General features: G+C 43.1%; 47 protein-coding genes (2 of these 47 cut by a window edge). 20 read left to right on the forward strand and 27 right to left on the reverse strand.

Translation table 11 applies throughout. The annotated features are described in order from the left end of the window. The 5 genes from ABEB05_RS00270 to ABEB05_RS00290 all read right to left on the reverse strand — a co-directional run. On the reverse strand, positions 1-1,064 hold the 5' portion of the coding sequence (locus ABEB05_RS00270; RefSeq protein ID WP_265786442.1) for a M56 family metallopeptidase. 727 nt of this gene lie to the left of the window's left edge; only the first 1,064 of its 1,791 coding nucleotides appear in the window; its start codon is at positions 1,062-1,064; its stop codon lies off the left edge, out of view. Positions 1,065-1,066: 2 nt separating this feature from the next. Further along, positions 1,067-1,444 (reverse strand): BlaI/MecI/CopY family transcriptional regulator, encoded by a 378-nt coding sequence (locus ABEB05_RS00275; RefSeq protein WP_265786444.1) that lies wholly within the window; start codon positions 1,442-1,444, stop codon positions 1,067-1,069. A 259-nt stretch (positions 1,445-1,703) separates the two neighbouring features. After that, positions 1,704-2,828: a Gfo/Idh/MocA family protein gene (locus ABEB05_RS00280; protein ID WP_265786446.1), complete on the reverse strand. Its 1,125-nt coding sequence runs from the start codon at positions 2,826-2,828 to the stop codon at positions 1,704-1,706. 14 nt (positions 2,829-2,842) lie between these two features. Further along, a complete protein-coding gene (locus ABEB05_RS00285; protein ID WP_265786448.1) occupies positions 2,843-3,694 on the reverse strand; it encodes a sugar phosphate isomerase/epimerase family protein in 852 nt (283 codons plus the stop codon). A 36-nt stretch (positions 3,695-3,730) separates the two neighbouring features. After that, positions 3,731-6,757: a PVC-type heme-binding CxxCH protein gene (locus ABEB05_RS00290; RefSeq protein WP_265786450.1), complete on the reverse strand. Its 3,027-nt coding sequence runs from the start codon at positions 6,755-6,757 to the stop codon at positions 3,731-3,733. Between the two features lie 581 nt (positions 6,758-7,338). On the opposite strand from ABEB05_RS00290, the gene ABEB05_RS00295 reads away from it, so the two are divergent. The 11 genes from ABEB05_RS00295 (at position 7,339) to ABEB05_RS00345 (ending at position 25,655) form a co-directional block, all read left to right on the forward strand. Then, entirely contained in the window at positions 7,339-8,925 is a 1,587-nt protein-coding gene (locus tag ABEB05_RS00295; protein WP_265786451.1) for an MFS transporter, read from the forward strand. Positions 8,926-9,418: 493 nt separating this feature from the next. Next, positions 9,419-12,550 carry a SusC/RagA family TonB-linked outer membrane protein gene (locus ABEB05_RS00300; protein WP_265786452.1) on the forward strand — a complete coding sequence of 1,044 codons (3,132 nt, stop codon included), beginning with the start codon at positions 9,419-9,421 and terminating at the stop codon, positions 12,548-12,550. 37 nt (positions 12,551-12,587) lie between these two features. Beyond that, positions 12,588-14,342 (forward strand): RagB/SusD family nutrient uptake outer membrane protein, encoded by a 1,755-nt coding sequence (locus tag ABEB05_RS00305; protein ID WP_265786453.1) that lies wholly within the window; start codon positions 12,588-12,590, stop codon positions 14,340-14,342. A 174-nt stretch (positions 14,343-14,516) separates the two neighbouring features. After that, entirely contained in the window at positions 14,517-16,124 is a 1,608-nt protein-coding gene (locus ABEB05_RS00310) for an arabinan endo-1,5-alpha-L-arabinosidase (protein WP_265786454.1), read from the forward strand. A 157-nt stretch (positions 16,125-16,281) separates the two neighbouring features. Further along, positions 16,282-17,415, forward strand: coding sequence for an aldose epimerase family protein (locus tag ABEB05_RS00315; RefSeq protein ID WP_265786455.1), 1,134 nt, complete (start codon positions 16,282-16,284; stop codon positions 17,413-17,415). 20 nt (positions 17,416-17,435) lie between these two features. Then, positions 17,436-19,007 carry an alpha-N-arabinofuranosidase gene (locus ABEB05_RS00320; protein ID WP_265786457.1) on the forward strand — a complete coding sequence of 524 codons (1,572 nt, stop codon included), beginning with the start codon at positions 17,436-17,438 and terminating at the stop codon, positions 19,005-19,007. 64 nt (positions 19,008-19,071) lie between these two features. After that, positions 19,072-19,776 (forward strand): NUDIX hydrolase, encoded by a 705-nt coding sequence (locus tag ABEB05_RS00325; RefSeq protein WP_265786459.1) that lies wholly within the window; start codon positions 19,072-19,074, stop codon positions 19,774-19,776. Positions 19,777-19,914: 138 nt separating this feature from the next. Beyond that, a complete protein-coding gene (locus tag ABEB05_RS00330) occupies positions 19,915-21,615 on the forward strand; it encodes a ribulokinase (protein ID WP_265786461.1) in 1,701 nt (566 codons plus the stop codon). 4 nt (positions 21,616-21,619) lie between these two features. After that, a complete protein-coding gene (locus tag ABEB05_RS00335) occupies positions 21,620-22,324 on the forward strand; it encodes an L-ribulose-5-phosphate 4-epimerase (RefSeq protein WP_265786463.1) in 705 nt (234 codons plus the stop codon). A gap of 36 nt (positions 22,325-22,360) precedes the next feature. Next, complete coding sequence (locus ABEB05_RS00340) at positions 22,361-23,761, forward strand: L-fucose/L-arabinose isomerase family protein (RefSeq protein ID WP_265786465.1); 1,401 nt, start codon at positions 22,361-22,363, stop codon at positions 23,759-23,761. Positions 23,762-23,903: 142 nt separating this feature from the next. After that, a complete protein-coding gene (locus ABEB05_RS00345) occupies positions 23,904-25,655 on the forward strand; it encodes a sodium:solute symporter (RefSeq protein ID WP_265786467.1) in 1,752 nt (583 codons plus the stop codon). 101 nt (positions 25,656-25,756) lie between these two features. On the opposite strand, the gene ABEB05_RS00350 is transcribed toward ABEB05_RS00345, so the two are convergent. From ABEB05_RS00350 to ABEB05_RS00360, 3 genes are all read right to left on the reverse strand, one after another. Further along, entirely contained in the window at positions 25,757-26,422 is a 666-nt protein-coding gene (locus tag ABEB05_RS00350; RefSeq protein ID WP_265786469.1) for an HAD family hydrolase, read from the reverse strand. 461 nt (positions 26,423-26,883) lie between these two features. Next, a complete protein-coding gene (locus ABEB05_RS00355) occupies positions 26,884-27,966 on the reverse strand; it encodes an arabinan endo-1,5-alpha-L-arabinosidase (RefSeq protein ID WP_265786471.1) in 1,083 nt (360 codons plus the stop codon). 29 nt (positions 27,967-27,995) lie between these two features. Then, positions 27,996-29,003 (reverse strand): arabinan endo-1,5-alpha-L-arabinosidase, encoded by a 1,008-nt coding sequence (locus ABEB05_RS00360; RefSeq protein WP_265786473.1) that lies wholly within the window; start codon positions 29,001-29,003, stop codon positions 27,996-27,998. Positions 29,004-29,179: 176 nt separating this feature from the next. Here ABEB05_RS00360 and ABEB05_RS00365 point away from each other — a divergent pair, with 176 nt between their 5' ends. Continuing rightward, positions 29,180-30,664 (forward strand): hypothetical protein, encoded by a 1,485-nt coding sequence (locus ABEB05_RS00365; protein ID WP_265786475.1) that lies wholly within the window; start codon positions 29,180-29,182, stop codon positions 30,662-30,664. Positions 30,665-30,685: 21 nt separating this feature from the next. Here ABEB05_RS00365 and ABEB05_RS00370 read toward each other — a convergent pair whose 3' ends face one another. From ABEB05_RS00370 to ABEB05_RS00415, 10 genes are all read right to left on the reverse strand, one after another. After that, positions 30,686-31,477, reverse strand: a complete 792-nt coding sequence (locus ABEB05_RS00370) for a purine-nucleoside phosphorylase (RefSeq protein WP_265786477.1) — start codon at positions 31,475-31,477, stop codon at positions 30,686-30,688. Between the two features lie 5 nt (positions 31,478-31,482). Continuing rightward, on the reverse strand, positions 31,483-32,274 hold the full coding sequence (locus ABEB05_RS00375; RefSeq protein ID WP_265786479.1) for an MBL fold metallo-hydrolase: 792 nt from the start codon (positions 32,272-32,274) through the stop codon (positions 31,483-31,485). Between the two features lie 72 nt (positions 32,275-32,346). Next, positions 32,347-33,195, reverse strand: coding sequence for a PhoH family protein (locus tag ABEB05_RS00380; RefSeq protein WP_265786481.1), 849 nt, complete (start codon positions 33,193-33,195; stop codon positions 32,347-32,349). Between the two features lie 230 nt (positions 33,196-33,425). Continuing rightward, the gene (gene rpe / locus ABEB05_RS00385) at positions 33,426-34,112 is read right to left on the reverse strand and encodes a ribulose-phosphate 3-epimerase (protein WP_265786483.1); all 687 of its coding nucleotides are present in this window, start codon (positions 34,110-34,112) and stop codon (positions 33,426-33,428) included. A 28-nt stretch (positions 34,113-34,140) separates the two neighbouring features. After that, positions 34,141-34,947 (reverse strand): PASTA domain-containing protein, encoded by an 807-nt coding sequence (locus tag ABEB05_RS00390; RefSeq protein ID WP_265786484.1) that lies wholly within the window; start codon positions 34,945-34,947, stop codon positions 34,141-34,143. 150 nt (positions 34,948-35,097) lie between these two features. Further along, complete coding sequence (gene porV / locus ABEB05_RS00395; RefSeq protein WP_265786485.1) at positions 35,098-36,204, reverse strand: type IX secretion system outer membrane channel protein PorV; 1,107 nt, start codon at positions 36,202-36,204, stop codon at positions 35,098-35,100. 180 nt (positions 36,205-36,384) lie between these two features. Next, positions 36,385-37,566 carry an acetyl-CoA C-acyltransferase gene (locus ABEB05_RS00400; protein ID WP_265786486.1) on the reverse strand — a complete coding sequence of 394 codons (1,182 nt, stop codon included), beginning with the start codon at positions 37,564-37,566 and terminating at the stop codon, positions 36,385-36,387. Positions 37,567-37,608: 42 nt separating this feature from the next. After that, a complete protein-coding gene (locus ABEB05_RS00405) occupies positions 37,609-38,748 on the reverse strand; it encodes a cystathionine gamma-synthase (protein ID WP_265786488.1) in 1,140 nt (379 codons plus the stop codon). Between the two features lie 12 nt (positions 38,749-38,760). Beyond that, positions 38,761-39,987, reverse strand: coding sequence for a tetratricopeptide repeat protein (locus ABEB05_RS00410; RefSeq protein WP_265786490.1), 1,227 nt, complete (start codon positions 39,985-39,987; stop codon positions 38,761-38,763). A 21-nt stretch (positions 39,988-40,008) separates the two neighbouring features. Further along, on the reverse strand, positions 40,009-41,415 hold the full coding sequence (locus ABEB05_RS00415; RefSeq protein ID WP_265786492.1) for a tetratricopeptide repeat protein: 1,407 nt from the start codon (positions 41,413-41,415) through the stop codon (positions 40,009-40,011). A gap of 153 nt (positions 41,416-41,568) precedes the next feature. Between ABEB05_RS00415 and ABEB05_RS00420 the strand changes: the two genes are divergently transcribed. Both ABEB05_RS00420 and ABEB05_RS00425 read left to right on the forward strand, forming a co-directional pair. Beyond that, positions 41,569-42,378 carry an alpha/beta fold hydrolase gene (locus tag ABEB05_RS00420; protein WP_265786494.1) on the forward strand — a complete coding sequence of 270 codons (810 nt, stop codon included), beginning with the start codon at positions 41,569-41,571 and terminating at the stop codon, positions 42,376-42,378. Further along, positions 42,375-42,752: a RidA family protein gene (locus ABEB05_RS00425; RefSeq protein WP_265786496.1), complete on the forward strand. Its 378-nt coding sequence runs from the start codon at positions 42,375-42,377 to the stop codon at positions 42,750-42,752. Before ABEB05_RS00420 ends, ABEB05_RS00425 begins: the two co-directional genes overlap by 4 nt. A gap of 68 nt (positions 42,753-42,820) precedes the next feature. Here ABEB05_RS00425 and ABEB05_RS00430 read toward each other — a convergent pair whose 3' ends face one another. From ABEB05_RS00430 to rplU, 4 genes are all read right to left on the reverse strand, one after another. Further along, positions 42,821-44,758 carry a M23 family metallopeptidase gene (locus ABEB05_RS00430; RefSeq protein ID WP_265786498.1) on the reverse strand — a complete coding sequence of 646 codons (1,938 nt, stop codon included), beginning with the start codon at positions 44,756-44,758 and terminating at the stop codon, positions 42,821-42,823. A 9-nt stretch (positions 44,759-44,767) separates the two neighbouring features. After that, the gene (locus ABEB05_RS00435; RefSeq protein ID WP_265786500.1) at positions 44,768-45,421 is read right to left on the reverse strand and encodes a fumarylacetoacetate hydrolase family protein; all 654 of its coding nucleotides are present in this window, start codon (positions 45,419-45,421) and stop codon (positions 44,768-44,770) included. Between the two features lie 67 nt (positions 45,422-45,488). Further along, positions 45,489-45,746 (reverse strand): 50S ribosomal protein L27, encoded by a 258-nt coding sequence (gene rpmA, locus ABEB05_RS00440; RefSeq protein WP_265786502.1) that lies wholly within the window; start codon positions 45,744-45,746, stop codon positions 45,489-45,491. A 25-nt stretch (positions 45,747-45,771) separates the two neighbouring features. Beyond that, positions 45,772-46,287 carry a 50S ribosomal protein L21 gene (rplU, locus tag ABEB05_RS00445; protein ID WP_265786504.1) on the reverse strand — a complete coding sequence of 172 codons (516 nt, stop codon included), beginning with the start codon at positions 46,285-46,287 and terminating at the stop codon, positions 45,772-45,774. Between the two features lie 164 nt (positions 46,288-46,451). Here rplU and ABEB05_RS00450 point away from each other — a divergent pair, with 164 nt between their 5' ends. From ABEB05_RS00450 to ABEB05_RS00460, 3 genes are read left to right on the forward strand one after another with little or no spacing between them, the layout of a single operon-like run. After that, positions 46,452-46,658, forward strand: coding sequence for a hypothetical protein (locus tag ABEB05_RS00450; RefSeq protein ID WP_265786505.1), 207 nt, complete (start codon positions 46,452-46,454; stop codon positions 46,656-46,658). Between the two features lie 60 nt (positions 46,659-46,718). Beyond that, positions 46,719-48,779: a peptidylprolyl isomerase gene (locus tag ABEB05_RS00455; protein WP_265786506.1), complete on the forward strand. Its 2,061-nt coding sequence runs from the start codon at positions 46,719-46,721 to the stop codon at positions 48,777-48,779. Positions 48,780-48,830: 51 nt separating this feature from the next. Beyond that, positions 48,831-49,802 (forward strand): TolB family protein, encoded by a 972-nt coding sequence (locus tag ABEB05_RS00460; protein WP_265786507.1) that lies wholly within the window; start codon positions 48,831-48,833, stop codon positions 49,800-49,802. Positions 49,803-49,822: 20 nt separating this feature from the next. Here ABEB05_RS00460 and ABEB05_RS00465 read toward each other — a convergent pair whose 3' ends face one another. Next, a complete protein-coding gene (locus tag ABEB05_RS00465; protein ID WP_265786508.1) occupies positions 49,823-50,419 on the reverse strand; it encodes a Dph6-related ATP pyrophosphatase in 597 nt (198 codons plus the stop codon). Positions 50,420-50,548: 129 nt separating this feature from the next. On the opposite strand from ABEB05_RS00465, the gene ABEB05_RS00470 reads away from it, so the two are divergent. Genes ABEB05_RS00470 through ABEB05_RS00480 form a run of 3 tightly spaced genes read left to right on the forward strand, consistent with a single transcriptional unit; the run spans position 50,549 to position 52,700 of the window. Continuing rightward, entirely contained in the window at positions 50,549-51,775 is a 1,227-nt protein-coding gene (locus tag ABEB05_RS00470) for a 2'-deoxycytidine 5'-triphosphate deaminase (protein WP_265786509.1), read from the forward strand. A gap of 2 nt (positions 51,776-51,777) precedes the next feature. Further along, positions 51,778-52,005, forward strand: a complete 228-nt coding sequence (locus ABEB05_RS00475; protein ID WP_265786511.1) for a hypothetical protein — start codon at positions 51,778-51,780, stop codon at positions 52,003-52,005. Beyond that, positions 52,002-52,700: an RsmE family RNA methyltransferase gene (locus tag ABEB05_RS00480; protein WP_265786513.1), complete on the forward strand. Its 699-nt coding sequence runs from the start codon at positions 52,002-52,004 to the stop codon at positions 52,698-52,700. Before ABEB05_RS00475 ends, ABEB05_RS00480 begins: the two co-directional genes overlap by 4 nt. Before the next feature lie 99 nt (positions 52,701-52,799). On the opposite strand, the gene ABEB05_RS00485 is transcribed toward ABEB05_RS00480, so the two are convergent. The 4 genes from ABEB05_RS00485 to ABEB05_RS00500 form a co-directional block, all read right to left on the reverse strand. Further along, entirely contained in the window at positions 52,800-54,701 is a 1,902-nt protein-coding gene (locus ABEB05_RS00485) for a S41 family peptidase (protein WP_265786515.1), read from the reverse strand. Positions 54,702-54,826: 125 nt separating this feature from the next. Continuing rightward, on the reverse strand, positions 54,827-56,251 hold the full coding sequence (gene hslU, locus ABEB05_RS00490) for an ATP-dependent protease ATPase subunit HslU (RefSeq protein ID WP_265786517.1): 1,425 nt from the start codon (positions 56,249-56,251) through the stop codon (positions 54,827-54,829). Then, the gene (gene hslV, locus ABEB05_RS00495) at positions 56,251-56,799 is read right to left on the reverse strand and encodes an ATP-dependent protease subunit HslV (RefSeq protein WP_265786519.1); all 549 of its coding nucleotides are present in this window, start codon (positions 56,797-56,799) and stop codon (positions 56,251-56,253) included. The genes hslU and hslV overlap by 1 nt, the downstream gene beginning before the upstream one ends. A gap of 49 nt (positions 56,800-56,848) precedes the next feature. Next, on the reverse strand, positions 56,849-57,671 hold the 3' portion of the coding sequence (locus ABEB05_RS00500; protein ID WP_265786521.1) for an Rne/Rng family ribonuclease. 926 nt of this gene lie beyond the right edge of the window; the window shows 823 of its 1,749 coding nt (coding positions 927-1,749); the start codon falls outside the window, past its right edge; the stop codon is at positions 56,849-56,851.

Here is a 57,671-nt window from a genome sequence, read left to right on the forward strand (position 1 = left end):
TGCACTTGTGCTTGCTGAAATTCGCTATTCGTTATTCCATTATCAGTGATATCACTGCAGGAGATCGTCAAAATAACCAAGCTTGCAGTTACCAGCGTCAGCAGGAAACTCGATCGAAAGGAGGAGGGGGTTATATTTTGAGTAGACATAATTTGAATACGCTTTTTAAGTGAGGAAGGATTGACCGCCATACTCCTGGCGAGATTGCTATTCTTATATTCCCGTTCAGCCAGTTCGTAAAGCAGGGCGGCATAGCGTTTTTTAGAAAATTGATTGTCTGATAATACTTCCCCATCGCAGGTTATTTCACGGAATTCCTGGCTGCTGTTGTACAGGTGGTGGATAAGCGGATGAAACCAGAAAAGGGCTTTGAGTACTAACAACATACCATTCAGCAGGAAGTCTTTGTGTTTTATGTGCATCAGCTCGTGACGAATGGCCATCCCCATTTTATCCGGATCTTCTTTCAGTTCGGCAGGAATGACAATCTTAGTGTTGATCCAGCCATAGGTAAAGGGAATGTTTGCGTGTTCTGAAAAAGCGATCAGTGGATTTAGATTGGGAACCGGATTGTTGCCTATGGAGATTTTGAGCTCCTCTACCTGAGGTAGCTCATTGAACTCCAGGTTCTTGGCCAGTTGTTTTAACTGAATGCTATTATAAATGAATCTCAGCAAATAATAGATGGCCCCGATCGCCAGGAAAATAGTGGTTAATCCAATCCATAACATGGGATCGGATAGGCTGTTCCAAGGGGTGGTCTGCGAATTTGTAGCAGAAATGCTGATAGGATTTGGTACCACAATGAATTTTGCTGCAACAGCCTGGGATGAGGCCAGCGCTTTGCCTAGCATTTCTATTAGGTACGATCCCGCGATTCCCAGGGGGAGGGCTAGTAATAAGGCCATTCGGCTGTGGTATTGGTAAACCGGGGGGATGCGGTCAGTACGGTGTAGAAGTATCGTAATTGGTAGAGCAATGACTGTCCACACAATTAAAGGAAACCAAAGGTTAGCTAAGGTTATATCACCGATTGTTTGCAAGATATTTATGAGTTCTACCATAATTAGTCCTCCATTTTATCAATCATCTGTTTAATCTCACCGAGATCTTTTTGAGATAAATCTTTACTATTTACCAGCGCCTGCACCAATTCTTTGGGTGAACCTTTGAACACTTTTTTCATAAGATCGCCAATAAGGCTTGAGCGGACGGATTCAGGTTCGCGGGCCGGACTGTAGACATAGGTTACGCCCTCTTTTCGATATTTTAGATATCCCTTATCTGCCAAGTTTTTCATGACCGTCATAATCGTCGTATAGGCAACTTCACGTGATTCAAGAATTCGATTCCGAACCTGTTTGACCGTTGCCTCTTCCAGTTCCCACACATGATGCAGAACTTCCATTTCAGTTTCCCCTAAAGGTGTAAGTGATTTTTTCATAATACTGAGGTATTTTTGTTTTTATTGCCCTAGTACTAAAATAATAGTATTTAGAAATATGTCAAATTATTTTTCTTCGAATACATTAATTTAGGAATAAATGGTTTCCATCTGAAATATCTTGAAGAGGAGAGGAAAGAGTTCTCTTACGTAAGGGGAGCGGATAGCGATAAGAATTAAAGATGTATAGTTCAAAAAAAGGCCTTCCCGGAGATCAGGAAGGCCTTTCTAATTTTATTATCAGTGAATAGTTACCAAATTAGGTCAGTGTAAATTCGGGAAGATGCTTAATCTTACCGCCATCCATAGCTGATTCGTGCGCGAGTAGTCCTACGCAGGTCCAGTTCGCTGCCTGAACAGCATTGGGATATGGATCCCGGTCTTCCAGGATCGCAGCCACGTACTCATGAGCCAGGTGCGGGTGCGAGCCACCGTGTCCGCCCCCTTGAATAAAGGAGAGGTGGGCATGTTCATCGGCATCGTAAACGCCTTCCTGGGTAAACTCCTGAATTTCCTCCGGCAACAAATGTCCGTAATCCGGCACTTCTACGCGCTCGGGTATTTCAGGCTCCGGTTTTTTAGCCGTGTGGATAACCGGATCTTCCCCTTCAATGAGTGGCCATTCAAAGGATTTTTTTGATCCGTAGGCATCAAAACTTTCCCGGTATTGTCGGGCTGTATCAAAGAGCGAACGGTAGATATGGGCAGAAAGATCGGAATCCTTTAGTTTGATATGGCATGTTTCCACAGCAAAAGGGGAGTCCGATTTTTCAATTAGGTCATCGCTGATTTTACCTGAGCCAAAGCAGGAAACATATTCCGCCTGGGCGTTAGTTAATCCAAGTACGGGACTTACCACGTGGGTGGCATAATGCATCGGTTTCATATACTCCCAGTACTCCGGCCAGCCTTCCATATCCTGGGGATGACTTGCCTGGAGGTACTGTATTTTTCCGAGTTCGCCCTTTTCATACAACTCTTTTACAAAGAGATATTCCCGGCTATAGACCACGGTTTCAGCCATCATATATTTTAAGCCGGTTTCGTTGACCGTATCGATAATTTCTTCACAATCTTCAATGCTTGTAGCCATGGGGACCGTGCAGGAAACGTGTTTGCCGGCCCTCAGTGCCATCAGCGAATGCTCGGCGTGCAGCTGGATGGGAGTGTTGATGTGTACAGCGTCAACTTTCGGATCTTCCAGCAGCTCCTCGTATGAAGTATACCGGGCATCAATGCCAAAGGCATCGCCGACTTCATTGAGATCCGATTCTGTACGCTGACATATTGCATACATATTCACATCCGGATGTTTCTGGAAAATAGGAATAAACTCTGCTCCGAATCCCAATCCTACAATCGCAATATTTACTTTGTTTGCCATAGTACTATATCTATTTATTTAAACGTTTGCTTTAAAAACTTAAGACCATTCTCTGCCATCTCATCCTGATCCGTAGCCAGAGGGCGCCAGATACATACGGCATCAGCTAATTCCTGATTGTCAGAGGTAAAACTTTCAATAGAGACAGTTCCCTCGTACTCAACGGCTTCCAATCCTTTTCTGAAACTTTCCCAATCGGTTTGTCCCGTTCCGGGCGTGCCGCGATAGTTTTCGGAAGTCTGAACGTGTATAAGCTGATCTCCAGCGGTTCGTATAGCTGCCTCCATACTTTTTTCTTCAATGCTCATATGGAAGCCATCCACCATAATTTTAGCGGCAGGATGGTTAATATCATTGACAAGTTGCTTGGCTTGTCCGGTGGTATTGATTAAATCAGATTCAAATCGATTTAGCGGTTCGATTGCCAGTTCAAGTCCGCGGTCAGATGCCCTTTGACAGACCTTGCGAAGATTGGTAACGGCCCGTTCCCACTCCTGCTTTTTCTGATCAGGAGATACCATACGTGCCTTTCCCACGGCTGAATACATCGGGCCAGCTACGAAGTCTATATCCCACAGTGTACAAAAGTCCATCAGTGCATCCATATAGTCGAAACATTGCTGGTGGACGCCCGGATCATCATGGGTGAAATCCCTGCTGGGACCGAATGCCCCGCATACCACAGCTTCCAAATTGTGCTCGTCAAGTGCTTCCTTCACTTTTTTTCCATCAATGATATCCGGGTCTTCTACCGGAATTTCAACCACATCAAAACCCAAATTCTTTATTTTGGGAAACAATCCAATTGATTCGGTATTAAAAGGGGAGGTCCAAACCCAGGTACTGATGCCAAATTGTATATCCACTATTTTAAATATGTTCTTTCTTGGTTAGCAATCTGATTAGTTTTCTGTTACAATCATGGTTCCCTGCATCGTGCGCCAATGGCCGGGGAACGTACATACATAAGGGTATTCGCCCGGCTCTTCGGGAGCTGTAAATGTGAGGGTTACTGATTGATCGGGATTTACTAATGCCGTTGCAAAAAGAACTTCAGACATGTCGGGAACATAATTGTTCTCGGCAGCATCAGTGTCGCCGGCCATTTCATCGGCGGCAGCTCCGACCTCTTCCAGGGAACCGGGTTCAGTGATAAGTAAGTTATGTTGCATGAAATCCGGATTTTCGAAAATAATTTCCACTTCTTCCCCGGCTTGGACAGAAAATTCCGTTACATCAAACTGGAGTTCATTTACCACAGCCTTAATGCGGATCGTGTTTGCATCTGATGCGGAATCCTGATCTGAATCTGAGGCTGTTTCTTCTCCTGTAGATGTACTGCTTGTAGCGGTTCTGTAGCCTTCTTCGTGCTTATTAGCAGCCAGTTTAATCGCTTCGGCCAACCATTCATCCTCTATTACATCTTCTTCCCGACTAAGTTCGAACAGGATTTCACCAATTTCATCCATCGGTTCCATCTCAATGGTTGCAAGAATAGCTCTGAGCTGAGTTTGTCGGTCTTCATCTTGTAAAACACCGGATTCAAGCAAAGCTCGGTTCGTTTCCGGCGTTCTGGGAAGTACCTGGATTGCTGCTTTTCGTACTCCGGCTGCCGGGTGCTCAAGTGCTTGAGTAGCGATATCTAATGCTTCTTCATTTGCTCTGTCAAGCGCACCCAACCCATGAATTGTCCAAAGGGCATGCAAGGCTGCACTGTTTAACCCAAGTTCATCCACCTCGGTATTTTCAACGAGCTCATATAAATCCGGAAGTACATCTGTTTCTCCTCGCTCAACTAGCAGTCGCTGAGCCGTTAACCGCCAGAACATGTTGTCGTTACTTAATGCTTCAACTAAGTCATCTGGATTCTCCTTTCTGAGACTCATCGATTCATTGGCAGTGGACTCTTCCCCTTCTTTGTAAGTAAGGCGATAAATACGTCCGTGTTGGCGATCCCGGTTGGGATTTATATGGGCATTCCCTTCGCCAGTCTCGGCATCATAGCCTCCACGTTCTTCTGAGGGAGTGGGATTATGCTGAATAATAAAATTATACCAGTCAGAGATCCAGAGAGAGCCATCAGGACCAACTTTGGCCTGAACCGGAGATACCCACTCATCATGGCCGGCAAAGATATTCCAACCGTCTTTTTCGGAATATCCAGCTCCGTCGGGCTCAATGATTGCGCGATGTACCAAGCCACCGGTTGGTTCACTTATAAAAGCGATTCGATTCCAGTATTCTTTCGGAAATTGACGGGCCGTATAGAATTTAAAGCCGGATGCAGCCGTAAAACCACCGAATACATCAACCTGGCGATAGTTCCGTGTAATCGGACGCATAGCATAGTGACCATCAATTTTCTTGGTTCCTGCATTCCAGCGTTCGCCTTCAGAACCTTCGGGCCATTCATAGTCTTGATAGTATCGTCGCGGAATTCCCATATAAACGGCATGCTCATTATTGGCAGTAGAACCAAAGACATCAAACGTTTCATTGAAGCCGAGTCCCCAGGTATTATTGGTCGTAGAGGTTAAGAACTCAAAATCGATGTTATCAAAATCGGTACTGAAACGATAGAAGCCCTGACGAAAACGGAGAGAATCTCCATTGATTTCGCCCTCAAAGCCTGAGTATCCAACCGATCCCCAGATATTATTGTCGAATCCATACTGCAGGTGGGAGGGGCCGGCATGAGTATCAAAGGTACCCCATCCAGACATTATCTTTTCTCTAATATCTGCTTTGTCATCTCCATCCGTGTCTTTCAGGAATATAATGTGAGGCGCTTGAGAAACGATAATACCACCATTAACAAAGGCAAGGCTGGTTGGAATATTCAGGCTGTCTGCAAAGACCGTTACCTTATCAGCTTTGCCGTCATCGTTAGTATCTTCTAGAATCTTAATTTTGTCATTACCGATTCCATCTTCTTCACGTACGGTATTGGGATAGTCAACCGTTTCTATGGCCCAAAGACGACCTTTTTCATCCCACGCAATGTCGACAGGATTGATAATATCGGGCTCGGAAGCAAACAGTTCGAGCTCGTATCCCACCGGAACCTGTATATGTTTTTGTGATTCTTCAGGAGAGAGTGGAAGCTGGTATTTGGGGGCAGGGTCCCGTTCCTCATAGTTGGGTATGTTATCACGCTCTTCATATTCAAGTTCGGGAAGAGTTGAGACAAATTGTTCCCAATTATCACGGACCTGATCACTTACCGACCATACAATACCATTTTTGATCAGTTTCTGAAATCCTTCTTTGGTCCAAGTCCGTTCATCGTGGCCGTAAGCAGTATAGAAGACCTTGCCGTCTCCATGCGTGCGTACCCAAGTCCATGGTTCTGTATGGTCTGCTCCTTCTCGCTCCATTAGAACCGTACGGTTATTTTCGTTGTGCTTAGTATGGATATACGTTTCATCCCATGTTTCAAATTCCTCCAGCCCTTCTGTTACCGGATGGTCACTGTTTATAATGTTAGCAGTAAAAGTGCCGGTGCCGTGTTCTTCAAACTGTGCACCAACAAGATCTACAAATTGTTCAGAGTTTCTGAAGCAGAAACTAGCCGAATGGATAGGGATAAAACCCTTTCCGTTTGACACAAAATCGAGTAGGGCTTGTTCCTGAGAATCAGTAATTTCCTCGTGATTGGCATAAAGCAGAAGCGCATCAAACTTGGCTAAATTTTCTTGATTTAAATCGCCCGGATTTTCCGTATATGTAAAGTTGATGCCATCATCAGCAAGGGCTGAGGCCAGAATAGGGGCATACGCCGCGCTGTTATGGTGTTCGCTGTCATGTCCGAGGAAGAGAACCTCAATTTTACGTGGCTGATCGTCAGTATTTTCTCTTTCTGTTGAATCGCAACCAACTCCCGTCAGTATCAAACAAGTTAATAGAATCCATCCCGCTAATTTTCTCATAGCTGCTGTTGTTAATTAAATAAATTTATGTGAGTGCTATAGTGCAGAAATTTACAAGTGTATTAAATACACTGAAAAGAGAGGAAATATTTTCGAAATTTGCAACATTTTTTTAATTGGGTGGGAATAAAGGAATAGAGTTTAAAGATACAGATAGATTGTCAATAGAGATAAAGTTATAAATGCTCAGTTTAATTTATTTTGTATTGAGCGTTACCAGATGTTACAATATGATTATGCAATTTTACTTTGATATAAAAAAACTTTTTATAAGATTAGTAATCGTTTGCATAATTTTTTTTAAAAATGTATTTAGGATACGTTCGAAAATTGATTATGGGGTTCAACACAGGTCTGAATTATTATTCCCCATAATACGCATTTTGGAATCAACGGGATTAGTTAGCTATAGGGATGTGTGAATTCTATTTGATAAATATTGTTTAAGAAAATTTTTGGGATCTGGTTTAAAAGACCTTCTGTTATACTATTGTTTTTTATTTCTGGATATATGCTGTAATTAATAATAAAAATACCAACTGACCATTTAACAACTTTGAAAATCAATTAACCATACCATTATGAATACATCTAATGAACCTTCTCCTCAAATTAATCGAAAAAAGTTGTTTTGGGGAATTTGTATTGCTTTGTTACCTACTGCTTTTTCGTTTGTTTTAGTCAGTAACATTCTGGGTCAGCTAAAAACGGAATTTATTTTGACCAATGCCCAGGTTGGATATATCGGAGGAGCGGCCTTATGGGGAATGGCAATATCACTATTAACCATTGGACCTTTCTTGGAAAAGTTTGGATTCCGAAAAGCCACAATCGGGGCCTTTATTGGTCACATTGCGGGGGTAACGCTCTTTTTAGCAGCTTATCCATTTGCAGGAGACCCTTTTGCCTATTGGATTCTCTTTCTTGGTGCCATTGGGTTTGGAGCCGGTAATGGCTTGATTGAGGTGGCCGGTAATCCTATGGTGGCTGCCCTGTTCCCAAAGAATAAAACAACTAAACTTAATCACTTCCACGCCTTTTTCCCGGGTGGCATGGTTGTAGGTGGTATATTGGGATGGTTAATGACTCAGACAGGAGTAATAGGACCCGTAGAAATCGGTCACTGGACATGGCAGATTGCCATTATCTATATTCCGATTTTTGCCTATGGCATTATGATTTTTCCCGAAAAGTTTCCAAAGACAGAAACTGCCGAAGCAGGTATACCTTTTAAAGAGATGGTTCGGTATACCTTTACCCATCCGTTGGTTTGGGGGCTGATTTTGTTAAAGATGATCACTCTTTCACTTGAGATGGGTCCCAGCCGCTGGATTCCCAATATCCTGCAGGCTGCAGGCATGCATGGAATTCTTGTAGCGGTATGGATAAGTGCTATTATGATGGTATTGAGAATGTTTGCTGCTCCTTTTGTCGAAAGATTTTCACCTCCCGGTATCTTGCTGGGTTCCTCTGTGCTCACTGGAATAGGACTGTTGATGTTTGCTTTTATTGAATCAGGAACAATTTCGATTATGCTCGCAGCTACGGTATTTGGCTGTGGAGTTGCGTTCTATTTCCCAACTATGGTTGGATTAATGAGCGAGAAATTTCCGAAGGCAGGGTCATTGGGTATTGTATTATTGATTGGCTTGGGCTTTTTTGCTGCAGGCGGTTCTAACGGAATTATGGGAGAAGTTGCTGATCAGTATTTGCCTGAAAAATTGGATGAACAGCAGACCCTATCTATTCTTGAACAGGTGGAGGATCGTTTCCCTACCTACGTAGCAAAAGCTGAGAGTGCATCCGGTAATCTGGAACAATTAGCAGAGTTGGGCTATCGTCCCACAGATGTACAGAATGTATTGGGACAGGCAGAAGATGCACTCGCGTACTACCGGGAACATGACGAGTTTGACGGGACGCTAACCGGAAATGCTCTGAGAGCATTGGTAGATACAGGTGTAGAACAAGAGCAAGAATTAATTAATGAAGCCGCATCGATACTGCGACCCGCTGACAATTATGGGGGAAGAATGGCCTTCCTTTGGATTGCACCGCTGGCCTTTTTGGTAGCACTTGTATTTTTGATCGTTTTTATCAACGACAAAAGAAAGGGCGGATACCAGGCAGTGTCGCTCACAGACGATACAACACCTGAGACAACTTAACTCTCTTCTTAACTTATTTTTCTTTTACGGGTCAGGCAACCAATAGCCTGACCCTTTTTTATTTTTAGCACTTTTTACTGTGATTCAAAAAAAATTATACTTGATGAATTGCAGTTCTTCCTCACTGCCCCATAGTTAAATATGCATTTGTGAACAACTTGCAGAAATTTACGACTGATTATAGAGAAAAATTATTCTATTTTTTTACAAAATTGATCAATTTTATTTAGGTAAATAAAGATAAATTTTTCGGTTGTAACCTGTTATGTAATATGCAGTTATAGTAAAATTATATATCAAACTTATAATATTTATTCCCTTCTTTCTTACTTTTTTACAAAAGTGTATGAAAAACACTTGCATAAAATTTTAATTATTCTTAAAAATAAGAAGTGTGAAAATAACACTTGGGATGGGAGGTAATGTAGATATACTCTTCTGAGTGTTCAGTGACACTAAACACATAGTCAGATTAATCAAAAAAAGGGATACTATGAAGAAAAAGTGGGATACTATAAACAAGAATATACGAAGCGGATTTTTTCTGTTTGGATTTCTGCTATTACTACTATCTGTACAGGAGGCCCAGGCCCAGCATGAGGTTTCGGGAACGGTATCGGATGCAAGTAATGGCGAGCTACTTCCGGGAGTTAATATTTTGGTAAAGGGAACGACTACCGGAACATCATCTAGTACAAATGGAGAATACAATTTAGCCGTGTCTTCCTCATCAGATACCTTGATTTTTTCTTTTGTGGGGTTTGAATCGCTAGAAGTACCGATCAATGGTAGAGATGAAATTAATGTCAATCTACAACCTCAGGCTTATATGGGGGAAGACGTAGTGGTTGTCGGTTACGGCACACAACAGAAAGTGAACCTTACTGGTTCAGTGGCGTCGGTTTCGACTGATGAGATGGCTGAAATACCAGTCCCGTCAGTGACGCATGCACTGCAGGGTATGGCTCCTGGAATGCAGATTCTGGATGGCGGAGACATGCCGGGGCACAACCAACTGGACGTGCTGGTTCGGGGACAAGGATCCTTGGGTCGAGGAGGTGACACTGGAAGTGCTGAGGCCTCTCGTCCGCTGGTACTGATCGATGGGATCGAAGGGAGCCTTGACAACGTCGATATAGAGGACGTGGAGAATATTTCTGTACTGAAAGATGCAGCATCGGCAGCGATCTACGGGTCACGTGCAGCGAATGGTGTGATTTTGGTTACCACAAAGCGTGGATCTGCTGGTGATTTGCAAGTCACCTACAATGGGTACATGGGAATGCAGGATATTACAGCATGGCCGGAGCGGGTTGACACTGAGACTCATATGCGGCTCGCAAACCTGGCCCGGGAGAACCTTCTGCGTTCATGTCTTGATGGTCGCGAAGGACAGACACAAGCAGAGTGCCAATCCAACACTAACTATGCCCCGCGCTATACGGAAGAATATATTCAGAACACACTAGCCGGAGATCAACCAGATAAGTATCCGGATAATGAATTGGTGGATGAAATTTTCAATCGGGCACCGATTCAGGATCATTCACTTAGAGTTTCCGGCGGAAATGAGGCGGCGCGTTATTCCCTCTCGCTCAATTATATGGCAGAAGATGGATTGATGGCGAACACCGGTACCAATCAGCACGGCATACGCCTCAACACCGACTTTCAGCTGAATGACGAAATCTCTGGTGGTGTAGACTTGTCGGCTAATCGCAGTTGGGATATTAGGCCGGCAGAAGAATGGGCATCGAACTTCTACATCGTTCACGATACCCCGCCAACGGTTAGGACTCGTTTTTCGGATGGAACCTACGGTACAAATTTATTTGGTCGTAGTGCACTGGCCTCTGCCGAGGTTAGCGGTGATGAGCAGCGGGTATTCTGGGATGGTACCGTTACAGGTCGTTTGAACTATCGAATAGCGTCATGGGCAGAAATACAGACGCAAGCTTCTTTCGACTACGGTAGTATGGACTGGGAGTTCTTTAGAACTGATCCCGATCTCATTGAAGAGTATCCCGATGATGGGTTTTACTGGGGGCCCAGTTACGGAGAAAACCGGACATTCACGGATAAGCAAACGACGCTCCGGGCGCTGATTGATTTTGACCATACTTTTAGTGACAATCATCATATTTCCGGTGTGACCGGGTATGAACAGACGGAATCCAACTTTGAAGAGTTCCGGGCTTCGCGAGATCAGTTTTATAATAACCAGCTACGCCAACTGAATTTGGGTAACGCAACGAACGATTCAAATGAAGGTTTTGGAAGCAGTTGGGCGTTGCGCTCAGTCTTCGGTCGTTTAAACTATGAGCTGATGGATCGTTATCTGTTCGAATTCAACGCCCGCTACGATGGATCAAGTAGATTTGCCGAGGGACATAGATATGGATTTTTCCCGTCATTCTCACTTGGCTGGCGAATTACGGAGGAGTCGTTCTTCAACGTCGACTGGGTGGATGAGCTGAAGATTCGTGGATCCTGGGGACAGCTGGGTAACCAGGACGTACCGCTGTACTCATACTATTCTTCCATCAATCTGGGAATACCATATCATTTGGGTAACGCAAGTAGTGCACAGTCTACAGGTGGCGCTGCTACGTCTCTCGTCAACGAAGAGCTTTCGTGGGAAACGACGACGGTTACCAATGTCGGCTTTGATGCAGCATTTTTAAATAATCGTCTGAGCGTGACGGGTGAATTGTACGAACGACGTACTGAGGATATCCTCCTGGCACTTTCGGTCCCTGATATGGTTGGCCTGAATGCACCTTTTCAGAACGCGGGTGTTGTCGAAAACAAAGGTTGGGAGGTGGCCGTCGGCTGGCAGGATAATATTGGGGAAGTTAGTTACGGTTTTGACGTCAACCTTTCCAACAACAAGAATGAGGTCATCGACCTGTTCGACACCGGTCCATATATTGAGGGGGGTAACCTCGATCAAAACGTGATTCAGGAAGGCTCACCGATTGGTGCCTGGTATGGTTATGAGACCGAGGGGCTCTACAACTCGTACGAACAGATCGACAACCACGCAGACGTTCCGGGCGACGGGGCACGTCTGGGTGACGTGATCTTTAAGGACCAGAACGGTGATGGGATTATTAATGATGAGGATCGGGTTGTAATAGGCAATCCCAATCCGCACTATATTTTTGGTGTGAATATCAACGCTGGCTGGAAAAACTTCGATTTTACTGCGTTGCTGCAAGGCGTGGGAGACCGACAGCAGTATATAGGTCTCGGCTTTGCCCAGGGTCCGGTGTGGGAAAACTACACTTCGCAGTGGCATAAGGATTACTGGACACCCGAAAATCAGGACGCACGACATCCCGCATACTACTCTAACGATAACAGGAACTATTACAATATGAATGATTGGTGGATCTTGGACGGAAGCTTTGTGAAGCTGCGTAATATCCAGGTCGGCTATACGCTGCCACAAGATGTTGTTAGCCAGATTGGTATTCAACGATTACGCTTATATGCCACCGGTAAAAACCTGTGGATGAAAAGTAATCTGGGTATAGGCTTGGATCCGGAGTATCCATGGACAACCGGTGACTACTATCCGCAGACGAAGGTGATTAGCTTAGGTGCTAATATCAGCTTCTAAAATGACCAAGATAATGCTTTCTAAAAAAAACAAGATTATGACTTACAAGATAACCAGGACAACCAACATATTACTTTCAGGCATACTGTTTGTATGTATTGCTCTTGGAACCACAGGATGTAATGAGGATTTCCTAACAACTGTACCAACCGACAGGGTCTCTTCAGCGACATTTTGGTCCAACGAGCGTGATTTCAATACAGCTCTTAATGGTACCTATAACGAGATGACGGGGCAGGACCTTGATCCCCTTTACTTCGATGGAACCACCGATATCGGCTATTCCCATGCCGACTGGAGGCGCCAGCACGAGTACGTAATGGGTCGTGCCAACGCACAGTCTGGCTGGTCAGGAGGCTTGTGGGCGCAAATGTATACCGGGATCAGCCGCGCTAACGAGATTCTCTTTCAGCTCGAGGAGGTAGGCGGGGACGTTCTTTCTCAGGAAGCTGCTAATCGAATTCGCGGTGAGGCTCTGTTTCTGCGTGGCTACTTTTACCACGAGCTGTTGTGGATGTTTGGCGAAGTGCCTGTATTCACGAGCGTCCCAACCGTAGAGGAAGCTCGTAGCGTGAGCCGTTCTTCGCGCGAAGACGTATATACACGGATTACAACAGACCTTTCGGAAGCAGCGAGCCTGTTGCCTACTCGTGCTGAGCTGCCATCCTCCGACTTTGGTCGTGCCACCAGCGAGGCTGCTGTGGCTTATCATGCCCGCACCGCCCTGTACGAGGCCAGCTGGCAGGAGAACCACGAAGGCAATAACTCTCGTGCGAATACCCTGTATGGTACCGCCAGAGATATGGCTGCGACTATCATGAATGATGCCGCATATTCTCATATCGACCTGCACCCTAACTTCCGGGACCTTTTTACTTATGCAGGTGAACAAAGTCAAGAGATCATTTTGGACTATCAAAAGGTATCCGGTCAGAATGGCTGGTCGGCATGGGCCGATTTTGCTCCTAAATCTATGGGTAGCGAGGTCAACATTGCACCAACCCGAGAGCTGGTGAATCGATTCCCCATGGAAGATGGTCTGTCCATCGAAGAGTCGTCGATGTACGATGATTCTCCGCCGGAGATTACGTACGACGGCAACGGTAACCCAACAGTACAGACGCTCGGTATGTATGCCGACCGTGACCCGCGGTTCTACGGTACGGTCCTGTTTCCGGGTGCTCAGTTTAACGGTATCGTTTATAACTCATATCCGTCTTGCAGCGAGAGTAATGCACCAGATGGCTATTGTAGCCCAACAGGGGACCGGATACAGCTAACGGACTATAACAATACCTACACTGGCTATACCGCCATGAAATATGTGGATCCGCAAGACGAATCGTCTCCGACCAACAGCGGTATCAACTTTATAAAGATGCGGTATGCTGATGTTCTTTTGATGTACGCAGAGGCAAAAATTGAACTCGGTGAACAGGATCAGTCGGTAAACGATGCGATACAAGAAATCCGCGACCGGGTAGATCTGCCATATCCCCAGGATGTCACCACTATGACCCAACAGGAGGCTATCGACTTTATACGCAACGAACGGATTATCGAGCTGGCCTGGGAGGGGCTCCATCTGGCAGATATACGCCGGTGGAACACTGCTGAAAATGTGCTTAACGGTAATACACACGGAATTGATATCGCTGACGGGGGAAGTAATTTCTCTCCGGTGCCGGGACAGCATACACGTTCGTTTGAAGCTCCAAGGGATTACTTGTGGCCTATTCCGTCAAGTGAGCGAGACCTGAACTCTAATTTGGAACAGAACCCGGGTTACTAAATCTTGGTAAAGTAATCTGCTTATTGATTTAGACAACAAAAAATCCCTTAGGTTAAATGATAGGTGGGAGTATCGGCAATTTGCTTTGCTGGTACTCCCTACCTCATTTTAATTTATAACTGAGTAGAAAGCATTAGATCTCATAGTAATTATATTTGTGAATGGAAGCATAAGATGAAAATTCTAAAGCTGCTCTTTATTGGAATAGGCCTATTATTGGTCCCGACCGGGTGCAGCGATGAGACCACTGGTGCTAATGGTGGGAGAAACGGAAACAATGGTGGGGAAGAAACCGAAACGTTTGACGGTCCGACTTATTCGGATGATTATACATCCAGAGCTTCTTGGTCTAATCGTTCGCAGTGGAATCTGGCAAATGTCCATGATCCTACTGTAGTGAAGGATGGAGACTATTATTATATGTATCAGACCAACACTTCCTATGGAAATGTACATGAAGGACATGGAAATTATCCCTACCGACGGTCAAAGGATTTAGTGAACTGGGATTTTCAGGGAATGGCATTTCCCGATACTCCTTCGTGGGTAAAGGATTCGCTAAATAATATACGGGCTGAGATGGATCTGCCCCCTATTGAAAATCCCAATTATGGTTTTTGGGCTCCTCATATAACAAAAGTAAATGATACCTACAGGCTGTATTACAGTGTGATAATTGACAATCCGATTGTACAAGACAATGATGGTGATGAAAATGATTATTGGACAGAGCGGGCTTTTATCGGTTTGGCTGAATCTGACGATCTTGCTTCCAATAACTGGGAGGACAAGGGCATGGTGATTCATTCTGTTGCTGATGGAGAGGAAACCTATAATCGCGATGGGGGTAACGACTGGACTGCCTATTTTAAATACAATGCCATTGACCCTTCTTACGTGGTTACGCCCGAAGGTGAACACTGGCTGATCTATGGTTCTTGGCATTCCGGTATAGCTGCAGTTGAGCTCGATCCGGATACCGGAAAACCGTACGAGCTTAACACTCTCGAAGACTATGGCACCAGAATAGCAGGACGTGGAAATGTGAGCACGAACAGGTGGCAGGAGCTGGAAGCACCGGAAATAATCTATAACGAGGAAACGGGCTATTACTATTTGTTTTTAGCTTACGATGAACTATCGGTCGCTTATAATACACGCGTAGCCCGGTCTGAAAACATAACGGGGCCGTATTATGGTATTGATGGAAACAATGTTACAGAAGGGGCCGAGGCGTGGCCGATGGTTACACATCCCTATAAGTTTGATGAACACTATGGATGGGTGGGTATTTCACATCCATCCATTTTCCAGGATCCCAAGAACGGGAAGTGGTTTTATTCATCACAGGGGCGCTTGCCTCCTGATATACCGACAATTAACGCATCAAATGCCGTGATGATGGGGAATGTGCGCGAGATCTATTGGACCGACGACGACTGGCCGGTGGTTGCTCCCGAACGTTATGCAGGAGTTCCCGATAGTAGCATCACCGAAGAAGATATTGTTGGCACATGGGAAGAGATTACGCTGGAATATGAATACCAGAATATACAGACTTCCTACCAGGTTACGTTTAATGAAGACAACACGCTTGAAGGAGCGCTGGAAGGGACATGGTCTTTTGATGAAAATTCCAATATGCTTACTGTAAATAATACAGAGCTTATTGTAGATAATGCCTGGGACTGGGAGGCTTCTCCAAGGAGAACCACTATAACCTATGCCGGACTTACATCTGCTGGACGATCGGTCTGGGGCAAAAAAGTATCCGGTGGCTAAAAAATACAATTACCAGATGAAGTAAAATTTCTATGAAAGGAAACAAAGGATTTGTTATCCTTTTGAGGAATGAAATTCGAATTGAAAATCAGAAACGTTAATTAATCGGAAAAACATGGCCAAAACAATATTTTATCAACAGGATATAGCATCATTTATGAGCATAGTATTAGCAGTTACCTTATTCGCGATGCTGATATCCGGGTGCGGTGGTGAAGATCAAAATTTGGAACAGGCAGAAGAGGACAGTGAAGAAATTATGATTCAGGAAGAAGCCTTTGGTACACTTGACGACGGAAGAGAAGTTTCGCTGTTTACACTAACCAACAGTAATGAGATGGAAGTAAAAATAACCAATTACGGCGGAATCGTTACTTCTATTCGTACCCCAGATGCAAATGGAAATTTGGATAATGTGGTATTGGGATTCGAATCCCTGGATAAATATCTGGAGGGTACACCATACTTTGGAGCAATAATAGGTCGGTATGGTAACCGAATAGCAGATGGAGAATTTACGATTGATGGTACCCAGTATGAACTGGCTACCAATGACGGTAATAATCACTTGCATGGTGGGGAAGTAGGGTTTGACAAGGTGCTTTGGGATGCCGAAATACAGGATGACAATTCGCTAAAACTGACTTATCTGAGTGAAGACGGGGAGGAGGGGTATCCCGGTAATTTAGAGGTGGCCGTAGTTTATTCGCTTACTAGTGAAAATGAATTAAAAATAGAATATGAGGCTACCACCGATAAGGCTACCCCAGTGAATTTAACCAATCACAGCTATTTTAACCTGAGTGGTCAGCCTGATAGTACCATTCTTGATCATGAGCTGATGCTTAATGCCGATCAATATACCCCGGTTAATGATGAACTTATCCCTACAGGTGAATTGGCAGACGTAGAAGGAACCCCTTTCGATTTTAGAAATCCACATGCAATTGGTGCTCGCATCGATCAGGTTGAAGGTGGATACGATCACAACTGGGTGTTAAGTCGTTCGACAGATGATTCGCTATTCCATGCAGCTACGCTCTATCACGAAGAGAGCGGCCGTCAAATGAAAGTATTGACTAAAGAACCCGGTATTCAGTTTTATTCCGGGAACTTTCTTGACGGTAGCCTCAAAGGGCCTGATGGAACGCCTTTTGTACAGCATGCGGCGCTGTGTCTGGAGACCCAGCATTTCCCCAATTCTCCTAATGAACCGGATTTCCCTTCGACCATTCTGGAGCCCGGTGAAACCTATGAGACTACAACCATTTATCAGTTTTCAACTCAATAACTCATTAAAAAATAATAGTTATGTCTTCTTTAATTAGCACACTTGGTATGCGAAAATTACTGCTTACACCGCTCATAATTTTGTTACTGGGCTGTTTTACCGTTACAGCACAAAATAGCATGGTCATCACAGCTGATCAGCCACAAAGTACGATCAGTGAACATATTTACGGGCAGTTTTCCGAGCATTTGGGTACCGGAATGTATGGAGGACTTTGGGTCGGAGAAGATTCTGAGATTCCGAATACAGATGGATTTCGAAATGATGTAATAAAAGCACTAAAGGAGCTGCAGGTTCCCAATCTGCGTTGGCCGGGCGGTTGTTTTGCCGATGAGTACAACTGGAGAGACGGCATTGGGCCGCGCGATGAACGTCCTGTACGTATAAACACGCACTGGGGGATGGTGGAAGAAAAGAATCAGGTGGGTACGCATGAGTTTATGCGACTTACTGAGCTGATTGACACCGAGCCTTACATTTCTGCAAATGTGGGAAGCGGGACTCCCAGAGAAATGGCAAACTGGATTGAATATATGACTTTCGATGGTAATAGTACCTTGGCGAACCTTCGACGGGAGAATGGCCAGGAAGAAGCCTGGGAAGTAAAGTTCTGGGGCATTGGAAATGAGAGCTGGGGCTGCGGAGGAAATATGCAGCCTGATTATTATGCCGATCTGTTCCGTCGTTATGCGACTTTTGCTAAGGACTATAGCGGAAACGAACTTTATAAAATAGCCAGTGGTTTTTCCAATGAGAATTACGGGTGGACAGAAACAGTCGTAGAGGAAGCCGGCGCTCATATGGATGCTATTTCACTTCATTATTATACGCTCCCTACCGGTGATTGGGGTAACAAAGGACCCTCAAAAGACTTTGGAGAAGATATGTACTTTTCTACCCTGAAACGGGGACTCCGCATGGATGAGTTTGTTACCCAGCATTCTAATCGCTTGGATAAGTTTGACCCAGAAAAACGCATCACGTTGGCGGTAGATGAATGGGGCGTTTGGACGGACCCGCTGGAAGGAACGAATCCCGGTTTTCTACAGCAGCAGAATTCCATCCGGGATGCCTTAGTGGCCTCAACCACTCTTGATATCCTGAACAAGCACAGCGACCGGGTACGTATCGGAAACATTGCTCAAACAGTGAATGTACTGCAAGCGATGGTGCTTACAGATGGAGAGCAAATGCTCAAGACACCAACTTACCATGTCTTTGATTTTTATACTGTCCATCATAATACCAAGCTGTTGCCGCTACATCTGGATGCTGAACAGTACGAATACGAGGGAGAAAATATCCCTTCAATAAGTGCAACCGCCTCTAAAAGCGATGATGGAACGGTAAACCTTACGGTGACCAACCTGCATGCTTCCGAAACAAAAGAAGTAACGGCTGATATTCGCGGTGTGGATCTTTCATCAGTCAGTAACGCGCGCCTTTTAACAGGTGATGCTGTGGATGCCATTAATACCTTTGATAATCCGGATAATGTATCCCCGACAGATTTTAACGATTATACTTTAGACGGCAATAACTTAACATTGCGCATTCCCTCAAAATCTGTTATAGTTTTACGGATTAATTAGAAAAAAGAGTAGATATAAAGGCTGCCGATAAATGCAGGCAGCCTATTGGCTAAATTTTTAAATTATGACAGAGCAATATAAGAACCATGACCATATACTGGTTGCACTTGATTGTATCATTTTCGGATTTGATCGCAGTGGACTAAAACTCTTGCTTATTAAAAGAGATTTTGAGCCTGAGAAAGGGAATTGGTCGTTGATGGGGGGATTTCTGAATCGCGATGAAAGCCTGGATGATGCAGCCAACCGAATCTTACATAAACTTACCGGACTTAAAAATGTTTATCTCGAACAGCTCTATGGTTTTGGAGAGGTAGATCGTGATCCCGTGGAGCGGACTATTTCTATCGCCTACTACGCTCTCATTAATATCCGGTCGCATGATAAGGAACTAATGGACAAATACGATGCCCGATGGTTCCCCATCGATGATTTGCCGGATCTTATTTTTGATCATGGTGAGATGGTCAAAGCAGCTAAATCACGACTTAAGTATCGCGCTTCTCACGAACCTGTTGGCTTCGAGTTGCTGCCTGAAAAGTTTACTATGCCGGAATTACAGATTTTGTATGAAGGTATTTATGAAACGGAACTCGATAAACGCAATTTTCGGCGTCGTATTTTATCGATGGATATTTTAACTAAGACAAACGAAAAGCAGAAGAAATACTCCAAGAAAGGAGCCTTTCTTTATAAATTCAATGAAGATAAATACGAAGAGAAGGTTGATCAGGGAGATAGTCTGACCTTCAAGCCTATAAAACTGTAACAAAACGTTGACTGATAAACCATTATTTGAACATATTGCACCTAAATTTATAAAGTGTATATTTGACATCTATTACTGATTGCGGACCTTTAAAATCTTTCTCTGCAATATAAATACAAGTAAGAAGAAATACGTGAAATGAATGCTCAACAAAATTTTGTAATAGGCATCGACTATGGGACCGATTCTGTGCGTTCTGTATTAGTCAATACCGACGGTAAACAGCTGGCAGAAGCAGTTCATTATTATACCCGTTGGAAAGATGGATTATATTGCAAGCCAACCCAAAATCAATTCCGGCATCATCCATTAGATTATCTTGAGGGCTTGGAAAATACCCTTAAAGAAGTTTTGGATAGCGTAGATGATGAGGTGGCAGCCCAAGTAAAAGGCATTGCTGTAGATACAACGGGCTCCACGCCTGTTGCGGTAGATAAAACCGGAACCCCCTTGGCGCTGAAAGAAAATTATGCTGAAAACCCCAACGCGATGTTTATACTGTGGAAGGATCATACTGCGGTGGAGGAGGCCGAAGAAATCACGGATTTAGCGCGTTCATGGAATGGACCCGATTACACCAAATATGTAGGGGGTATCTATTCTTCGGAGTGGTTTTGGGCAAAGATTCTGCATACTCTACGTAATGATGACACCATACGTGAGGCAGCCTACTCATGGGTGGAACTCTGTGATTGGATTCCCTACACGCTTACCGGGGGAGACGATATCCATGAAATGAAACGTAGCCGCTGTGCAGCGGGACATAAAGCAATGTGGCACGAAGAGTTTGACGGGTTGCCTAGTAAAGAATATTTGGGACAACTCGATCCGGAGTTAGCTGATTTGCGAGATCGCTTATTTACAGATACTTACACTTCAGATCAATCCGCCGGTACACTGTCGAAAGAGTGGGCAGAAGAGCTCAGCTTGTCGGAGGATGTGGTTGTGGCTGTTGGTGCTTTTGATGCTCATATGGGCGCCGTGGGTGGAGAGATTGAACCCTATTATTTGAGCAGGGTTATGGGTACCTCAACCTGTGATATTTTAGTGGCTCCATACGAAGATGTGCAGGATAACCTTGTGCAGGGTATTTGTGGACAGGTAGATGGTTCGGTCATTCCGGGAATGGTAGGACTCGAAGCGGGTCAATCGGCCTTTGGAGATGTTTACGCTTGGTTTCGGGATATTATATTAGGTCCTTTTACTGAACTCGTAGAAAAATCCGATTTGCTTTCTGATGAACACAAGGAGGCTTTGATTGAGGAGGCTGAAGAAAAAATGATTCCACTGCTTTCAAAACAGGCAGCAGCTATTGAGGAAGTGGATACCGGTGTCGTGGCTCTGGACTGGCTTAATGGCCGCCGGACGCCAGATGCTAATCAGTTGTTAAAAGGCGCTATTGAAGGTTTGGATTTAGGAACGGATGCAGCGCGTATTTTTAAAGCTCTTGTTGAGGCTACCTGTTTCGGGGCAAAAGCAATTGTAGAGCGTTTCCGGGATGAAGGAATTAAAATTGAAGGGATAATTGGCCTGGGAGGAGTTGCTAAAAAGGCACCGTTTGTTATGCAGACACTGGCAAACGTATTGGATATGCCCATTAAAATCGCGAAGTCAGATCAAGTTTGCGCTACGGGCGCGGCGATGTTTGCTGCAACTGCAGCCGGGCTTTTTGATGATGTAACGGCAGCAAAGCAATCCATGGGTAATGGGTTCGGAGAAATTTATGAGCCTGAAGCTGATAAAGCTAAAAAGTATAAAGGGCTGTACGAGCAATATCAGACGCTCGGACAAACAGTTGAAGAACGAATTGCAAGAAAAATACAAGCAGTAAAAAAATAGTGTAATGAGTGAGTTTGAAGAACTTAAAGAAGTTGCCTACCGAAGTAACATGAGGTTGCCGGAACTGGATCTGGTGCTCTTTACTTTTGGCAATGCCAGTGTTGCAGACCGGGAACGGGAAGTATTTGCAATCAAGCCCAGTGGCGTTCCTTATGAGGAATTGAATCCGGCAAGTATTGTTATTGTCGATTTTGATGGCAATGTGGTCGAAGGAGAAATGCGGCCCTCTTCTGATACGCAAACGCATGCGGTCTTGTATAAGCATTGGGAGAATATTAAAGGTATTGTCCATACCCATTCTACTTATGGTACAGCGTGGGCACAGGCACAAAAGGATATCCCGATAATGGGAACTACACACGCCGATCATCTGACCAACGATATTCCTTGTGCTCCTCCAATGGCTGATGATATGATCGAAGGTGATTACGAGGTGCAGACTGGTTATCAAATAATAAATGCCCTTAAAGACCGGGATTTATCCCATGAGGAAGTCGAGATGATTCTGGTTGGCAACCACGCTCCATTTACATGGGGTGACTCTGCCCAAAAGGCCGTCTATAATAGTGCGGTATTAGAGGAGGTGGCCAAAATGGCCTATTTGTCCCTACAAATAAATCCAGATGCTCCGCGACTGAAAGATACGCTCATAAAAAAGCATTGGGAGCGCAAACACGGTGACGATGCATACTACGGACAAGAAAATTAAAACTCATAAAAATTTAACATTAATATTTATTAGCAAATGATTGAACAGCGAAAGCCCCGAATAGGCCTCTTAGGTATTATGCAGGAATTGTACGACGATGATATTCCCGGTATTACAGAACACCAGGAAGAATACGCCAGGGAGATATGTGAAGAACTAAGCGCTGTAGCTGAGTGGGATTTTCCACGGGCGGCACGTAATCGCGACGATATTGAAGATATTTTAGGTGGTTTTAACCAGAAAAACCTGGACGGTGTAATGATCGTGATGTTGACCTATGGACCGGCTATGCGAACCGTTCGGGCATTGCAAAATAATAATTTGCCCCTCTTGCTTGCAAATATTCAACCAGTACCCGAAGTCACAACCGACTGGGATATGGATGACTTAACTTATAATCAGGGCATCCACGGCGCACAGGACATGGCAAATGCAATTTTGCGAACCGTGGGAGATAATTTTGAGGTCATTTCTGCAGATTGGAAAAGTGATGAATTTGAGGAATATGTAGGAGATTGGGCCAGTGCTGCTCAGGCAGCCTCGGAACTGAAAAAAATGAAGATCGCTTCTATTGGAAAGATGCACGGCATGGGCGATACGCTATCCGATGAAGCTGCTTTCACAAGAATCATTGGCCCCGAAGTTAATCGTGAGTATATCGGGCAGGTATTTCGAAATATGGAAACCATCACAAAAAAAGAGGTTGAAAAGCAGATGGCCGTTGATCGTCAGCGTTTTGATGTGGATGACGACATGCCCGATAAGAATTTTCGGTATGCAGTACGTATGTATCTTGGATTCAAGAAGTTCTTGGAAGAAGGGAATTATCGAGGGTTTTCTGCTCATTTTGATACCTTCAAAGGGGATGGACGATTTGAACAGATCAATATGCTAGCGGCCTCAAACCTGATGGCTGAAGGGTATGGATATGCCGCAGAAGGGGATACAAATACCGCAAGTATGGTTGCCGCGGGACATATCCTGGATAGTGATGCACACTTTACCGAAATGTATGCCATGGATTTTAAACGTCAATCAATGTTGATGAGTCACATGGGCGAGGGGAACTGGAAAGTGGCACGAAATGATGAGCCCATTCGACTGGCAAATCGGGAATTAGGTATTGGTGATTTAGATAACCCTCCTACTACCGTATTTCGAGCGGAACCAGGTCCGGCTACTATCGTTTCGCTGGTACACCTGGTAGGCGAGGAATTCCGACTCGTTGTTGCTCAGGGAGAAGTGTTGGACTCACAAAAATATCCGACCATTGAGATGCCATATTTTCATTTTAAACCCGATTCCGGACTTAGAAAATGTAATGATGCCTGGTTGAAAGCTGGTGGAACGCACCATCAAACCCTCCTGAAGGGCGATCAGCGCCGGAAATGGAAGATGCTTTGCAAGATGTTGGATATCGAATATGTAGAAGTTTAACAATATATCTTAACTGTAAAAATTTTTAAAAAGAGTTAAAGTTTTTTCTATAATTAAATCGCACTTTTAAATAGTGGGATAAGGGAATGAATCACGAGTGATCATAAATAGAATTATAATTTAAATATCTATGTAGGATTATATGGGAACATTAGCGGTAATTGACTGGGTAGTTATTGGACTATACTTTCTGCTTATTGCAGGACTTGCGTGGTGGGTAATAAAGCAAAAGACGGATACGACCACCGATTACTTTTTGGCGGGTCGACATCTGGGATGGATAATCGTCGGAACCTCAATTTTTGCATCTAATATTGGATCCGAGCACTTGGTAGGACTAACCGGGACGGGCGCTACAGATGGTGTAGCAATGGCCCATTACGAACTTCACGCTTGGTGTTTGTTGATTTTGGGATGGGTAATGCTCCCTTTCTATATACGTTCAAGAGTATTTACCATGCCTGAATTCCTGGAGAAGCGGTTTTCTCCTTTAGCGCGAACTTTATTATCAGGAGTATCGCTTCTTGCATATGTATTGACGAAAATTGCAGTTGGTATTTTTGCCGGTGGAATTGTTTTTAGCGTACTCATACCCGAGCTTTCTTTTATGGGGATGAACAGCTTTTGGATAGGTTCGATACTTGTAATTTTGTTTACTGGGCTATATACCGTTTTAGGGGGGCTCCGTGCCGTTGCCTATACTGAGGCCGTGCAAACGCTTGTACTTATTTTTGGTTCAGTAATGGTGCTTTATTACGGACTGGATGCTATTGGTGGCTGGAATCGATTGTACGAAGTAGCAGGTCCCGAAATGTTTGATTTATGGAAACCCATTGTGCCTGACGGCTACAGCGCAACCTGGGCTCCGATCATGGGAGATGGAGAAATGGCTTGGTATTTCAACAGTAACTATCCGTGGCTGGGAATGTTATTTGCTGCCCCTATTGTGGGACTTTGGTACTGGACAACCGACCAGTATATTGTACAGCGTGCTCTGGGTGCTCCCAATGAAAAAGAAGGTCGCCGTGGAACTATTGCCGCTGCATTCTTAAAGTTATTGCCGGTTTTTCTCTTTATTATTCCAGGTATTATTGCTTTTGCACTTGCGAAATCAGGAGAAGTGCAAATCCTGCAGGAACAACTGATGAATCAGCAGGGAGAGATTATTAATGAGAATGCTCAGGCATCTTTTCCCTTACTGGTCGCACACATCTTACCTATAGGGATACGGGGTATTGTGGTTGCCGGGCTTTTGGCTGCGTTGATGAGTTCTCTTGCCGGAGTATTTAACGCCTCTTCTACACTCTTTACGATGGACTTCTACAGTAAATTTAAGCCCGATGCCTCCGAACAGCACTTGGTATGGATGGGGCGTTTGGCAACGGTTGTTATGGTAATTATTGGCTTACTTTGGATACCGGTTATTCAGGGAAGCCGAGGATTGTATGATTACCTACAGGGAGTACAGGCATATTTGGCACCGCCTATATTTGTAGTATTCTTCTTCGGAATATTTTTTAAACGGCTCAATAAACAGGGGGCATTATCGGCCCTTATTATAGGACTATTTCTGGGAGTTTTCCGTTTAGCTATTGATACACCAGTAATGCTTGGAGATGGCTTTACCTATGCGGAAGGATCCTTTTTCTGGATTGTTAATAACATCTTTTTCCAATATTATAGCTTGTTGATTTTCTTAGTATGCATCGCGGTAATGTTTGGAGTGAGCTATATGACGGATCCTCCGAAGTACGAGAAGATTTCTGGATTAACGTACGGAACTCTTACCGATGAAGATAAACGAATGTCCCGAGAAAGCTGGAATTGGGTGGATGTCTCCCTTTCTGTTTTACTGGTTGCGGTTATAGGGTTCATCTACATCTACTTTAGTTGATGATGTAATCTAATATTATAAATTTAAAAAAGGCTTACCGGTTACCGGTAAGCCTTTTTCTATTGCTATTAGAAAGTTAGAGAGTAAGAAATGGGAATTCCCTATTTCGTAGTAGCTAAATCAATAATTTGATTAAGCTCAAGATTTTTAAAGTTTTCAATCATCATTGAGCATGGAGATAACTCTTCTTCAGTATGAGTAGTGGTTACTCCAATAACAGCTGCGCCGGCCTGCCGTCCCGCTTCAACACCCGAAACCGAATCTTCGAATACAATACAAGACTCCGGATCTTTTCCAAGTGCTTTCGATGCTTTGATATATACTTCCGGATCGGGTTTACCGGTTGTTACGTGTGAAGAATCGAGAATAGCATTAAAATAATCGGTAATGGAAAGGCGAGATAGAATATAATCTGCGTTTTCTCCGGGAGCTGATGTGGCAACAGCCATTGGAATATTGTTCTCCCTAAGCATTTCCAGAAATTTGTGAATTCCTTCTACGATATTATTCTCAGGCACAAACATATCCCGGAACATCTGTTCCTTTTGATCTGCGAGTTTTGTTAGACGTTCAGCACTGATCTCTCCAAACAGTTCAGGAATCCATTCCTTGTTAGTACGGCCATAAAGTCGGTTTTCAAGGAAGGATTGGGAAACATCCTGATTATGTATTTTGCAAAAATCCTGAATAGCTTTTTTATGAGCTGGATTACTATGGACGATCACACCATCCATATCGAAAATAACGCCGGGAGTATCAGAAGACATACGTATGCTTTTTACTTTAAAGTGTCATGATTAATTGGCTAACGATAAATAATTTTTCCCGTTTTCAAAAAGTAAAACAGGTTTTAAATATTATTTTGGAAGGTTTAGAAAAAAAAGTTTGAACGGATTTGTAAAGGACTTGAACTTTAAACGGGCCATGGTTCCTCTAGGATACTAGGATATTGGATGCAGAGGTTTTCTGGTATGCTACCGGGGGAGGAGGTAAGGGTATTATTACCATTTTGAAAGAGCAGCAGAGGCTGTTGGCAGCTTATGTGTCCGAAAAAACACTATTAGGAAATTGTCTTAGCAAGAAATACCAATGCTTAAAATAATACAATGGCAATTAGTCTATTGTTAATGCATGTTACCCTGATCCCCGGACGGTGGATCAGGGCATGGAATAAAGAGATGGTTATAAACATTTTAAATGTATATAAAGACTTGGCAAAATAGTAGCATTACAGAGTAATGCTTGGCCAGTTTTTTTCCCATTTAATTTCCCTAATAATCAGTTTAGCTTTGCCTTCATCAGATTTATCATAGCCGTGGAAAATTAAATAATCGGTTCCATCAAAAGTATAAGCTGCCTGGTGGCCAACTGCCGCCCAATCCTCATTTTCTTTGGCAATAAGGGTACCGCCGCCGTGAATCATTTTTTGACCGGACTTATCGAGAAAGGGTCCGGTAATATCTTTAGAACGTCCCACCTTAATTTTATAGGAGCTTTCCAGTCCGCGGCAGCATCGGTCCATCGACACAAACAAGTAGTAGTAGTCGTTCTTTTTAAAAATGAAAGGAGCTTCAACGGCACCGTTTTCCATATTTCGATTGGCTTCGAGTAAATCATCGGAATATAGCTCTTCGTAGTTAAGTTCGGGGTTGGCTGCGTCACCTGCATCTCGCTCATCCACTTTCCAATGGCGGTGGCGGGCAGCGATAGTGTGCCATTCCCGATCTTGGGGAGCTTTAACAATTTCAGTCAGATTATCTTTCAGTTTTACGATTTTTAATCCCATCCAAAAAGAACCAAATGACAGCCAGGGGGTTCCATTATCATCGAAAGCGAGGTTCGGATCAATAGCATTCCACATATCACGGCCGGGCACGGATTGTACAAGAATACCGTGATCAGTCCATTCAAAATTTGGGTCATCGGGATTGAGAGTTTCGTTCGTCACGACCCCGATAGCAGAATTATTGCGACCGAATTGCGAAACCGAGTAATACAAGTAAAAGGTACCATCCTGTTCTGCGATATCCGGTGCCCACATTACGTTGTTGAAGTCGGGAACCAGTTCAAGACTCCATTCCGGGGGAGAGTCGAATACCTGCTCTTCAGGACTCCAGCTTTTCATATCGGGGGAAGACCATACCGCAATGCCTTCGCCAGTGGCAAAGGCGTAATAAGTACCCTCATGCTCAACCATGACTGGATCATGAATTGGAATTCGATCGTGTCCAATTTGGGCCTGTACTGTCGATGACAGCAACCCTACAATGAGAAATGCACAAAGCATCATTGTGGTATACAAAGATTTCATATCATATAGTGGATTAGTTGAAATTAATTTTATAGAGTTATCGTGGGCCATCCGTCTTCCCAGGTTATTTCTCTGATGATAAGCTTTGAATCACCGTCATCAGTTTTATCGTATCCGTGAAATACCAGGTAATCGGCATTATCAAAAGTATAGGCAGCGTTATGTCCTACCGCTGCCCATTTTCCCTTACCTTTGGCCACCAGAGAACCCCCACCATGAATCATTTTTTGATCAGCTTTATCCAGGTAGGGACCTGTGATATTTTTAGATCGGCCAACCACAATTTTATAGGTACTTTCTTCATCAGCACAGCACCGGTCCCAGGAAGCAAATAGATAATAATACCCGTTTTTCTTGAAAACGAAAGGGGCTTCTATATCCCCACTGGAACTATTTCCGGCGGTTCGTTCATCTAACTTCCAATAGCGGTGCCGTGATGCAATGGTTCTCCAAGATTGAGGAGAGGTAGCAACCTCGGTTAGATTCTTCTGAAGTTTGACAATTTTTAATCCCAACCAATAGGAGCCAAATGATAGCCAAGGCGTGCCTTCATCATCAAAAGTCAGGTTCGGATCGATAGCATTCCACATATCACGTCCGGGTACGGATTGAACGACAGGTCCGTGATCAATCCATTCAAAATCGGGATCATCGGGGTTAAGGGTTTCATTCGTTGCCACTCCGATAGCAGAATTATTGCGTCCAAATTGTGAGACCGAATAATACAAATAAAAGGTACCCTCGTGTTCGGCGATATCCGGTGCCCAGATGTGATTTCGAAAATCGGGAACTACCTCTGAGGTCCATTCCGGGGCTTTTTCAAAGACCGGATCCTCCCGTGTCCTATCCTGCATATCGGGAGAGGAGCGAACTGATACACCCCGTCCGGTGCTAAATAGATAAAAGGTTCCCTCATGCTCAATCATAACCGGATCATGAACTCGCACATCGTTTGACTGTGCGGTTGTTGCTGGAACGATGCATAATGTCAGAAGAATAAAAAGGAATACCTTATGAATCCTTTTTTGTGATTCCATCCCTAATTTTTATTGAATGCTAAGTGTTGTTAATACACTTAATTAATAGGAAATTATTGGAATATTTGCAAGCGTGGCACCTGGAAAGGTTAAGAAAGTTCGGGAATGTAACTATATTCAATGCTGTTGTTGCTGTCGGACTGATCAGGTTAAATTATCCTTATGAAAAACATTAAATGAATAACATTAATATTAATAGTAAGCGGGTTTTTTTTCGGAATGATCGCTCTCCGAATCCTGAGAATGGCTATGTCTTGTATTGGATGCAGGCCAATAGGCGGTTCCAGTATAATTATGCGCTGGAGTATGCCGTGGGTTGGGCTAATAAACTGGATAAGCCGCTGCTAATTTATGAAGAACTTCGTTGTGATTCTCCGTGGGCTTCGGAGCGTTTTCATCATTTTATTATGGAAGGGATGCAAGAGAACTTGGATTATACCCGGGAGCATCAGTTAAATTATTATGCCTACCTGGAAGAGGAGTCGGGGGCCGGTAATGAACTTGTGTACTCCTTGGCCGAGAATGCCTGTACAGTTATTACTGATGAATATCCTGTATTCATTATTAGAGATCGCAACAGGAAAATTAGCCAAGAGCTTAATATCCCGTATATTACCGTTGATTCGAATGGATTGATTCCTTTGGGACTGACTGAAAAAGCGCCCTATAACGCCTACTTTTTTCGAAAAATAATGCAGCAAAATTTTATCGACTGCTATACCCATCCTCCTCAAAAGAATCCATTACGGCAGCTGGAGAATCAGGAGAAAATAACATTCAGAGATGATTTATTAGAAAAGTATTCTCAGGCAGAAAAACATTTGAAGAATCGCGATTCATTTATCTGTAACCTTCCGATAAATCATAAGGTGATGAAAACTGAGTTAAAGGGTACTCGTCAGGCAGCGTTGGGCAAGCTTGGACAATTTATCCAGTATGGACTTCCAAAATATGACGAGAAAAGGAACGATCCCGATGAAAATACAACCAGTGGATTGAGCCCCTGGCTGCACTATGGAAAGATTTCTGAATATGAAATTGTGGATGCTGTGCTGGATCATCAGCCGAAAGGGTGGAGTTTGGATAATATCACCTTTAACAACGGTTCTACAGGAGGCTTTTTTAATGGAGACCCAAATATTAACAGTTTTCTGGATGAGGTGATAACATGGCGGGAGGTTGGATTTCATTTCGCACACCATGAGGAAAACTACGACCACTACGAGTCACTCCCGGATTGGGCTTTGGAGACGCTTCAAAAGCATAAAGACGATCCTCGGGAATACCTTTATACACTGGAGGAATTTGCGCAATCTCAAACCCATGATGAGGTATGGAATGCGGCCCAAACCCAGTTGCGTGAGGAGGGAGTGATGCATAATTACCTGCGTATGCTTTGGGGTAAAAAAGTGCTTGAATGGACGCCTAATCCCGAATCAGCCTTGGCTTATTTGATCGAGTTGAATAATCGGTATGCGCTTGACGGTCGTGATCCCAATAGCTATTCGGGTATTTTTTGGATTTTTGGCCGTTTTGATCGAGCATGGCAGGAGCGTCCTATTTACGGAAAAGTGCGCTATATGACCAGTAAAAGCACCCGGAAAAAGGTAAAACTGAAGCAGTATTTGAAAAGGTACGGCAATCAAAAGCAATTGCTGTAATTGAAATTGGGTTCCGTACTATTAGAACTTTTGGATGAGTGCTTTAACCACCCTGGCAAAATCTTCCTTTCGCGCATCTGCGGTTGCCTTAACCTCTTTATGATCGAGTTTGTCGCCAGTAACGCCTGTAGACATATTCGTAATCAGCGAAATGGCTGCAGATTTAAGCTCTAATCGTGCGGCTTCGAAAAGTTCGGTTGTGGTGGACATTCCCACGGCATCAGCGCCCATGGTTCTGAAAGCCCGAATTTCGGCCTTAGTCTCGTAATTTGGACCGGTAACATACATATAGGTGCCTTGCTGGGTAATCAATCCCAAATCGGAAGCTATTTTACGTATTCTATTCACATATTGATGGTGCAGGTACCGATGTTGTTTACGTCCCCGGGGAGCGATCGATAAGTTGTTGCGAATTACATCTTCAATTACCATGAGATCGCCCACAGAAAAGGAGGTATTAATAGCGCCAGCAGCATTGGAAATAATTAGTTTATTTACGTCCAGAGCCTTCGATATATAAACAGGGGTGGCGGTTTGCTCAAAAGAAAAGCCTTCATAGTGGTGGAACCGGCCGGAAAAAGCGATAATCGGATGATCATTAATTTTCCCAATGATCAGCTTTCCGTCATGTCCTTCTACTGAAGAGACAGGCATGCTAGGAATATCCTCATAAGAAACTAAAAATGGATTTTCTATGTGGTCCGTAAACGTACCTAGTCCAGAGCCTAAAATAACCGCTGCTTCAATATTGGAAGGGAGCTCTTTTTGTTTTAAATAATGGATTATTTCATCGGTAAAATCCGGTAACTCCATATCATTTATATTGCTTCAATTTTGTATCCCCGTTGCTCGTCGTACTCCGTCAGATTAAAAAGGGGATGATGTGAATCGTGATAGCCCATAATGGTATAATTCTCCTTATATGCTTTCTGGGTCAGTTTTTCACGGATTTCCATGCTTCGTTCGCCGTCATAATCATATTTGGCAGCAAATTTACGGTTCACTTCTCCGCGGGTTGCAAGTACGTCACCGGCCATTAAGTATTTTTGATTTCCGTCATTAAACAGCAGTAGCTGCGAAAATTCCGTATGTCCACCGATTGTTCGAACGGTAATCTCAGGATATGGTTGCTCTTCCTCATTAAGAAAGTTCAAATTAGCTTTGGCATCCAGGAAATGAGCAAATTTTGTTTTTTCTTCGTCGTAGTATTCCTCTTGATTAATCACTTGGCCCCAGCCTTTTTGGGAGACCCAAACATTAGCATCGGGAAAAGTGAGTTCCCAGAAGCCGGAAGAACGTCCGGCTAATCCACCAATATGATCGAAGTGAAGATGACTGAGAAAGATATCGGTAATATCGTATTCTGATAGTTCGTGCTCTTCAAGATTTTTTTTAATGGTTTCGGTGCTTGTATCTTCCCCAAAATCACCGATTCCCACATCAAATAGAATATTTTTTTCGTTCGTTTGGATTAAGAAAGGATTCAGGGAAATTTTAAGGGCTCCTTTAGCTGGAGAGGCATTACGGTCAATTCGATTAAATTTCTTGTCGAGTCCAACACTAAACGTGCCTTCATACAAGGAGCTTGCGGAGGTTACTTTGGTATTCATGAATGATTAAGTCAAAATATATAAATTAAAAGATAGGAGAGGGAACCCGCTTAATATTACTTCGAATATGAATTATTTCTGGTTTTTACTCTCATGCCGGTCGTAGGCTTCTATTATTTCGCGTACCAGGCGATGTCGTACGACATCCTCTTCATCCAAGTACACAAACGAGATTCCTTCAATATCTTGTAGGATATTTTGGATAGAAATAAGTCCTGATTGTTGTTTCCGGGGCAGGTCGGTTTGCGTAATATCCCCGGTAATGATTGCTCGACTGTTAAAGCCGATACGCGTTAAGAACATTTTCATTTGCATGTTCGTGGCATTTTGGGCCTCATCGAGTATTACAAAAGCATTATTGAGTGTACGGCCCCGCATATAGGCCAGAGGTGCGATTTCAATAGTGTTTTTAGTAAGATGAAGTTCCAGACGATCGTATTCAATCATATCCTCCAGTGCATCATAAAGGGGACGCAGATAGGGATCAATTTTTTCCCGAAGATCACCTGGCAGGAATCCAAGTGTTTCACCAGCCTCCACTGCGGGACGTGCTAAAATAATTTTTTTAACCTTGCGCTCTTTTAATGCTTTAACCGCCAGTGCTACCGATGTATAGGTTTTACCCGTTCCGGCGGGACCGATGGTAAACACAATGTCATTGGTAGCAGAAGCTTTGACAATCCGTTTTTGTCCTGGGGTCTTTGCCGTTATGGCATCTCCGGTATGGGTATGAAGGATGAAATCGCCCGATATATTGGTATCGCGCAGGGGGTTTGGCTTTTTAGCGTCTCCGCCACTTTGTTTGAGTGCCAGTACAGTATCTACGTCCTGTGCGGTGAGATTCCCATTCTTCTGGGCCATGGATTCCAGCTCTGAAAATATTTCAACAAGTTCATCACTGTCCTTTTCCGGACCAGACATTTTAATCTGGCTGCCACGGGCTGTTAGCTTGGTTTTGGGATAGGCTTTGTCCAGTTTACTCAGGTGTTCATCTTGAAATCCCAGAACTAATACGGGCTCTACCTCTGTAATTTGATAGTTCTTTTCGCTAACTGTTGATTGTTTTGCGATAATCCGTTCCTCATTTATTTATAGCTTAACAGTAAAGATAAGGAAGTTGTATGAAATATTTGTAAAGGAAAGATGATAAGTTATACTATGGTTCCTTTGCCTATTTGTGCTTCTTTCTGTAGTTGCTCAATGCGTTGGGGGATGTCTGGAGCTTTAAAGACCGCGCTGCCTGCTACCAGTATATCAGCACCTGAATGAGCAATATCTCTGATATTATTTGGCTTAACCCCTCCATCTACTTCAATTAAAAAATTGTATCCCGATTTCTGTCGCATTTGTCGAACCTTTTGCAATCGTTCATGCGTATTGGGAATAAAAGATTGTCCCCCAAATCCTGGATTTACACTCATGACCAACACCAACTCAACATCACCGAGTATAGGTTCAATGGCTGTTAGAGAGGTTGCCGGATTGACTGCTACTCCAGCTGATAAGCCGTGACTATGAATAGCCTGTATGGTTCTGTGCAGATGTTTGCAGGCTTCTTGGTGAACAGTGATTTGGTCAGCCCCTGCATCTACAAACGCCTGAATATACTGATCAGGATTTTCAATCATGAGATGTACGTCTAAAAAAGCTTCCGTGCTATTTCTGGCTGCCTGAACAACCGTTGGACCGTAGCTAATGTTTGGCACGAAGTGTCCGTCCATAATATCGCAGTGGATCCACTGAATTCCCGCATCATTGCACTGTTCAATTTCTGCACCTAATTGAGTATAATCAGCTGCCAGAATGGAAGGGGCTAAGATGGGAGGCTTATGTTCCATAAAATGGGATATCAATTATCTTCTAAATTTAATTGTCAATGTTGGAAGTGTCTACAATAGCCCCCGACTCCGATTCTTCAACTACATCCTCATGTTCAGATACAATGAGCTTTAGTGTTTCTCCTTCAACAAGCTGATTTTTTTTGGGAGAGTAGTCAAGCACAATATTTGGAGCGGAATTTCTTGTAGGTTCAAATTCAATCTCATCAACACGTAAGCCTTTTTCCTGTAATTTTTGTTGGGCTTCGGATAAAGATAGTCCTGTGATATCGGGCATAGTTACGGTTTTTCCTCCAAGTCCGTCACTCACTGTCAAATCGATGGTAGTTCCTTTTGGAACAACAGTCTCAGGTGATATTGATTGTCGTAAAACCACATCTTCAAATCGCGAAGGTTCATAGCTGATGGAACCTACCGTTAATCCACTGTTTTGGAGTTGTATCCGAGCATTTCTTAGAGAAAGATCAACAACATTAGGGATTTGAGCGGTTGGGTTAGATTCAGAGTTAACCGTTAGGTAGATTTTTCGATCGGGCTTGACAATTTTAGCTGCAGCCGGTGTTTGATCAATTACATAATCCGCGGGATAGGCTTCGTTGGATCTTCGTTCGGCTATTTCTACCCTTAGTCCATAATCCTTCAATACTTTTTCTGCTTCAATCAGAGAAACTTGAGACACATTTGGGACGGTGATTCCTTCATTGTAGTTTGTGTAGGCTGGCATAAATACAGTATCCAGAAGAAATAAAAAAAGGATACCAGCAACGACGATAGCTCCAAGTCCCATATGGAGTTTTCTATTGGTAAGAATTTTTTTGATTGACTGTTTATTCATCCCTCAATGCTTAATGTGGAATTGTTTTTAGTGTTATACTAACAACGAAATTCAAGGAACTAAATTTTATCTGATTAGCTTACGAAAAGTGATAGCACATTTATTAGATGATTGTGCCGGATTTTATCGGGTTTATCAGAAAGGAAAAGCTTAGAAGTTGAATAAAAGTCCAAAACGGGTTGTATTAGCTAATGGATGATTTTCATCACCCAATGTATAGATATAACTAAAGTCCACTCCAACAAAATCATAACGGAGCCCTGCTCCTAAAGTCATGAACTGTCGGTCCCCATTATTCGGATCTTCATGGTAATATCCTCCTCGTACGGCAAAGAGCTGATCATACCAATATTCAAAGCCGGTAGCAAACATCAGCTGCTGAAAAGTATTCAGGTTTGCTGTTCTCCCGCCACCAATATTGCGTTCATAGCTTCCCCAAGAAGAAAACAGGGCACTTAAGGAACCTTCACCCTCGCGAGCCATAACCTTGGAAATGTCATTGGAAATCATCAGGGTGTTAATTCCCTTGCGATCCAGTTCGGTTTCAATAGCCCAGCCAATTCTAAACATGGTAGGGAGGGGATCTTTTTCAGCATTGCTGGTATAACTGACTCCCGGACCGATATTGGAAATGTTAATCCCAGCATTTACGGAAGCTTCACGACCACTGAGAAGTTCAAAAGCATCAGACCGGTACATTCCGGCCAGATCAAACCCCACACTGGAACCGGGTTCAACCTTTTCGCCACCTTCCAGTTCTACGTCAGCTAAACTACTGTGAATGAATCGGAGTCCCGTTCCCACTGACCAATTTGAATCAATTTGATAACCGTAAGAAACTCCACCGGCAAACTCGTAGCTATTGAAGCGTCCCAACCCTTCTCCTGTGGGATCCTGCAAAGAGGTTCGTTGCTGTTCTCCTAAATTCAGATAAGTTATATGAGCTCCAAAAGTACCAATATCCTCAACTTCATATTTTCCAACAAGGTAGTCGTAAAACAGATCAGCATTAAATTGGGGGAGCCATTCACTGTGTGTTATACTGACTTGATTCCCACGTTGAAAAGCGAGTCCGGCTGGATTCCAAAAAACGGCAGAGGCATTATCAGCAATAGCAACTCCCGTGTTACCCATTCCGGCTGCCCGTGAATCAGGTTCAATCTGGAGAAAGGGTACAGAAGTAATGCCTACTTGGGCGTGCGATACACCTGCTAAAGTTAATAGTAAAGCAAATGTAGTAAATATGGTCTTTTTCATAAGTAGAATATAATAAGTAGCCGATGATAAACCTGCTTACCTTAAAAGGTGGTTATTTACCAGCTTTTATGCAAAAAAATGATTGTAATATTTTAATGTTTCAGGACTTTATTTGAATTAATAGGGTCGAGGGTTAATTCCCTTTGAATACAGAAATAAAATTAACGGAAGTTCAGCTGATTAGCCTGTCATCTCAATAACCATAGCAGAAGCTCCGCCGCCACCATTGCAGATGCCTGCACAGCCTAATTTACCTCCTGTTTTCTTTAAAGCATAAATTAAAGTAACTAAAATTCGAGCCCCGGAGCATCCGATAGGGTGGCCAATACTTACAGCCCCTCCATGTATATTCACTTTCTCGGGATTAAGTTCCATAATTTTATTATTTGCCAGTGAAACAACGGAAAATGCTTCATTAATCTCAAATAGATCGATGTCGCTTTTATTTAACTTAGCACGTTTTATGGCTTTGGGCATTGCATCAGATGGAGCCGTAGTAAACCATTCGGGCTTTTTTGCCGCACTTGCCTGACTAATAATCCGGGCTAATGGATTTAATCCCAGCTCTTTAGCTTTGGATTCCCTCATCAGCAGGAGGGCAGCGGCTCCGTCATTGATGCTACTGGCATTTGCAGCAGTAACCGTGCCTTTTTTATCAAATACAGGACGTAAGTCAGGAATTTTATCAAAATTAACACGCTCCAGCTCCTGATCCATTGTTATTTTTTCAACATTGCCTTTACGGTCGCTGACTTTCATTTCAATGATTTCATTTGCAAAAGCTCCTTCTTCATGAGCCTGAATGGCCCGTTTATAGGAACTGATGGCAAATTCATCCTGCTGCTCACGATTTATATTACACTCTTCGGCACATATCTCTGCGGCATTTCCCATATGGAAATCATTATACACGTCCCAAAGTCCATCTTTGAGAATACCATCTTCTGTCTGTGTATGACCAAGTTTAGACCCAAACCGGTGTTCATGCAGGTAGTAGGGCACATTACTCATGCTTTCCATACCGCCGGCTACGATTATGTCTGCTTCACCAAGTTGAATCTGATTGGCCGCTATCATCGCTGCCTTCATGCCTGAGGCACAGACTTTATTTACAGTAGTAGCAGGAGTAAGTTCAGAAAGTCCGGCTTTAAGTGCCGCTTGCCGGGCAGGTGCCTGTCCGATGCCGGCAGTCAGTACATTACCGAATACTACTTCTTGTACATCATCCGGTCTAATCCCCGATTGCTTAATGACTTCCCGAATGGCAGTTGCTCCGAGTTCCGGTGCGGAGAAAGAGGACAGGTTGCCACCGAAAGATCCTATTGGGGTCCGTTTGGCTTCTACTATAACTACATTCTCCATAACTGTATTTTCTTTAAAAAATTATTTAGATAAAAGACTAACCTATTCGAAGGCCTGCTGCAGATCTTCAATCAGATCTTCAGCATCTTCAATACCTACAGAAAGACGGATAAGAGAGTCCTCGAGTCCTGCTTCTAATCTAACTTTTCTGGGAATTGATCCATGCGTCATAGATGCAGGATGGCTTACTAAAGATTCTACGCCACCCAGACTTTCTGCCAATGTAAAAATAGAGGTTCTGCTCATAAATTCTTTGGCTTTTTCCTGAGAATCATCTTTCAGGGAAAAGGAAACCATGGCTCCGAAATCATCCATCTGTTTCGCAGCGATTTCGTGCTGGGCATGACTCTCTAATCCCGGATATATAACGTTTCCGGTCTGGGGATGATCTTCTAAAAATCGAGCCACTTTTTTGGCATTTTCAACAGATTGTTGAACACGTACCGAAAGCGTTTTAATGCCCCGCAAAGTCAAGTAACAATCCATGGGACCGGGAACTGCCCCCGTTGTTTTAACCTGGAAGCGGAGTTGTTCCATGACTTCGTTGTTGGAGGTAGCCACAGCACCACCTATGACATCCGAGTGGCCTCCCAAATACTTTGTAGTAGAATGCAAAGTAATATCTGCGCCTAACTCAAGGGGGCGTTGCAAATAGGGAGAAGCAAATGTATTGTCAACCAATGAAAGGATATCATTATTTCGAGCGAAATCAGCAAGTAATTCAATATCTACTATGCGAAGCAGGGGATTGGTTGGCGTTTCAATCCAGAGTAGCTTTGTCTGATCTGTGTGGGCTTTTTTGACTTCCTCCATATCGGTCATATCAATAAAGCTGAAGTCAACCCCCATGGGTTCAAATACTTCGGTAAATAATCGATAGCTGCCCCCGTATAGATCATTCGAAGCAATTATATGATCTCCCGGACGAAACATTTTTAAAACAGCATCCATGGCAGCACAGCCACTGGCAAAACAAGCACATTGATCCGCTCCCTCAAGTCCGGCAATCATTCTTTCGAGAGCGGTACGGGTGGGATTGCCGACCCGGGCATAGTCATAACCCTTATTAACATTAGGGGCTTCCTGTGCATAAGTTGAAGTTTGAAAGATCGGAGGCATAACGGCTCCGGAGGTTTCTTCCGGTTGTTGACCGGCATGGATAGTCTTAGTATTAAATTTCATTTCAAAAATAGTTTAAAGATTATCTTTTACATTCATTGCTTCTTCCTCCATACCCAGATAGCTGTATGTTTGATATAGCTGTTGCCAAATTTGTTGTGGCGGCTGCTCTTCTTCGGCCATTTTTTCGAGCAGCGGAAGTGAGGTAGACAAATATCTATTAATAGTGTCTGATATTTCTTTTCTCATCTGATTGTTCAGATGAGGTAGCAATTTCTGATAATACGCAGCGGAATTTTGATAAAATTGAGCAGCCTCAAAATACAAATCCATATCTTCACTGTGATTGTCAATCAGGTAGCTATACTGTTGTTCAGCACTATTAAAAAGAGAATCTGCTTGAACAAAATTATTTTGATCCAGACTTTGATTCTCTTGTACATTATCGACTATAGTTTGTATCTGTTTTTCTCCCCCTTGGTAAAGCTCTTTAGCAAGCAGCTTTCGGTACCTGACAGTATTCGGCTGTTTTTCAACAAGTTCTTGGAGAATATCAGCGGCCTTTTGATGCTCTTTTGATTCAATATAGGCATTGGCCAAGCCATGCATCAAATTAAAACTAAAGGTTACCTGACTGAGTGCCCGGTTGTAGATTTGAGCAGCCTTTTGAGGTTCTCCCGTTTCCATATACAGAAAAGCCAAAGACTCCAGGAGTTGAACAGGTGGGGGGTGCAGGCGTGATTGCGCTTCTTCAAGAAGGGTTATGGCTCTTTGCGATTCGCTTGCCTTATAAAAAGCACGGGTAGCCATTTCATATGAGGAGGAGCTATCGGGCATAATGGCAGAGGCATTAGTAAAATGTTCCCCGGCTTGCCGATATTGATCCTTTGACTGGGCATCCTGTAAATATTGGACTCCTTCATTATGCTCACTACTCCATACCACTTGACGCAGCTGATTGATTTCATCCTCTAAACCACGGTTGGTTAAAGTATCAGAAAGGCTATCTGATTTTGTAAGCGCTAAGTCAGCTTGCTGATAAAATTCTGTACGCTGTTGAGGATCAGATTGTAGTTGAGCCCATTCGATAAGGAGGTTTCCTTTACGTAAATAAAGATCAGCCGTTGGATTGGTACTGATTTGTTTTTCAACCTCACGAAGATACTCTTCAAATTCTTGTTCTGAGAGTATATCGGGAGATTCTGCGGATTGTTGTTCTGAAGAATTTTGTAAAACAGAGCATCCAATAAAGAACCCGAATGCAAGCACAAGGCCTGCTATTCGGGTGATAAAATTAATCATAGGAATTGATGGCTAATGATTTTACTCCATTCCCGCTTTTTCCATCGCTTCCTGAGCTTTTTCATCCATACCCAAATTAGTATAGATGCTAAACAAACGCTGCCAATATTGTTTGTTATCTGGTTCTAATTCTGTGGCTTTCTCATAATATCCCATAGCCTCTTCAAGGAGTTCTTTACCCTGCTTATCAAATTCCGCAGCTTTAGCGTTGTCGTCAGTATTATTCCGCTTATCAAAAGCCGCTTTAGCTTTATTTTGATAGATAATTCCTAATGTATTATAGGCAGAAGCATCATTAGGACGTTGCTCAAGAACCTGCTGTAATTCGTTTTCAGCGCGATCTGTTAACTCCTCAACTTGAGCTCTCAACTGTTCATTTTCCTGCTCAAGAGATGATATTTGCTGTTTTATTTGACTGGCTTCTGAGTCACTAGCCCCACTAAGTTTCTTTTCAAGTTTAAATATTTGATCCGAATTTGATGATAGACTATCGTTAAGAACCAAGGCCTGCTGATATATTTGTGTCCCCAGCACTAAGCGGTATTGTGGATTTTCAGGATCCTTTTCCACCAATTTCTCAACCGTTGCTATTGCTTGATCGGATTCTCCTGCTCTTTGATAAGCATCGGCCAGATTACTTATGATTTCTTCATGTTCCGGATACTGTTCATTACCTGCTTCTAAGGCCTGAATTACCTGTTCTTCGTCTTCCAGCTGAAAGTAATAACTCGCAAGCTGCATATAATCATTCGGCTCCAGTGTTGTATCAGGAACCATTTCGATATAACGTTCCTTGGCGTTAGCCGCATCTTCAAAATCTTCATTCATCCCCGCAACTTGAGAAAGAACATTCCAGGAAAGAGCACTATCCGGCTGGATAATAGTGGCATTTTGCAGGTGATGCTTTGATACTAGGGTAGGATTTTCCACTGTACCTTTAAGGCTGTCGTCCTGAACGTATTCAATAGCCCGGTTATGTTCGGTTTGCCACAAGACGTTCCGTACCGCATCTATACGCTCAATTTCGCCGGGAGTATTCTCCGCTTTTTGGGCTACTTCTTTAGCTTGAGCAAAAGCTTCATTCATCCTTTTATATGTTTCGGCTCTTTCTGCCGGATCTTCTTCTGCACCAGCTATTTCTCCCAGAGCAACTCCCTTATAATAGTAACCGAGCGGATCATTGGGATTTTGTTCTATCGATTTTTCCGCAGCAGCTATTTCTCCCAGAGCAACTCCCTTATAATAGTAACCGAGCGGATCATTGGGATTTTGTTCTATCGATTTTTCCGCAGCAGCAAGTGCTTGTTCAAAGTTTTGGCTTTCGATATTAGATTGTGCTTCATCGGCCAGTGGGTTTGAGCTTCCGCAGCCCACAATAACGCCTATAAGAAGTGTGAGAACTAGGTGTGGTAATTTTTTTATGAACATGATAGTAAGATTCCTGAGTATTCTATATTAAGGTCTCATTATAATTGAAACGGAAAAGTAACCATATATCGTCCTTTCTGCAATATAATCAATTAGAAATTATTATATTATAGCTCTGTATTCATAATATAATTAATCGAATTAGGGCAACGTATGTTTGGAACCAGCGACTTTGAGGTATATGAAAGCAACGGCTATGAATATTTGCATATTTCATCTGACGAACAAGATTCGCAAAATTTAGTTTTTTTACATGGCATGTTCGGTGGATTGAGTAACTATGATCCGCTCTTAAAAGAGATACAGGGATATAACATTTTTGTTCCCAAAATTCCTATTTATGAGATCAGCGCCCGTAAAATATCGATCAACAGACTTACCGAATGGTTACATTCTTTCTGTGAAGAGATTAAAGTTGAGAACCCTATCTTTTTGGGAAACTCAATGGGAGGGCACCTGGCACTTGATTACGCACGCCAATACCCTGATAACGTATCCGCTTTAGTTCTTACCGGCAGTTCGGGACTTCTCGAGATGGATTTTGGGTCTACTTTCCCACGCAGAAAAGATCGTAATTTTATCCGCAAACAGGCTAATCTTACTTTTTATGAAGATTTGATTGATGATGCAGCCATGGAGGAGATTATGGCCGTTGTAAAATCACCCTCAAAGCTCACCAGTTTGCTTGCAATTACACGCGATACCCATGCTTATAATATGGAAAAATATTTGCCGCAAATTACTCAGGATGTGTTGCTGGTCTGGGGTAAACAGGATGAGATAACACCACCGGAAGTTGCAGATATGTTTTTGGAAAAGTTACCCAATGCCGAATTACACTGGATTGATAAATGTGGGCATGCACCTATGATGGAACATCCTGAGAAATTTGCGGCCTTTTTGGAGGATTTTTTGATTAAGCTTAGAAATAAATCCAAATCAAAAAAGACCAAGACGTTATGAAGAAGATAATTCACACTGCAGATGCCCCGGATGCCATCGGCCCCTACAGCCAGGCGGTAGTGCATAATGATATTGTTTATTGTTCGGGCCAAATTGGTTTGGACCCTGAGAGTATGGAATTTGTAGGCGATGATGTTGCTTCTCAGGCAGAACAGATTATGGAAAATCTGGAGGCGGTACTGCAAGAGGCCGGATCAAATTTTGGGAAGGTCGTTAAGTGCAGCATTTATCTGGATAATATGGACAACTTTACTACCGTGAATGAAATTTATGGCCGTTACTTTAGTAATGAACCGCCTGCACGGGAGACCGTAGCAGTTAAAACACTGCCTAAAAACTGCAAAGTTGAAATAGGCTGTACAGCTTATATTTAAGTTTTTGTCGATAAATTATTTTCATAAAGGGGAGCAATGAAGGCTTCCCTTTATTATTTATCCCTATCCTACCTGGAAAGCTGAAAATACTTTTCCGTTTTATTACCCATTTGGTCATAAACCTCGATCTGAATATCCATTGAGGCGGAAGGAGTAAAGTCGGGGTGATAATAGAGGATTCGCCTTTCTTCTGGTTCATACTCAGCAAGTCCACGCTGGCCATTTACCGTAATATTGGTCCGTTTGTGATCAATGCCGGATAGGTTATCCCGCGCCCCTATATAGATAAGCCATTGTCCATCGGGGCGTTGAGTCAGGCCTGGTCCCCTTAGTGTTGGCGGAGTATTATCTCGCATGGTAACAAAAGTCCCCAAACTGGAAGTTTCACCAATAATATGGTCGCCTGTAAAGCGAGTGGTAATCCTATACTTTGTATCATACCGGTCATTATATTTATAAAATGCCAGTTTAGACGTATCTGTAAGCATTGAATCTCGTTTTATACGGAACTGGTAGGACTTTTTGAGGGGATAAACCTCCGGACCAATCGTAACTTTTACCGAGTCTGTTCTAAACTGTTGAGCGGTCATCGTAACCGAGACAGTATCATGGAAACTATCTTCCGGAAAAATGGCCATTGCTTCATGAGATAAGGCTGTAATGAGTCCACTCTGTGCTGGGATCATCCGATGAAATATTGTTGGTCCTATACCCGGAATATTCATAAATAAATTATCCAGTGATTCTAAATCAATAGTAATAAAATTTTGGTATGAGCTCACTTTGTTATAGTCCCAAATACCGGTTGTAATAGATCCAAAGCTTTTCTTAGGGATATTCACCCAGTTGTTAAACCACTGCCACCGTTCAATAGAAGGGGTAAAGTTTTGCTTAAGGGAAAATCTTGAATAAGGTGTTACGGGAATTCGTTCTTTCTGCTCATACACGATAAGATTTACGGTAGCCTCACTTTCGTTGCCGAAAAAGTCCGTCGCTTTGATTGTTATAGTATGTCGGCCCGGAGGTAAGTTCAGCTTTCCCTGTTTTCCATCTGTTTTGTAAAAAGGGAGGGTATTGCCATCTGCTATAAAAAGTCGCTGGTATCCCTGCCCGTATTGTCGGAGCAGAGGATATACGCGGTCGATAAACATTTGGTTAGTCTCATCGTAAGAAAAGCTGTCAACGCGGGAATAAAACCGTTGCTGCCCATTCACTGACATGGATAATTCATATACGGCATAGGCGTTGGTTACTTTATCTGCCTGGTCATATACATTGAGGCCAAGCCCCACGGGACCAGTTACTTCTATTGTTCCAAAGTCAAAGCGCCCGTTCTGAGCTTTTGGACTGCGCGTATAGACTTTTTTGTTCCCCTCAACTATAGAATAGGGAGAAAGTGGCTCTACTGAAAGACCTGTGATACGAGGTGGAATATGATCCTGAACACTGAGATTAGTCAGCAGTGGGTTGAAGGGTTTATTGCTGGGTGTTCGCAGCTCAAAGTGGAGATGGGGAGGACCAATACCCGTAGCGCCTGAATAGGCAATAAGGTCTCCCTGTTCTATCCGGATGTTTTCATCTTTAATAATACGGTCAAAGGAGGGTATATAATCTTCAGCAAATCGGAGTGAATCGGCGTACTGTTGAAGTTTGTCGTTAAAGCTCATTAAATGTGCGTAAACGGAGAACGATCCGTCGTCATGCTTTAAGTAGAGTACCTTTCCATAACCACGGGGACCAATAGCCATACGATATAATGTACCATCCCTGGTAGCATAGATGTCATATCCACGCCGACCCCAAGTTTTAATATCGAGAGCTGCATGAAAATGTCGTGATCGTGTTTCGGCAAATGTTGAACTAAGATGACTGCTGGCGTTGGTAGGCCAAAGATAATGGGCTTCTGATGGGGCAAAGGCAGAGGAGGAGTCATTTAAAAATGGCTGAGCGACCACAACAATCGGAAATAATCCAGCTATCAGCAGGAGATAGAAAAAGTGTCTCATGACGATTATTTATATAACCTCCATTTTAAGTTGAACTGAAGGTTGGCTGATCGCAGCTTCTATATGGTCCCCTTGATGCAGGGGAGAGACCCCTTTAGGGGTACCTGTAAAAAGTAGATCTCCGGGTCTTAGACGAAAAATTGTAGAGAGATAGCTAATAAGATCACTGACTGAGAAAATCATTAAATTAGTACTATCCTTTTGCCTTAACTCATCGTTTACTTTTAGCGAGAGTTCAAGTGACTTGGGGTCATTTATTTCTTCAGCTAATACAAAAGGAGCAAGAGGAGCAAAAGTTTCAAAACCCTTGGCAACAGACCATGGATGCCCCTTCTCTTTAGCACGAGCCTGAATATCCCGGGCTGTAATATCAATACCTACCGTATAGCCTGCTACATGGGTGAGGGCTTCCTCTTGGGGAATATTTTTCCCACCTTTTCCGAGGGCCACAACCAGTTCCACCTCGTGATGTACATCGGTACTCTCTTTCGGAAGCTGGATTGGACCTTCATAGGTAATGCTGGAAGCCGGCTTTAAAAATACAAGCGGTTTGTCCGGAACTTCGTTATTAAATTCGTGGGCGTGAGCTACATAATTGCGGCCGATACAGTAAACGGATCCGACAGAAAGTCCAGAGAGATTTTTTAGAGTGATATTATCCATATAACTAAATATAAAAAAGCCTTGGTCTCGTTAGAAACCAAGGCTTTAAAAGTACAGTAAAAAAATGTTAAGCTACAGGCTCCACATTCACAAATTTACGTCCATTTGCACGAACACGGAATGTTACCTGCCCATCAGATTTAGCAAAAAGAGTATCGTCTTTTCCGCGACCTACATTTTCGCCGGGATGAAACTTAGTACCCCGCTGACGAACAATGATATGACCAGCTTTGACGACTTCTCCGCCATACTTCTTTACACCAAGCCGCTTTGATATCGAATCACGACCGTTTTTCGTTGAACCTTGTCCTTTCTTATGTGCCATAACAGATTAAAATCTATGCCTTAAGTTATTCTTCTTGCTTGCTATTCCATGCATCTAAAACAGTTACTCGATCTTCATCATCCGTTACAAAACCCTTGAGTTCATCAAGAGGAGTGTTTTTGATATGTGAAATTGCTTCTTTCGCATTCATATCAGTAGATGTTTGAACGGAATCATCAGAATCAGATTGATCAGCCGATTTCTTTTCAGTCTTTTTAGCAGTATTTCCGGAAATAGAAATAGCATTAATTTCTATTTGAGACATCGGCTGCCGGTGGCCACGTTTAACGCGATATCCTTTACGTCGCTTTTTCTTAAAAACAATGACTTTGTCAGACTTAACATTATCGAGCAGGGTGGCCTCTACCGTAGCTCCTTCAACAGCAGGCTTCCCAACTGTAACCTCACCATCATTATTGATCATTAATACACGATCAAAAGTAAGTTCCTGATCTGTTTCATCACTTTGCTTATCTACAAACAGGACATCGCCTTCGGAAACGCGATACTGATGCCCACCTATTTCTACAACTGCGTACATCTAATTGGTTATTTATCGTTATTAAATATTCTTTTTGCAAGAGACTCCAAATATAAGCGTTTCATCGCTCAAAGCAAAGTCAAAATTCAGATGAACATAAGAAACAAAAATGGTAAGTTGTCCTCTTAACAAATTATCTTTGCCATCTTAACATCTAACAACCAATGTCTAAAAAACTACCAGATCTGCACGAACAGGCTTTTATGTTTAAAAATACCAAGCGTTTTCAGCACGACGGGGGACGTGCTTGGGTTAAAGATTCGCAACTCCATGAAGCTATAAAAGAAAAAAATGGGAGATTGACTACTGTCGATAAAAAGAAGGATGAAACAAAGATAGATATAGATTCCCAAAAGAAGCTTTCTATTTAAGAATCATTGGAATAATACGGGATATTATATCCTCTAATACACATCAATTAATAATTTTTTATGCGATATATTAGGCTTCGGGTATGGTTTCTTATTGGGGGGTTAGTACTCATTCTTTTCTTATTGTTAAAGTTTGCTGCAGATAGTTCAGGTATTTACGAAGGAGATAATCCTATTACTGAGCAAGTAATTACAGAAAATTATCCAGAGTTATACAGCGGAGTTTTCGAACGAAATGTAGAAAAGTTAGAACCCTTTCTAACCCATAGCAATGATGCGCTTCGTTCCCAGGCTTGGCGAGCATTTGCATCCACTCCCGTAGATTCCCTGGATCCCTATCTGGAGTTAGCCGTCCAACAAAATTCAGAAGTAGCCTGGTTTGCACTAAGTAAACATGAGGTAGGTTCAGATCAGTTAAAAGAATTAGAGAAGCTTTGGGAGCAGCGACCGGAGTTGAGGTCGGGAATCGCCCGGCTTTTGGGACAGCAAGGCGATGAAGAAAGCTTTACTTTTTTATTGGATGCCCTTGATACTGATATTGCAGGAGAATACCATTATGCACTGGCATTGAGCCGGCTGATACTGCGCTTTGAGCTTACAGAGGATCAACAGGTCCATCTGCTGCAAAATGCATTTGACACCAATAGTGACAAAGTACGACGGGCCTATTTGTATGGGTGGTACCGGGGTGCTGAGACACCTCTTCAGCCCGTTGCGCGAGATACACTGAAGGGAAGATGGCAGGCCCAGGGAATGGGTATTGATCGCACACTGGATCAATACGTTAATAAAATGCTCCCGGAAGAAACGACCTACCTGCTGACTAATTTTTACAATGGAGAACAGGATCTCGAACATGAAGTATCTCTGGCTCTTGAGCTTGCGGCATCACTTGAGAAAATTGAAATGACCAGTCGCAACTCTCTGGCTGCAAGAATATTACTCATGCATCCAAATCCACATGTTAAGAGCCGGGTGCTAAGCAGTATAGAAGATAAACTTGAGCAAAATGATGACCTGTACCGGTATATCAGTAGTACGATGCTGGAGGAATCCGGACTCTCAAAGAGTGTTTGGTTAGAGGGAGTAAGAGTTATTGGACGTATCGATACAAGCTTTACGAATGAACGGCAGGAAGGAGTGGAGCAGTCTATTGAAGGGAATCCCTATCTCTTGCCCAAGGCTTTGGATCTTTGGAGAACTACCGAGTCGGGAGAAGAGTATCTTGATCGACTGTCGGGGTTTGTAGGTCAACAAGACACCCTCGCGACGATGTACGCTCTTGAAGACCTGAATACTTTTTTAGAGAATGTAGAAGAGCCATCGGAGGAAATAATCCGACAAATTCGGGATATTACTTTTAACGCATTAAGTTATAACGACCGGGGAATTGTTTATATGGCTCGTCCTCTTCTTGAAAGGGAAAAACTGTTTCAGGAGAACGATTTCCAGCGAATTAACAGGGTAACTGATGCCTTTACTTTGCCTAAGGATGTGGAGGCCCTACAACAGTTGGGAATCTTGTATAAAGAACGTTTTGAGGAGCAGGCGCGACCGGTAATCGATTCACTTGCGGCTTTAAAGTATGCCCCGCTAAACCGCTCTTTTGCAGAGGCAGGCTGGGATGTAGAGGTTCCAGAAGAGGCCACTCCAGAATTTCGGGAACCGGATTGGGAAAGGCTTTGGGAATTGGGCGCAAATCCGAAGATGCGATTTCAAACGGTTAAGGGGACTTTCGATCTTGAATTGTATCCATTGAAAGCTCCGGCTACCGTATCTGCAATAGACAGCCTTAGTCGTGCGGGAGCATATGATGGTGTACCCTTTCATCGGGTGGTACCTAATTTTGTGATACAGGGAGGAGATGTCGAACGACAGGATGGCTTTGGAGGACCCGATTTTGTGCTTCCAACGGAAGCATCGGAACTGGAGTTTGAGCGGGGGGCTGCAGGTATTGCAAGCGCGGGGAAGGATACCGAAGGAAGTCAGTACTTTATGATGCATTTTTGGAAACCCCACCTTAATGGAAACTACACTCTTTTTGGCAAAGTAGTAGAAGGAATGGATGTTGTTGAACGTATTGAAGTTGGAGATCGGGTGCGGTCCATTTCTTGGTATTGATACCAAAGTTTGATAAGATGACATAAACTTAAGATTTAAAGGGGGTCTTTTATGTCTTATACGGCTAAGGTTTTGCTATTTATTGTTTCCAGTACGCTACTATTTTTGGCTTCAATTTTATTATCTCCGCTTCTTTCCTGCGCACAAGCAGTATCCTTCGGCCAGTCAGACAGTGTGTTAGTAAGCAAGCTTGAAACTTATAACATCGAAACTGAGGAGCGGAAGGTTGTTTATCGCACCAGGGGACATATTGAGGCGCCGAATTGGTCGGTTGATGGTAGCTATTTTCTATTCAACAGTGAAGGAAAGCTTTATACCTTGCCTGTGACGGGAGGAGAACCAAAGGAACTGGATACCGGATTTGCTACAAATTGTAATAATGATCATGGTTTTTCTCCGGATGGGAAATGGCTGGCAATCAGTCATGCTCCTGAAAATGAGGGTTCGAAAATATATGTTATGCCTGCAGAAGGTGGCCAACCACGTCTGATAACTCCCAACTATCCTTCTTATTGGCATGGCTGGTCCCCAGATAGTGATACCTTGGTTTATCCGGCAGAACGAGATGGTGAATTTGATATTTATGCGATCCCGGTTGAAGGAGGGGAGGAAAAAAAACTCACGGATGCCCCGGGTTTGGATGATGGTTCGGAATATACCCCTGATGGAAAATGGATCTATTTTAATTCCGTTCGTACCGGTGTAATGAAAATATTTCGCATGCGGCCGGACGGTTCCGGCGTGGAGCAAATAACCTATAACGAAGAGTATGCCGACTGGTTTCCACATATTTCTCCTGATGGAGAACAAATGGTTTTCCTTTCGTACGATGCAAATGTAGAGGGACACCCGCCATTTAAAGAGGTGGTACTGCGTCTGATGTCTATGGAGGGAGGGAAACCGGAGGTGATTGTTCAGCTTTTTGGCGGACAGGGCACGATTAATGTTCCATCATGGTCGCCTAATAGTAAGAAATTTGCCTTTGTCAGCTATGAGTTTATTCAAGTGACTGGTAATAAGTGAGTTGGGCCGGTATCGATTAATCAACCATTTTTATCCAGTTCTTTGAAAATTACTTTGGTATGAAACTCTCCATTTTCACCCATCGGATCAATTTCTTCCGGAAGATGACGAAGTTGGACAACCAGGGATTGGTTGAAAGTTTCACCTACCTTGATTAGAGATTTATATTTTTCCTGAACGGCACTAATCTCAACTTTAACGGGTTGGAGCTTAAGCACCGGCAATAAATCATGAATACTTTTTTCCCAAATTGGGAATATGCATTCATACCCCATTTCTCCAAACGTTTTTTCGCGCCATTGTCGAATATCTTGTAAATGCCAATCTCCAAATATAAGATATCGAACCGATTCATCCTGCTCAGCAAGTTTTTGTTCTATCTCTTTAAGATATACTTCATTAGGACAATTGGTGGGTAGCGGTACCATAATGAGGGATAGCCCGAGATTTGATGCCTGCTTGCGAATATGTGATATTTCGATCTGTTGATGGGGAACAACATTTGTTGACTTTTCATAGGTAGTCAACAGCCGGAGATCGGTTTCGGGATATTCCTGTCTGTAGAAATATAGGGCCAGCCAGGAATCTTTTCCGCCGCTCCAAAAAAGAATGTCCATAAAACTATTTGATTAAATTTTATTTTTGATAAACATCTAAAATTTTTGGCTAAAATTCTGATTTCTCTGATCTGAATTCTATATTCCACCGTCCTAAAAGTTAATGTCCTCATACAACTTCCTAATTTGATGGGTAATAAGAAGATGAGCAGCACTACACAAGAAGTTTATTTACGAACAAAAGGAATTCTTCCGATACAGAAGCTCCGGATCTTATCCAAAGCGGGTATTATTTCTTCCAAAGAAGGATATCCGATACAGGATGATCAATTCCAGCCAAATTCGATCGACCTTCGATTGGGAGAAATTGCCTATCGTGTTCGCTGTAGTTTTCTGCCGGAAGATGAAACGGTGGACCAGAAGTTAAAAAAGCTTAGTCAATACGAAGTTGATATTACAGATGGGGCCATATTAGAGCCTAACAGTGTTTATATTATTCCTCTGTTGGAAATATTACATCTGCCTTCCCATATATCTCCACAGAAAACTCTTTTTGACGGCTCTGAAGAAGACACCAGTTATCGAATTGTCTCGGGCGAACATCTCGCTGCAAAAGCTAATCCCAAGAGTACGACGGGACGTCTGGACGTGTTTACACGTGTTATTACGGATTACTCTCATCGTTTTGAAGAGATCAGATCTGGCTATAAAGGGGGGCTTTACTTGGAGGTCGTACCAAAGTCGTTTCCAATACGTGTAAAGACCGGACACCGCCTTAATCAACTACGTCTGCGTCATGGCTACACGGTGCTTTCTGATCAGGATATTTTGCGTACTCATAGCTCTAATCCTTTGCTCTTTAAGGAAAACGGCCAGCCAGTACCCGTCGATGATTTAAAAGTAAATGAAGGACTCTTTCTGAGCGTCAATCTACATGGTAATGAGGGTCAGGTTGTCGGTTATAAGGCAAAAAAGCACCGAGACTATATTGATTTGGATAATATCAACTACTACAATGTTCCTGAATTTTGGGAGCCGATTTATGCTCAGCAGGATGATCATCTTATTCTTGAACCGGAGGCCTTTTACATTTTTGCTTCCAAAGAACGCTGTCGTATTCCCGAGCACCTGGCTGCGGAAATGATTGCCTATGACACAGGGTCGGGAGAACTTCGAACCCATTATGCTGGTTTCTTTGACAGTGGTTTTGGAGGAAGAATTGAAGATAAGGGAGCCCGTGCGGTGCTTGAAGTACGTTCCCATGATGTTCCTTTTTTAATTGAAGACGGGCAGACATTTTGTAGTATGAAATTTGAACCTAATACTGAGATTCCTGAAACAATTTACGGGAAGGATATTAAGAGTAATTATCAGGGACAGGATTTGAAATTAGGTAAGCACTTCAAACAAGATTAAAAATGTCATCGGCTACTGTTGATAAATGTATATGTCACCGCCGAAAGTTCAGCGATATCAATAAGTACTGTCATAATCACGATATTTCTACCGTTGAGAAACTCCAGGATGAAGGAATATGCAGTACGGGCTGTGGACTTTGTATCCCGTATATCAGGATGATGTTGAAGACCGGCCGTACTGCCTTTAAACCCGGAGAATCATTTAAAGAAAAAAGCGAAAGCACATGAATATTTTTTATGCACCTCCTTCGCAAATTCACGGAGATATGGCTGAGCTTTTAGATCAGGAAGCCCAGCATGCCTCAAAGGTGATGCGTATGAGAGAAGGAGATCGCCTGATAGTGGTTGATGGAAAGGGAGGTCGTTATGAAGGACCCATTCGAAGAATTACGAAGAAATCTGTGCAAATTGAGTTAGAAGAACATCAGCAATTTGATGAACCGGTACCTAAAATTATATTAGGCATGGGGATCATCAAGAAGCGTGATCGCTTGGAATTTGCTATAGAAAAGGCTGTGGAGCTTGGGGCTTGGCATGTAGCGTTATTCCGGAGTGACCATGGTATTAAGGAAAATGTACGGATGGACCGCCTCAATGCCATTGCTATATCAGCAATGAAACAGAGTTTACATACCTATCTTCCCGCAATATCTATGCATTATTCAGTGGAAGAAGTAATGGATGAATTTTATGATGCTTATTGTCTGATGGCTCATGAAAAGGCGGATACAGACCGATCAGTTCGGTCTATAAGTAAGGATACAAAAGATAAATATTTATTATTGGTGGGACCCGAAGGGGGATTCTCTCCGGAGGAGGTCGAGAAGGCAACTGTAAAGGGGGCAAAGCTGGTATCTCTGGGTCCCTACCGATTACGCGCTGAAACGGCTGCTCTGGCTACTATGAGTCAGTTTGTTACTTAGTGCTAAGAGACTTTGCTTAGAAGAGGGGAGATAAATAAAAGCCCGGCATCCCGCCGGGCTTTTTATATTAGTTATCTTAAGCTTTTAAAAAAAGACTTTTTAATCGATTGCGGAATTAGCTTCCTGGGTATGGTTTGCGGCGTACTCCCTAAGTGCCTGTACTTCATTCCACATATTCATGGATTCTTCAATGGTATTGTCAAAGACATCATTTAAAACGGGGAAGTATTTTTTCATACCCCACACCTGTAGTGCCAGTCGGGCTTTCATAACACCTGCCGGCATCCAGGATACTTCCTCCCAATGTCCTTGTGGGATATAGAGGGTATCGGATTTAAAGTCTGGTTCTTTAAGGGTATCGCTGTCGCTTACCACCATATTATTCTTCTTAAGCTCATTAAAGACATGAGCAATGTCGCCCTCTGACCACTCAAATTCCTTGCGGAAGCGTTCATAATCATCTTCCCATTTCGATCGGAAAGCATCGCCATGATCGTCGAGGTATTCACGCACATAATCAAAACCTATATTTTTGCGGCGCATAAAGTTTAACACTGCACCAGAGTGGGTTGTGTCTTCCTGTACAATATGATCAGGTACAATGCCCCCGCCTCCATAGACTGTTCGCCCTGCATCAGTAGTATATCGTAATGAATCGGGTACATGCGAAACGAATTCCTCTACATCACTTTCGGCATCAATCTCTCGCTGATAAATTTCATATGCATAATTTTCTCCGCCTTCCTTGGAATAAGGTTTTTGGATCAAACGGCCGGATGGAGTGTAATATTTTGAGATAGTAACACGTATTTTGCTTGAATCGGCCAGTTCATACTGTTGTTGAACCAATCCTTTTCCAAAAGTACGCTGACCTACAATAAGTCCCCGATCATGATCCTGGATAGCACCACTTACAATTTCACTTGCAGAAGCTGAACCTTGATTAACTAAAACAATGATCGGCAGTTCTTTAAACTCTCCATCGCGACGAGAGTTATAGGCACTGGTAAAGCGACTGTGCCTGCTTTTAGTGGAGACAATTTTTGTTCCCCGGGGAAAAAACTCTTCAGAAATAGCAATAGCTTGTCCCAGGTATCCACCGGGATTTCCCCGCAAGTCTAAGACCATGCGATCCATACCCTGTTCTTCAAGTTCTTCTGCAGCCTCCATAAATTCCTCGTGGGTAGTTGCTGCAAACCTGTTGATCTTAATATATCCTGTTTGATTATCCAGCATATAGGAAGTATCAACAGTATAAAGAGGGATATCATCACGCGTAATAGTAAAGTTAAGGAGAGCCCTGGTATGAGGACGTTTTATAGTAACATCTACTTTTGTGCCCTTTGGCCCGCGTAATGCTTTTAAAACATCTTCATTGCTGAAACCTATTGCACTGCTGTCCTCAATTTCTACAATACGGTCGCCAGATTGTATGCCCAATTGATCGCTGGGTCCCCCGGAAATGGCTGTAATAACTGTAATTGTATCCTGTATAATATTAAACTGAATACCTACCCCCTGAAATTTACCGGCAAATTCATCTTCTATTGCATCGCTTGTTTCCGGTTCTATATAGATTGAGTGAGGATCGAGAGAACTAAACATTTTCTCTATAGCATCCTCGGTTCGGGCCGTCAAATTTTCATCGGGATAGTTCTCTGCGAGATAGTTGTAGGCTTTTTCAAAACGCTGAATTGACTCTCCCAGCCCATCAATCTGTAAGTTTTCAAAATTGGTCGTATCAAGAGGGGTATTTGAAAACTCCGCAGTGGAATCCGTAAGGTTGGAGAGGAGCCCTCTTATACTATTCTTGTATAGTTTAGTGATATCTACCGGATCCACATAGTTATCAATAATACGCTGCTGGGTCTGCGCAAATTTTTTAATATTGGTTTGGTTTTCATCTCCATTTTGAATCACAGATTCAACGCCGGCAAACCAGAAAATGGAAAGGGCTAAGAGAACTGCGATATTTGGGGCCAACAGTTTTTTCACGCTCATAATTGCTTTATTATTAATCAGTTTTACGCCCTGTAACGTAATTAGTTGGGAATAAATTATCCACCAAAAAATATGTCACTTGAATTTAGGCTAAAAATAAGTTCTAAAAGGCTTAAATATTACCGTTACAGTATATAATGGCTCAAATCTTTATCCTTAACCAAATCATTCAGCTGTTCATTCACATAATCCTTATCAATAGTGATATCGCCGCTGCTGATATCGTCGGGTATTGCGAATAACAGTTCATCCAGAAGGGAAGAAAGAATGGTATGCAGCCGGCGCGCACCTATATTTTCAACGCGCTCATTTACTTCTGCAGCTATAGATGCGACTTCTTTTATGGCATCCTCAGTAAAGTCTACTTCCACGCCTTCTGAAGCTAACATCGCCTGATACTGTTTGGTCAATGCATTTTTTGGCTTGGTAAGAATATCAAAGAAATCTTCTTCGGTGAGTGAATTAAGCTCTACCCGAATAGGGAACCGTCCCTGTAGTTCAGGAATGAGATCCGAAGGTTTGGAAACGTGGAAAGCTCCGGAACCAATAAATAGAATATGATCCGTTTTAACCATACCGTGCTTGGTAGAAACATTGCTGCCTTCCACAATCGGGAGCATATCACGTTGAACACCCTGACGGCTGACATCAGGTCCACCGCCGCCTTTGCCATCACCAGATGATTCAGCAACTTTATCAATTTCGTCAATAAAGACGATACCGTGCTTTTGGACGCGTTTTAAGGCTTCCTGTACCGCCAAATCGTGATCGATCAGTTTTTCTGCCTCTTCATCGAGCAGTATTTTCCGCGCTTCTTCAATGGTAACGGTGCGCTTGGTTTTCTGCTGTCCACCGAGATTGCCCAACATATCCTGCAGGTTAATTCCCATCTCTTCCATGCCGCCCTGTGGGCCGAATACCTGCATCATGGGAGATCGGTTTGATTTTTGGACTTCAATTTCTACTTCCCGGTCATCCAGTTCTCCACTTCGTAATTTTTTGCGAAATTTCTCACGCGTACGTTGGTTTAGCTCTTTATCCGAAGCCTGATCGGCATCAAAATTTTCACTATTCTGTGCCTGTGACGCATTGTTGGAAGGCTGTTTGACCGGCGGGATTAAAATATCCAGAATACGCTCTTCAACAATTTCCTTTGCTTCTTCTTTTACGCGTTCCTGCATCTCTGTTTTTACCATATCAATAGCGATGTCGGTAAGGTCACGAATCATCGACTCTACATCACGGCCAACGTAACCGACTTCCGTAAACTTACTGGCTTCTACCTTGATGAACGGGGCTTCTGCCAGTTTGGCCAGCCGGCGGGCAATTTCAGTTTTACCAACACCGGTAGGGCCAATTAGAAGAATATTATTTGGCAAAATCTCGTCTCTGATTTCCTCATCGGCATTCATTCGTCGCCACCGGTTTCTTAGTGCAATAGAAACCGATCGTTTGGCTTCATCCTGACCGACAATGTACTTATTCAGTTCTGCTACAATTTGTCGGGGTGTTAGGTTTTTATGCTTAATAGTCTTCTTTATAGTGCTCATTACTCTTCAATTTCTAAAATGCTCAAATTATGATTCGTATAAATACAAATGTCGGCTGCTATGTGTAATGATCGCTCGGCAATTTCACGAGCCGAGAGTTCCGGGGCACTTTCTTTGAGGGCACGCGCGGCAGCCAGGGCATAGGAGCCACCACTGCCAATCGTAAGTATTTTGTCATCGGGTTCTATAACATCCCCCTGGCCTGAAATTAGAAGTGCTCGTTCTTTGTCCATTACAATTAGCAGAGCCTCGAGCTTCCGCAGAAACTTGTCGTTACGCCATTCTTTGGCCATCTCAACTGCCGCGCGTTCCAAGTTTCCGTTATACTGCTTTATTTTTTCCTCGTATTTTTCAAACAGCGTAAAGGCATCGGCTGTAGAGCCGGCAAATCCGGCTGCAATTTTACCTTCATAGAGGCGGCGAACCTTGTTGACTGTGGCCTTCATAACGGTTTTATCCATTGTGGCTTGTCCATCTCCGGCAATAGCCGCCTCTCCGTTATGGATTATACCTATAACGGTTGTTGCTTTTAAATCTGTTATGCTCATAGTATATACTTCCGTGCAGTTTCAGTGAAAAAGGGTGTTAAAATCAGATTCAATTCTTATAGTATTTCGAGTTTGAACTTCCCGACCTGCTGGGACGTGGCTTACGCGTGTCTTTCTTTTTTTGCCCGTTTTTACCCTTTTTATAGTAATCCAAATCCGCTCGGCTTCTATTTCCTGTAGGAGCAGCCGAATCTTCCGCATTAGCAATAAGATCATCAATACTTTCTTCCTGCATTACGGCATCAGTAATGTCAATTTCTGAGCCAGCAATAGTCGCCTTGTATTCATTGAGAGAAATAGTATCATCTGCTACAAGTGAGATTTTAAGCCAGTAACGAAGCATCCATTTCCACTTTTTGCTCAGGAACCCCTTTTCGAGATATGATTTTAAATAGGGGTTAATATAAATGTCTACGGCGCGATAGTCGGTTGTAGTTCGGAATTTGCTAAGCCAGGCATCGAGATCAGCGATAATAGTATTCTGGGTAACTACGCTCCCGGATCCTCCGCAAGTGGGACATACTTTAGATACTGAGTTAACCACACTGGGTCGGATGCGCTGCCGTGTAATCTGAACAAGCCCAAAGTCGCTCATCCCGATCACATTGGTCTTTGCGGGATCTTTCTTGAACTCTTTCTTCAGTTCATCATATATCTTCTTACGGTTTTTACCGCTTCGGAGATCAATAAAGTCTACGACAATGATCCCCCCGATATCGCGCAGCCGGAGCTGTTTTGCTACTTCACGGGCCGCCTCGAGATTCGTCTTAAGAGAGTTGTCTTCCTGTTTCTCTTTGGCGGCATATGGGCCTGAATTTACATCCACTACATACATCGCTTCCGTCTGTTCAAAAATCAAGTAACCACCAGAA

The organism is Fodinibius salicampi (assembly GCF_039545095.1).
Taxonomy (GTDB): domain Bacteria; phylum Bacteroidota; class Rhodothermia; order Balneolales; family Balneolaceae; genus Fodinibius; species Fodinibius salicampi.

Excerpts from the sequence above, each read along its gene's own strand:
- ABEB05_RS00280 (WP_265786446.1), bottom strand. The coding sequence starts at position 2,828 with ATGGCAAACAAAGTAAATATTGCGATTGTAGGATTGGGATTCGGAGCA.
- ABEB05_RS00320 (WP_265786457.1), top strand. The coding sequence starts at position 17,436 with ATGTCTTCTTTAATTAGCACACTTGGTATGCGAAAATTACTGCTTACA.
- ABEB05_RS00485 (WP_265786515.1), bottom strand. The coding sequence starts at position 54,701 with ATGAGCGTGAAAAAACTGTTGGCCCCAAATATCGCAGTTCTCTTAGCC.
- ABEB05_RS00425 (WP_265786496.1), top strand. The coding sequence starts at position 42,375 with ATGAAGAAGATAATTCACACTGCAGATGCCCCGGATGCCATCGGCCCC.
- ABEB05_RS00455 (WP_265786506.1), top strand. The coding sequence starts at position 46,719 with ATGCGATATATTAGGCTTCGGGTATGGTTTCTTATTGGGGGGTTAGTA.
- ABEB05_RS00415 (WP_265786492.1), bottom strand. The coding sequence starts at position 41,415 with ATGTTCATAAAAAAATTACCACACCTAGTTCTCACACTTCTTATAGGC.
- ABEB05_RS00450 (WP_265786505.1), top strand. The coding sequence starts at position 46,452 with ATGTCTAAAAAACTACCAGATCTGCACGAACAGGCTTTTATGTTTAAA.
- ABEB05_RS00340 (WP_265786465.1), top strand. The coding sequence starts at position 22,361 with ATGATTGAACAGCGAAAGCCCCGAATAGGCCTCTTAGGTATTATGCAG.
- ABEB05_RS00420 (WP_265786494.1), top strand. The coding sequence starts at position 41,569 with ATGTTTGGAACCAGCGACTTTGAGGTATATGAAAGCAACGGCTATGAA.
- ABEB05_RS00305 (WP_265786453.1), top strand. The coding sequence starts at position 12,588 with ATGACTTACAAGATAACCAGGACAACCAACATATTACTTTCAGGCATA.
- ABEB05_RS00300 (WP_265786452.1), top strand. The coding sequence starts at position 9,419 with ATGAAGAAAAAGTGGGATACTATAAACAAGAATATACGAAGCGGATTT.
- ABEB05_RS00370 (WP_265786477.1), bottom strand. The coding sequence starts at position 31,477 with ATGGAGTTACCGGATTTTACCGATGAAATAATCCATTATTTAAAACAA.
- ABEB05_RS00400 (WP_265786486.1), bottom strand. The coding sequence starts at position 37,566 with ATGGAGAATGTAGTTATAGTAGAAGCCAAACGGACCCCAATAGGATCT.
- ABEB05_RS00350 (WP_265786469.1), bottom strand. The coding sequence starts at position 26,422 with ATGTCTTCTGATACTCCCGGCGTTATTTTCGATATGGATGGTGTGATC.
- ABEB05_RS00365 (WP_265786475.1), top strand. The coding sequence starts at position 29,180 with ATGAATAACATTAATATTAATAGTAAGCGGGTTTTTTTTCGGAATGAT.
- hslV (WP_265786519.1), bottom strand. The coding sequence starts at position 56,799 with ATGAGCATAACAGATTTAAAAGCAACAACCGTTATAGGTATAATCCAT.
- porV (WP_265786485.1), bottom strand. The coding sequence starts at position 36,204 with ATGAAAAAGACCATATTTACTACATTTGCTTTACTATTAACTTTAGCA.
- ABEB05_RS00295 (WP_265786451.1), top strand. The coding sequence starts at position 7,339 with ATGAATACATCTAATGAACCTTCTCCTCAAATTAATCGAAAAAAGTTG.
- ABEB05_RS00465 (WP_265786508.1), bottom strand. The coding sequence starts at position 50,419 with ATGGACATTCTTTTTTGGAGCGGCGGAAAAGATTCCTGGCTGGCCCTA.
- ABEB05_RS00345 (WP_265786467.1), top strand. The coding sequence starts at position 23,904 with ATGGGAACATTAGCGGTAATTGACTGGGTAGTTATTGGACTATACTTT.
- rpmA (WP_265786502.1), bottom strand. The coding sequence starts at position 45,746 with ATGGCACATAAGAAAGGACAAGGTTCAACGAAAAACGGTCGTGATTCG.
- ABEB05_RS00335 (WP_265786463.1), top strand. The coding sequence starts at position 21,620 with ATGAGTGAGTTTGAAGAACTTAAAGAAGTTGCCTACCGAAGTAACATG.
- ABEB05_RS00475 (WP_265786511.1), top strand. The coding sequence starts at position 51,778 with ATGTCATCGGCTACTGTTGATAAATGTATATGTCACCGCCGAAAGTTC.
- ABEB05_RS00310 (WP_265786454.1), top strand. The coding sequence starts at position 14,517 with ATGAAAATTCTAAAGCTGCTCTTTATTGGAATAGGCCTATTATTGGTC.
- ABEB05_RS00405 (WP_265786488.1), bottom strand. The coding sequence starts at position 38,748 with ATGAAATTTAATACTAAGACTATCCATGCCGGTCAACAACCGGAAGAA.
- ABEB05_RS00290 (WP_265786450.1), bottom strand. The coding sequence starts at position 6,757 with ATGAGAAAATTAGCGGGATGGATTCTATTAACTTGTTTGATACTGACG.
- ABEB05_RS00430 (WP_265786498.1), bottom strand. The coding sequence starts at position 44,758 with ATGAGACACTTTTTCTATCTCCTGCTGATAGCTGGATTATTTCCGATT.
- ABEB05_RS00480 (WP_265786513.1), top strand. The coding sequence starts at position 52,002 with ATGAATATTTTTTATGCACCTCCTTCGCAAATTCACGGAGATATGGCT.
- ABEB05_RS00435 (WP_265786500.1), bottom strand. The coding sequence starts at position 45,421 with ATGGATAATATCACTCTAAAAAATCTCTCTGGACTTTCTGTCGGATCC.
- rpe (WP_265786483.1), bottom strand. The coding sequence starts at position 34,112 with ATGGAACATAAGCCTCCCATCTTAGCCCCTTCCATTCTGGCAGCTGAT.
- ABEB05_RS00380 (WP_265786481.1), bottom strand. The coding sequence starts at position 33,195 with ATGTCTGGTCCGGAAAAGGACAGTGATGAACTTGTTGAAATATTTTCA.
- ABEB05_RS00355 (WP_265786471.1), bottom strand. The coding sequence starts at position 27,966 with ATGAAATCTTTGTATACCACAATGATGCTTTGTGCATTTCTCATTGTA.
- ABEB05_RS00460 (WP_265786507.1), top strand. The coding sequence starts at position 48,831 with ATGTCTTATACGGCTAAGGTTTTGCTATTTATTGTTTCCAGTACGCTA.
- ABEB05_RS00375 (WP_265786479.1), bottom strand. The coding sequence starts at position 32,274 with ATGAATACCAAAGTAACCTCCGCAAGCTCCTTGTATGAAGGCACGTTT.
- ABEB05_RS00325 (WP_265786459.1), top strand. The coding sequence starts at position 19,072 with ATGACAGAGCAATATAAGAACCATGACCATATACTGGTTGCACTTGAT.
- ABEB05_RS00410 (WP_265786490.1), bottom strand. The coding sequence starts at position 39,987 with ATGATTAATTTTATCACCCGAATAGCAGGCCTTGTGCTTGCATTCGGG.
- ABEB05_RS00470 (WP_265786509.1), top strand. The coding sequence starts at position 50,549 with ATGGGTAATAAGAAGATGAGCAGCACTACACAAGAAGTTTATTTACGA.
- ABEB05_RS00275 (WP_265786444.1), bottom strand. The coding sequence starts at position 1,444 with ATGAAAAAATCACTTACACCTTTAGGGGAAACTGAAATGGAAGTTCTG.
- rplU (WP_265786504.1), bottom strand. The coding sequence starts at position 46,287 with ATGTACGCAGTTGTAGAAATAGGTGGGCATCAGTATCGCGTTTCCGAA.
- ABEB05_RS00330 (WP_265786461.1), top strand. The coding sequence starts at position 19,915 with ATGAATGCTCAACAAAATTTTGTAATAGGCATCGACTATGGGACCGAT.
- ABEB05_RS00360 (WP_265786473.1), bottom strand. The coding sequence starts at position 29,003 with ATGGAATCACAAAAAAGGATTCATAAGGTATTCCTTTTTATTCTTCTG.
- ABEB05_RS00315 (WP_265786455.1), top strand. The coding sequence starts at position 16,282 with ATGAGCATAGTATTAGCAGTTACCTTATTCGCGATGCTGATATCCGGG.
- hslU (WP_265786517.1), bottom strand. The coding sequence starts at position 56,251 with ATGAGCACTATAAAGAAGACTATTAAGCATAAAAACCTAACACCCCGA.
- ABEB05_RS00390 (WP_265786484.1), bottom strand. The coding sequence starts at position 34,947 with ATGAATAAACAGTCAATCAAAAAAATTCTTACCAATAGAAAACTCCAT.